The sequence below is a fragment of the Weissella minor genome (genome assembly GCF_001437425.1).
Classification (GTDB): Bacteria; Bacillota; Bacilli; order Lactobacillales; family Lactobacillaceae; genus Weissella; species Weissella minor.
Map to the genome: position 1 here is coordinate 1,594 of NZ_JQCD01000030.1, position 57,671 is coordinate 59,264.

Here is a 57,671-nt window from a genome sequence, read left to right on the forward strand (position 1 = left end):
TTAAAAAGTTTACTTTTTAATTGGGGACATACTCAAGAGGCTGAAGAGGCGCCCCTGCTAAGGGTGTAGGTCGGGCAACCGGCGCGAGGGTTCGAATCCCTCTGTCTCCGTAGGTAATATAGTTTATAAATACACTCATATCTATAATGATATGAGTTTTTTTTTGTATAAAATTTAGACACAGTATGTGACTAACAAGGATGCGTTTAGACATAAAGCAATTGTGTAGAAAATGCTAGAGGCTGTAATGAAGCGCTATTGTGCATGATTGTTTGGAGAGCTTCAAGAGAACGCAGGTGGGATAAGAAGCGTGCGCATAGAGCCATTTAAAAGACGTAAACGACCAATAGACGTGATATATATAGTTAACAAAAGTTAGTCTTATGAAATACATAAGGCTAACTTTTTTTCGTGGGTCATTAAAAATGAATCTTATGATAAATTGCATGGACGTATTCATGATCATTAAAAAAGACATTATGAATTAGGCTATGAATAAATGAATAGAGTGGTACATAGCCAACTTATTGCTGAGACAAGACAAACAAGTTTGAAATGTACGATAAAATAAGTTCATTTAACAGATGTCTTTTTCGAGAATAAGGAAATGTGTTTTAAATGCGTGAATTACTTTTTTTGGAGTGAATTATGTCAAAATACACTGAATTATTTGAATTAACTAAAAATTTTCGAAAAAATTTTAACATTTAAAAAAATTACTAATTCATTTTAATAAATATAGGTTTTGCCAGTGTTGTAAATAATAATAAGCTTAAATATAACAATTCACTTTCATTTAGGATGTTAATTGTTAAGGGGGTTATCTTGTTGTTTTGGCAAAAGTTTCATAAACTATTGCTTATTGACTAAGAAAGGTAAGCATGTGAGGGGGAGAATTATTGTGATAGTAAAAGGCAGTATCCTAAAACAGAGACGTGAACAGTTGGGGATTTCGCAAGGACAGTTAGCAGAAGGTATTTGTCATCAATCGATGGTATCTCGAGTTGAGAAGAGAGGGCATATTACGAGTATGACAGTTTTGAAGGCCTTGTGTGTGCGTCTGCATATTGATATTTCACAAATAGCTGAGCTGACGACAGAGAATCATGTGCAATTATCATATGTGCGAGAATTAGTTGAACACATGGATTTTGTAAAGGCAAGAAAAATCATGGAGTCAACATCTTTTATGCACGAGATGGAAGAGCTAGTCTTGCCTGAGTATCATTTGTTAAATGCGATTTGTTATGCGGGACAGAACGAATGTCAAAAAGCCATGCATTATTTGCACATGGCATTGAGTGGTACGATGCATACACAAGTTGGTTTAATCATTGAAATTTTTAATGAGATGGGTGGCGTGTGGATGCAGTTAGGCGAATATGATAATGCAAGTGATTGCTTGGATCGCTGCCAAAAGCTAATTGCCTCAATCAACGAAATTAAAATGGAAGCGATGAAACTTGTGATTGTAAAAGTGTATCGCAGACAGGCAGAATTAGATTTATTACGTAAGGAATATCACAAGGCTTTAACGGGGGTTGAGTCTGCGATGAATTTGTTACCGAAAAATAACGCATATTATGAATTGGTATTACTGCAAAAAATTAGAATGGATTGTGCCGAAGCCTTGGGACTATTAGCAGAACAGCGTGAAGCACAATTACTTTCTTATGCGGCTGGTCTATTTTCACAAGATCAAAAATTGGAGGAGCAAACGCGACAATATCGTTCTGAAATAAGTATTGATAAAAAAAGTAATTAAACCTGTAGAAAGTTCAAATAATCACTAATAATTTTCTCCAAAATGCGGTATAATAAAGAGGTTTAGGAAAGTAGTTTTTTGGAGTAGGAGGCAAGTTATGAACTTGATTACAGGTTTATCGATGCTTGACCTAAGTCGTTTCCAATTTGCGATGACAACAATTTTTCATTTCTTCTTTGTGCCATTGTCAATTGGTTTGGGCTTGATCGTAGCAATCATGGAAACCTTATATGTCGTCAAAGGCGACGAACAGTATAAGCGTATGACGAAGTTCTGGGGACGCATTTTCCTTTTGAGCTTTGCCGTGGGAGTTGTTACTGGTATTATTCAAGAGTTCCAATTCGGAATGAATTGGTCTCGTTATTCACGTTATGTTGGTGATATCTTTGGACCAGCATTGGCGGTTGAAGCCTTAGTTGCATTCTTCTGTGAATCAACATTCTTAGGGCTATGGATGTTTGGATGGGATCGCTTTAAAAAGGGTGTTCATTTAGCATTCATCTGGTTAGTATCTTTGGGATCAGCCTTTTCAGCTTTGTGGATTTTGGCAGCCAACTCATTTATGCAAAACCCGGTTGGATTTAAGATTGACCACGAATTTGATCGTGCGGTCTTAGTTGATTTCCCAGCTTTGTTGACTAACCATCAACTATGGTTGGAATTCCCACACGTTTTGTTTGCAACAATGTTGATCGGACCATTTGTGGTTATCGGTGTATCTGCATTTTCATTGCTTCGTCGTAAGACTGAAGTGGACTTCTTTAAGAAGTCAGTGCATATCGCATCATTGATTGCATTGATTGGAACAGTTGGAATCTTGGTTACAGGTGACAGCCACGCCTACAACCTACAATTTGACCAACCAATGAAGTTCGCCGCAATGGAAGGAATTTCAGAGGACGTCGGTGGTAAGGATGAGCAACAACCTTGGTCTGTTGTTGCCTACACAAACCCAGAGACACACGAAACTGAGTGGTCTTTGGATGTCCCATATCTTTTGTCTATTTTGGCCCATCATGATGTGAAGGGTTATAACAAAGGAACTGAGACCATTAATAAAGAATTGCATGAAAAGTATGATGATAAATTTGGCGAAGACATGAACTATTATGTTCCAACCAATACATTATTCTATGCTTTCCGTGTGATGGCAGCTGTAGCCGGAGTTCTTGGACTTTTGGCAGCCTTGGCTTGGTGGTTTACGCGTGAGAAGTCAACCTTTGATATTACAAAGTATCGTTGGGTGCTTTGGATTTTCGCACTATCAACCTTCATTCCATTCTTTGGTACAACAGCTGGTTGGTTAATTACCGAATTAGGTCGTTATCCATGGGTTGTTTATGGTGTGTTGACGATTGCTGATGCGGTCTCACCAAATGTTTCATTTGCGTCATTATTCATTTCAAACGTTGTTTACTTCTTAACATTTACCGCTCTTGGTGGTGTTATGATTTATCTTACACGTCGTGTGATGATTCAAGGACCTGAATATGTTGATGAAACTGTAGATGAAGAACAAGCACCTGCTGATCCATTCTCTGCAGATGCGTTTGATGGACAAGGAGGTAAGAACTAATGCCTTCAGTATTACAAATTTTATGGTTTGTCTTGATTGCAGTGCTATTCGCCGGATTCTTCTTCTTAGAAGGATTTGACTTTGGAATTGGTATGTCACTTAAAGGTGTGGCAAAGAATGACGAAGAAGAAGATGCATTGATTGAATCAATCGGACCACACTGGGACGGAAATGAAGTTTGGTTGATTACTGCCGGTGGTGCAATGTTTGCTGCGATGCCTTACTGGTATGCCTCATTGTTCTCTGGTTTCTACCTTATCTTGTTTATCATCCTATTAGGATTGATTTTCCGTGGTGTTTCATTTGAATTCCGTGAACAAATGGAAACTTCAAAGTATCGTCGCCTTTGGACGACGATTGCAGCGGTTAGCTCATTTATCGTGCCATTCTTCTTTGGTTTGATGTTTGCTGACGTTGTAAAGGGAATGCCAATGAATGCAACTGGTGATATCTCAGCTGGATTCTTTGATTACTTTAACATCTTCTCAATCGTAGCTGGGGTTGCGGTTGCCTTGCTTTCATACATGCATGGTTTGAATTACATGCGTTTGAAGCTTCATAATGGATCACTTGTTCAACGTGCAATTGCACAATTAAAGGTTTTGTATCCAGTATTGCTTGCAGGAGAAGTTGCTTTTGCAGTGACCCTTTACATCTATACTGATTTCTTTACGAACAAGCCAATGATTACATTAGGAATGTTAGTTGTAATCGTTGCTTTGACCTTAGCTGCTTGGTATACAAATATCAAGGGTCGTGAAGGTTGGAGCTTCCTTGCATTGGGACTTGCAATCGTATCAGTTGTCTTCTTATTGTTGATTGGTTTGTACCCTCGTGTGATGGTTGCAACTGATCCTGCAAATTCAATTTTGTTGAAGAATGCAACATCAACACCATACACTTTGAAGTGGATGACAGTGATTGCTTTGACAATGGTGCCAATTGTTCTTGGTTACCAAGGTTGGAGTTTCTGGGTCTTCCGCAAGCGTATTCAAGTTAAGGGTGAAAAATAGTGTAAGTTAACATAATTATACTTTGAAAAGGGGATCGGCAAATTGTCGGTCCCTTTTATACATAATTCATTACAGGAGAATTTTTATATGTTAGATCCGAGAATTTTTAAATTTGAAGGCGCCCGAAAAGCGCTAGGCATATTGACAATATTAACGGCCATCCAAGCTGTTGTGATTGTCATACAAGGTCGTTATCTAAGTGTCAGTTTATCTGAGCTTTGGCAGATGACGCCATTAAAAGCAGTGGCACTTGCTTTAAGTATTTTTTTGTCAGCATTTATAATTCGTCAATTTTTGACGGTTGCTAAGAATTATGTGCTCGTACCATTTGCGAAGCAAACAACTGATCAGTTACAAAAAGAGTTGATTCAAAAATATGCGAAATTAGGACCAACTGTTATTTCACAGAATGGAACTGGGAAATCAGTTAATTTGGCAATTGAAGGAATCAGCCAGGTTAATAACTATCTAACACTCGTACTCATTAAGTTTATCGATATGAGTATCGTTCCTTGGGTGATTTTGGTGTATATCGCCACAATTAAGTGGGAACATGCGTTATTCTTGTTGTTTATTTATCCGGTTATTATTTTATTCATGATTATTCTAGGCTATACAGCTCAAGCCAAGGCCGATCGTGAATACGATCGCTTCAATCGTTTGTCAAACCACTTTGTGGATACACTACGTGGCTTGACGACATTGAAACAATTAGGTCTGTCAAAACGTTATGCAAAGAATGTTTATGAAGTGTCTGAAGATTATCGTAAAGCAACTTTGGGTACTTTGAGCGTTGGGATTTTATCAACTTTCGCGTTAGACTTTCTGACAACCTTGTCAATTGCTGTGGTCGCTTTATTCTTGGGAATGGCATTGATGGATGGAACGATATCACTTGTTGCTGGTCTGACAATTTTGATTTTAGCACCAGAGTATTTCTTACCAATCCGTAACTTTGCGAATGATTATCATGCAACTTTGGATGGTAAAAATGCTTTTTCAGATATCATGGATATTTTGGATCAAACTGAATTAACCGATAATCATTTGTATCAAGCACAACAATCAGGCTGGCAAGTAGACAGTCAGTTAGTGTTAGAAAATGTGAATTATGCCTATCCAAATTCCGACCAATTGGCACTTCAAGATATCAATTTATCATTAACGGGATTTGAACGTATCGGTTTGGTCGGAACTTCAGGTTCTGGGAAATCAACTTTGTTGAATCTACTGGGTGGTTTTATTGATGGAACTGGAGATGTCCAAATTGAAGGACAGCGTGTGCCACATTTGTCGCAAGTTGATTGGCAAAATAATTTACAAGTCATGCCACAAGATCCGTACATTTTCCACGATACAGTCCGGGCTAATTTAGCTTTTTATACACCGCAAGCAACTGATGCTGAAATCTTACAAGTGCTACAACGCGTCGGTTTGGAGACTTGGTTTAATCAATTAGCAGATGGACTATCAACGATTATCGGAGATGGGGCCGTCCAGACTTCTGGGGGACAAGCACAAAGAATTGCATTGGCCCGAATTATGTTGGATCAAGACCGACGTATTATCTTAATGGATGAGCCGACAGCACATTTAGATATTGAGACCGAGATGCAATTGAAAGAGACGATGTTGCCTGTTTTTAATCAACACATGGTTATTTTTGCAACGCACCGTTTGCATTGGTTGGCTCAAATGGATTGGATTGTCGTGATGAAAGATGGTGCAATTGTTGAACAAGGAACACTAGAAGAACTATTAGCAAATGATGGTTACTTCGTTGAATTACAACAAGCAATGAAAGGGGTTAACCGTCATGCATGATTTTTGGGAAACAATAAAACATGATCATTGGGTCTTTCCATATCTCAAGAAGTACAAAGCTTTATTAGCGTTAATTATTTTTCTTGGATTTATGACATTCTTTTGTGGTGGTGCGTTGATGTTTACATCAGGTTACTTGATTTCGCGATCAGCACAGAAGCCTGAAAATATTTTACTCGTCTATGCACCAATTGTGTTGACCCGTGCCTTTGGAATTGGCCGTCCATCATTTAGATATGCAGAACGTTTGACTTCGCATAATTGGGTTTTACGGATTGTTTCTGTTTTCCGTAAGCGCCTATATGAGATTGTTGAATCAGGAACTAAAAGCATTTATGCCCGGGTTCAAACAGGTGAAATGTTCAATTTAATGGCAAATGACCTGTTTAAAATTGAAAATATGTATTTACGTGTGATTTTCCCAAGTATTATTGGTTGGTTGCTATACATTGTTGGGTCAATTGCGTTGGGCGTTTTTAGTCCAATTGCTGCCTTAATTGTGTTGTTAGTCCTTGGTTTGAATACGATCGTGTTGCCATTAATTACTTTGGCAATCATGGGGCAAAGGGATGCGCAACAAAAGCAAGTTGAAAGCCACATCTATACTGACTTAACAGATTCAGTGATGGGCTTGCAAGATTGGATTTTAGCCGGACGAACAGATGAGTTAGTCCAACGTCAGGAAAACGACTTTAAGCGTTTAGGTACGTTACAGACGAAAGATGACCATTTTGATTGGTGGCGTAATTTCACATCAGAAATTATTATTGGCGTTGTGGCATTAATTTTGATTATTTTTGCAACGATAACTTTTGGTCACTCACAATTAGGTGTTAACTGGATTGCGGCTTTTGGTTTGGTGCTTTTTCCAATTACAGATGCTTTGAGCAGTATTAGTCAAGGATTTGGTGAATTACCACGTTATACAGATTCAATAAAGCGCTTAAATGATATGGACCAACAAAGCCAAAGTGAACAAAACCAACAACTATCACAAGTTGAAGCACCAATTGCAAATGAAATTAAGTTAAATGCGGTTAACTTTGCTTATGCAAATAGTGAAGCCATTTTTAAAGACCTTAATTTAACAATTGCAGCTGGTGAGCATTTAGCTGTGCTGGGTCAATCTGGTGCTGGAAAATCAACACTTTTGAAGTTGATTCTAGGAGATGAAACTCCAACTAATGGGAACATTACAATTGGTGGCGTCAATGTTGGACAGTTGCAAGAGCATCGCGCAGAAATTGTTTCAGTGTTAGATCAACAACCTTATTTATTTGATACAACTGTTTCAAATAATTTGAAATTGGGTAAACTACACGCAACTGACACTGAATTGTGGGATGTGTTGGAAAAGGTTAATTTAAAGAACCTGGTGGCACAATTACCTGAAAAATTGGATACACCGATGACCGAAGCTGGAAAACGTTTTTCTGGTGGTGAAAAGCAACGTTTTGCGTTAGCGCGTATTTTATTGCAAGACACACCCATTGTGATTTTAGATGAACCAACTGTTGGTTTGGATCCAATCACGGAATTGAACGTCTTACAAACCATTTTTGAGACTTTACAAGATAAAACGTTAGTCTGGGTTACACATCATTTGACAGGGGTTGAATTGGTTGATCAAGTTATCTTTATTGAAGACCAAGGGATTAGCCTAGCTGGAACCCCAGAGGACTTACTCAATCAATCAGAACGTTTTGCTTCTTTGTTAGTTATGGATCATGGGATTTAAATCGATGAAAGTTAGTAGATAACCTACTAACTTTTTTTATTTTTACAAGCATTTCTTAACGCTTGTTAAAGGCTTTATCTGGTATTATAAAGGTTGATTCCAAAAAAGATTGGGGGAGTTACCCATTAAAAAGAATACACAAGATAGTAAACTTAATACGAAAGTTATTTTAGGATTAGTAATTATTTTATTGATTGGTAGTTTTATAACAGTTAAATTAGTACAATTAAATTCTGTAGGGCGTTCAGCTACCATTAACAAACCTACAACGGCTTCACATGAAGCATTTATTGAAGCTGTGGCACCAACAGCAGTTGCCATTCAGAATCAAGAACATGTACCAGCCTCAATTAGTATTGCACAGGCAGCACTAGAATCAGATTGGGGACAGTCAAAATTAGCGGCAGATTATAATAATTTGTATGGTGTTAAGGGATCTAGATTTACCAAAAATGTTGACTTACCAACCAAAGAGTTTGAAGATGGTAAGTGGAAGACCATTGATCAACCTTTTAGATGGTATGATAACTGGAATGAATCAATGTGGGGACATGCGTCCTTACTGGTGAATGGTACGGATGATAATGCGAAGCGTTACTCAGAAGTCATTGATAGTGATAATTATAAAGATGCGGCACATGCTTTAGTTGATGGGGGCTACGCAACTGATCCAGATTATGCTGAAAAAGTAATCGGTTTAATTGAGACGTATCAATTAGATCAATATGATGAACAATAACAATTATAGAAGGTAGTAAAAATGAGTGAAGAAACGTTACCTGGAACAACGATTGGGATATTAGGTGATGACATTGTTAGTAGTTATTTAGCACAGGCTGCACAACGTCAGGGCTTTTTAGTTGCGGGGTATAGTGATTATGATGATGCACCGGTTATAAAAAAAGCCGATTATCGGTTAATTGGTCATGAAGAGCTAACCAATTTCATTGGTTTGTCAGATTTAATGACGTATGCCTCTTCATGGGTACCAAATCATGTGATTTCAACTTTAGAAGAAACAGCGGTCCATTTACCGCAAGGATTAGATTTGATTAGTTTTACGGATGACCATGCCCTAAGTAAGGCTTTTGCTGAAGAACAAGCGCTTAATATTTTACCTTATGAAATTGGCACGTCATTAGATGATGTTGCTGCAGCCGCAAGGACATTAGGGTATCCAATTATTGTTAAGCCAAACTATCGGCATCATCAGGGTAATCGCGCGGTGGTTGTCAAAGGGGCTTACGATTTAGGAAAAGTGGCACCATTAATTGATGGTGTGCCGGTTATTATTGAAAGCTTTTTAGAAAATATTCAAGAATATTCATTGACAGCGGTTCGTGACCAAGATGGTGAATTTGTATTTTATCCTTTGCGTCAGACCCAGGTAGAGGCCAATCAGTTACATTGTGCTTGGACAGTTGGATCAACGAACAATCTTGTGCGTCAAGAAATGAATGATATTACGACAAAAATTGGTACAGCACTCAATTATATTGGTGCTTATGCGGTGCATTTTTTCTATTCAGATGCCGGAAATTTGTATGTGCGTGATATTACGGCGGGGATTGAACGCGTTGATTTAATGTATGGTGATATTTGTAATTGTTCCGTTGAAGAACAGCATCTACGGGCGATTACAGGGCAAAAAGTGATGCCAGTTGTCACGCAACAAGAAGGGGCATTTATGCCGCTTGTACCAGGTAATTTGAATAAACTTAAATTCCAATGGGGGATTCATGATAATTGGCGCGTCAATATCTATCCAGATGTCCCTTATAGCGTACAATGTGGGCATGTGGTGCTAACTGGTGCAGACATTGAGAAAGTGTTGAACCAAATTCGCGTGGTACAAATGTGGGATTTCGATAAAATTAAAGAATAAAAAAACTAGTTAGGGATTAACCTAACTAGTTTTTTTAGAAAATACCAGTAATGGCTAATAGAGAACTACCAACCATAATAATTAGCATGAAAATCACAAATATTTTGGTGATTTTTTGCATTGTTGTTTTTTCTTTTTTCTTACTCATTTACGTCATCTCCTATTAGATTTAATAACAATCTAATTAATTATAGCAAAAAAAATACAGAATGCGCACAGATAGAGACAAATCAAGTATAATATAAAGTACGAATATTTAGAAAAAGGAACGCAATATGGTAACGATTATTGATTGGCCCTACAGTATTCTAGTCGTCATTATCTTGACCATTGGAATATTTTTAGCCAAAAGAACAATTCGAAGTTGGCCTCCAAAATTAAATGTTATTGACCTCATGGTCTTACCAATGCTTTGGAGTCTACAGTGTATAACCTTTCAAATGAGCCATTTTTCATTGGTAGGTCCATTAGTGTTTATGTTTTTATTATGGGGAATCGCGTTAGCTATATATCAAACGTTTGGATTAAAAACATTTAGACAACAACAATTTTTCATCAACTGGTGGCGAATTGTGGGCGTAACAACAGTGATTATCTATGTGGTCATGATTGGATTAACGCAAATCTTATAAAGTCAAGAAAGTGAGTCGATTAAAATTATGGAAAAGTTACATGGTACTGTAAAAAGTTGGGAAGATAATAAAGGGTTTGGTTTTATCGAACATCCAGATGAAGCAGATTTATTTGTACATTTTTCGGCATTAATTAATATGCGTGTACGTAGTTTAGAACCTGGTCAAAAGGTAAGTTATGTCATTGCACCGGGGATTAGAGGTGACCAAGCCGCATTAGTAGAACTTGAAGACTAGGAGGACGGCAACAATGGATGAAGCATATCAAGAGAAAGTGATTACCGAAGATGAAAAGTATGATGGTCACATTGTTCGTGTAACAGAACAGACAGTTGAACTACCAGATGGCCGTCAGGCAAAGCGTGATATTGTTTATCACAGTGGTGCGGTGGCAATTTTAGCGTTGACTAATGATAATAAGATGATTCTTGAAGCGCAATGGCGTGCGCCAATTCAACAAATGACTTTAGAAATTCCAGCGGGAAAAGTGGATGGTCGTGACCAAAACTATTTAGACACGGCTCGACGCGAGTTGAATGAAGAAACACGCATGCAAGCAGGTCATTTAGAAAAAATCGCTGGATTTTATACTTCAGTTGGATTTTCGGATGAATATATGGAGCTTTATTTAGCAACAGACTTGTCTCCAGTTGATGAAGAATTACCGCAAGATGATGATGAGGCAATTGCTTTGAAAATGTATTCATTTGAAGAAATGACAGATTTGTTTCAAGCAGGCCAATTAAATGATGCTAAGACATTGATGGCGTACTTCTATTGGCAAACACAGCAAACAAAGTAGGGCGTTATGTGGGAAAAAATAAAAGCATATTTTAAACGTAAGCAGACAGAGCGGCAAGCGAAAAAAGATCGGATTGCTGCTGTTAAACCCACGCTCGACCAATTTAATCCACCATTAACGCGAAAAGAATGGCGTTTAACTGGTCGTGGAAAATATGAGTTTGATGCAAACACGCGTAAATTAACCCAATTTGGGTTGACTGTGCGGCTTGAACACCGATTAAATTTGATGATGCTAGTTCTTTTGGCATTAGTTGTTGTTACTTATATAGTGATGTTGTTCTTTTAAGGAGGAAAATATGCGATACGGAATCGTGAATGCAATGGAAGAAGAGAAAATTGCTTTACTTGAGGCGATGTCAGACACTAAAACGTCTGAACATGGTGGTAAGACTTTTTACGAAGGAATGATTGGTGCCCATGATGTTGTGGTTGTTGAAGCGGGGATTGGAAAAGTTGCGGCTGCGATTACAACAACTTTATTATTAAACGAATTTGACATTGATTTTGTCATTAATTCGGGATCAGCCGGGGCTTTAGGGCATGATTTACGCATTGGGGATGTCGTGGTTGCAGATGATCTCGCATATGCTGACGCGGACGCACGTGCTTTTGGGTATGATTATGGACAAGTTCCACAGCAACCAGCACGTTTTGCAACGGATAAGGTGTTGTCAACGCAATTAAGCGAAAATTTTGCCAAGAGTGATAAGCAATTGTTACACGGGTTAATTGTTACGAGCGACTCATTTATCGCGCATGATGATCAAAAACAAGCTATCTTAGAACATTTTCCTGATGCCTTATCTGCAGAAATGGAAGGGGCTGCGATTGCACAAGTCGCTACTTATTATCAGAAGCCTTTTGCTGTTGTTCGTGCGATATCAGATAATGCTAATGGTGAAGCAGGACCAACTTTCGATGAATTTATTATTGAAGCGGGGCAACAATCAGCTCAAGTATTGATTGATTTCTTTAACAAGTAAATCTTAAAGAATAACTATATATATGAAGGAAACTAACAATTATGGCTTTTGAAAAGGAAATAAAAATTCCTGGTGATGATCGCACATACGTGATTAGTCCAAGAATTAGACGGTATGCATTAACTGATACTGGGTTTGTTAATCAAAAAAATGGTACTTTTGTGATGGAACGGTCACTTGAACCGATGAAACCAATTACAGGTGCCGTTAAACTCAAGGTTGTTGTGAATGGCACATTGGACGGTATGAAGATCAAAACATTAAATCCAGCTGGTACAGTGACAGTTAATTTATTTAAGATGAAAGATAATGCAGAGATGGTAGAACTTTATCATTTTTATCTTGAAGAGTTAATCCAACGTGAAATCATTGATGAAAAATAAAAAAAGTGGGATATTTCGATACGATATGTCTCACTTTTTTTTTGTGATTTGGGTAAAAGTAATGAAAATGTGGAACGTAAAACCTTTAACTAACCTAAAAACACTGTTTTTAGTAAATTAATCGATTGATTCGTAACTTATCAGTTGTTACATAATTGACACATTAAGTACTTTCCCGCGAATAAAAAAATTGCAAGCGAAAAAAATAAAATTTATTTGCTGAAATTTGCATTAATTAGCAAAAAAACGTTTTAAAAACAAAGAGCGTCAAAAAACTGTTCTAGACGGCTTGTGATAAAAAATATTACTGATTGTGTCGAAATTCCATGGATTTTGTCATTTTAGCGCAATGCTTCGATTTCTTTTTGTAATTCACTTTTGTTTTGGCTTGTTAAACTAATATTTGTCGTTGAGAGAGAGCCGCAAGCAACAAGCTTGGGTACGACAAAGAGAGTTTTAAAAATTAAAATTAAAAAGATCGTTTTACGCTAAAGGAGAAATCTATAATGAATAAACATTTAATGTCAGCATTAGCAGTCGCAGGTTTGGCCACATTCGGTGCATCAGTTGATGCATCTGCAGATTCATACACAGTTAAGGGTGGTGACACACTATCAAGTATCGCTGCAGCCCATGGTACAACTGTTTCAGCATTAGCATCAGCAAATAACATGTCACAAGATGGTATGATTTACCAAGGTGAAGACATTCAAGTTAATGGTGAAGCTATCGCCAGTGCACCGGTTGATGCAACAACTTACACAGTTAAGTCTGGTGACACATTAGCTAAGATTGCACAAAGCCATAATACAACAGTTGATAAGTTGGCTGCGTTGAACAATCTTGCTAACCCAGAAATGATTTATGTTGGTGAAGTTTTGCAATTGCAAGGTGAAGTTCAAGTACAAGCTGCAGCGCCAGTGCAACAAGCACCAGTAGAACAAGCAGCACCAGTACAACAAGCACAAGCCCCTGTACAACAAGCAGCAGCGCCAGTACAACAACAAGCCGTACAAACTGCAGCACCAGTGCAACAAGCAGCAGCGCCAAAGGCCACAAATACAGCCAGTGCTTCAGGTTCAACTTATGACCAATTCATTGCTAACGGTGGAACAGCAGCAATGTGGAATACAATTGTGATGCCTGAATCAGAAGGAAACCCAAATGCGGTATCACCAAATGGTTACCGTGGATTAGGTCAAACTAAGGAAGGTTGGGGAACTGGTTCAGTTGAACAACAAACAAAGGGAATGCTTAACTATGCCAACTCACGTTATGGTTCAGTTAACAATGCCGTTTCATTCCGTCAAGCTAATGGTTGGTGGTAAGATTTAAATCAACACGTAAAAAAGCGAGTCACTGTCATGCAGTGACCCGCTTTTTTTATTTTACATCATTGAATGAATATCTATTCAGTTAATGCAGAGTATACCTACTGCATGTCATCCAAGGTTTTGCATAATGCATAATAGATGCGCTCAACGTCGTTTTGATTACCTCTTAGTTCATAGTCTGCGATCAGCGGACTATCAAACGTCTGAGCATAGCGTTTGGCTGTTAAAACATATTGCGCATTAAAGTTTTTATTACCTGAGCCAACAACACCAATCAAATGACGGGCATTATTACCAAAACTGATTTGGTCAAATAAGGCGTTGGTCATGATTTCTTTCACGCCATTATCAATCCCATTACCACCATCTAAATACGTTGGGACAAAGGCAAAATAAGGGGAAGTTTCATGTTGATCTGGACTCATGTCATTAATTTCAATCCCTTCAAACTGAGGGCCGGCCTGTTTAGCAGCATAATCAATTAATTTTGAGACAAAAGCACGGGTATTTCCTGATTGAGAAATAAAAAGTATTCGCGTCGGCATAAGAATTCCTTTCCAAGTTAATCTAAATTCTCTAACAACGTTAAGCTATATTTTTTAAACTTTCAAGCAAAAATAGTGCTTACTATATGTAAACGTTGATAGATAGGGCTTTGCTCGATTTTAAAAAAATCAGCCTAACAGAGCGTTATATTTTAATCTATTTGTAATAATGCCAAAGACTGGCTATGTGTCCATGATATGGGCTGTCAAGCCTTATTTTTCATTGTTTTTATGCCTTGCAATGAGTTAGGTTTTTAAAGTATACTCAAAAACAGTTATTCAAATCGTTGATTCGAAAATACGAAATATTAAATAAATCTAGAGGTAAGCGAGATGCAAAAAATTACGGTATACACGAAGAATAATTGTGTGCAATGTATGATGACAAAGAAGCTATTGGCACAATACCAAATCGAATTTGCGGAAGTAAATGTTGAAGAAGTACCAGAGGCATTAGCTTCATTGAAAGAAGCAGGCTTTCAATCAGTACCTGTGACAATCGTTGATAACCAAGAACCAATTGTTGGGTTCCGCCCAGACTTATTGGCAAATTTAGCTAAGGCGGCCATTTAGGCAGCAAATACAACACATGCTAGCCGGTGCAATCAGATTCCGCTATGCGGCTTGTGTTGATACTATAAATAATAGAGTGGGGAGTGCACATGTCACTATTAGACTTGGACCAAAATAAGGTCACTTATTTTGATTTAAATAATGAATTAAATATCCCAAAGGATAATACTATCCAACTTGGAAAAGATCGTGAAGCACTTGATGCATTTATGGCAGAAAATGTCATTCCCAATACATTAAAGTTCGATTCACAAAAGGAACATTTTGACTATTTAATCGAAAATGTTTTTATCGATCCTAAAGTTGTTGAACAATATGATTTCGCTTTTATTGAGCGACTCTATGACTATTTACAAGAACAAAATTTTCAATTTAAATCATTTATGGCAGCATATAAGTTCTATGCTCAGTATGCCTTAAAGACAAATGATGGTGCCTATTATGTTGAAGGCTATGTTGATCGTGTTGCGATGAACGCTTTGTTTTATGCGAATGGGGATGAGCAGTTAGCGATGAATTTGGCTGATGAAATGATTCATCAACGTTATCAACCTGCAACGCCTTCATTCTTGAACGCAGCTCGTGCGCGTCGAGGAGAACTTGTATCATGTTTCATCTTACAAGCAACTGATGACATGAATTCAATTGGACGTACGATTAATTCTGCTTTGCAACTATCTAAAATTGGTGGTGGTGTTGGGATTAATCTTTCGAACTTACGTGAAGCTGGGTCACCAATTAAGGGGATTGAAAATGCAGCCTCAGGTGTTGTCCCAGTGATGAAGTTGTTAGAGGACTCATTTACTTATTCAAATCAAATGGGTCAGCGTAATGGTGCTGGTGTGGTTTATTTGTCAGTTTTCCACCCCGACATCATGGCATTTCTAGCAACGAAGAAAGAAAACGCAGATGAAAAGGTACGAATTAAGACCCTTTCAATGGGCGTGACCGTACCAGATAAGTTTTATGACTTGATTAAGCGTGATGAAAAGATGTACCTATTTTCACCATATGATGTGGAAAGAGAATATGGGACAGAATTCAATTATGTTGATATCACAGCCGAATACGATAATATGGTTGCAAATCCAGCAATTAAGAAGACGACGATTAATGCACGTGATTTAGAGAATGAATTGTCAAAGATGCAACAAGAGTCCGGTTATCCTTACATTATCAATATTGATACGGTGAACCGTGCCAATCCGATTGCAGGTAAGGTGATTTCTTCTAATTTGTGTTCTGAAATCCTACAAGTCCAAAAGCCATCAATCATTAATAATGAACAACAATATGAACAACTAGGAACTGATGTTTCTTGTAACCTTGGGTCTACAAACATTGTGAATCTAATGGAGACTGATGACTTTGAAAAGTCAATTGACACGATGGTTCGTGCTTTGACTTCTGTGTCAGATGCTTCAGATTTGGATATTGTGCCATCAGTACAGCACGGAAATCAAGAACTACACGCGATTGGTTTGGGTGCAATGGGCTTGCACGCAATGTTTGCAAAAAACCATATGTATTATGGGGACGAGGAAGCATTGGATTTCACGAATATGTACTTTATGATGTTGAATTACTATACATTAAAGGCCTCAAATAACTTGGCGCGTGAACGTCAAGAGACCTTCTTTGATTTTGAAAAGTCAGCCTATGCAGATGGTTCATATTTTGATGCTTATACAGAAGCACCAATGGCTCCAAAGACTGAGAAAGTTCGTCAGATTTTTGCCAAACACCATGTGCCAAATCAAGCGGACTGGGTGGCCTTAAAAGAGCAAGTTATGCAAGATGGTTTGTATAATGCATACCGTATGGCCATTGCGCCAACTGGGTCAATTTCTTATGTAAACGATGCAACAGCATCACTACATCCGATTATTAATAAGATTGAAGAACGTCAAGAAAAGAAGATTGGAAAGATTTATTATCCAGCTCCTTATCTGGATGCAGATACAATCCCTTATTATGAATCAGCTTATAATATCGATATGCGTAAAGTGATTGATGTTTATGCAGCTGCTCAGCAACATGTCGATCAAGGGATGGCCATGACTTTGTTTATGCGTTCAACAGTTCCAGAAGAATTGTACGAATGGAAGCAAGGACGTACCGATAAGATGACAACACGTGATTTAAATATCTTACGTAATTATGCTTACAGTAAAGGTATTAAATCTATTTACTATATTCGAACTTACACCGATGATATGGAAGAATTTGGTGTAAATGAATGTGAGAGTTGTTCTATTTAATAAATCAAAAAGGCAAGCAGAAACGATTGATTTTGCTGCCTTTTTTCTTGAAAAATGAGGATAGAGATGAGCGAACAATATAAACCAATTAATTGGAATAAAATTGAAGATGCGATTGATAAGGCAACCTGGGAGAAACTAACTGAGCAATTCTGGTTGGATACACGTATTCCATTATCAAATGACTTAGATGATTGGCGTAAAATGACTAAGGCTGAACACAATCTTGTTGGAAAAGTTTTTGGTGGTTTAACTTTATTGGACACACTTCAGTCACAAGATGGTATGACATCACTTAAAGAAAATATTCGTACGCAACAAGAAGAAGCCGTATTGAATAATATTGAATTTATGGAATCAGTCCATGCGAAGTCGTACTCATCGATTTTTGAAACATTAAATACTGAAGCCGAAATTAATGAAATCTTTGCGTGGGCGGAGACGGATGAATTCTTACAGTATAAGGCGCAAAAAATTAATGATATTTATCATAATGGAACACCACTACAAAGAAAAATTGCATCTGTCTTTTTAGAAACATTCTTGTTTTATTCTGGGTTCTATACACCTTTGTATTACTTAGGACATAATAAGTTAAATAACGTCGCAGAAATTATTAAACTTATTTTGCGTGATGAATCTGTGCATGGAACCTATATTGGTTATAAGTTCCAACTTGGTTTCAATGAATTATCTGAAACAGAGCAAGCTGACCTAAAGATGTGGATGTATGACTTAGTCTTTGATTTGTACAGCAATGAAGAAAAGTATACCCATGAGTTATATGACGAGATTGGTTGGACTGAATCAGTTTTGACTTTCTTACGTTATAATGCGAATAAGGCTTTGATGAATTTGGGACAAGATCCATTATTCCCTGATGGGGCTGAAGATGTAAACTCTGTGGTCATGAATGGAATTTCAACAACAACTTCGAATCATGATTTCTTTTCTCAAGTTGGGAACGGTTATCGTTTAGGTGAAGTTGAAGTGATGTCAGATGAGGATTATAACTTTTAAAATAAGTTATTGACAAATCTAAATTACACATGCTATTATCATATTACTTTAATAGATAGGTGGAAGTTATAATGGTTACAGTTAAGACACAATTAAATGGTTGGTGGCGCAGGTAGCGCATTGAATGTTTAACGACAGGTTCAATGCGTATTTCGATGAGCGATATGTATCGAGCCTGTGTGTAACCATACTTCTGAAAATGAGAGGTCCACACGGTATCCGGTGGACCTTTTTCTTTTGCCATAGACGGCCATAAGAAGGTTCTAAGGAATCGACTTATGGCTTTTTGTTTACGCTATTGGCAGAAATAGAGGAGTAGAAGATGAATAAGAAAATTATTGCAAGTCTGTTAGTTTTAACAGGAATGCTCGGAGTAGCAGGCTATACTGAGGTAAAAAAAGAACAAGTTGCACGTGAGAAACCCGTTGTTGGGATTTTACAATTTATGAAGCACCCAGCGTTAGATGAAATTCATCGTGGTATCGAAGATGAGTTAGCTAAAGAGGGCTTTGAAAAAGGTAAAAATATTGAAATTGATTATCAAAATGCACAAGGTGATCAATCTAATTTGAAGACCATGGCCACTCGCTTTTCAAATGAAGATGCAGATGTGTCTGTTGGGATTGCAACACCAGCTGCGGTTGCACTAGCCAATACAATTTCAGATAAGACTGTTGTATTTTCTGGTATTACAGATCCTGTGGGTAGTAAGTTGATTAAGAATGAAGCGAAGCCAGAAAAAAATATTACCGGAATCTCTGGTAAGGCGCCGCTGAAAGATCAATTAAAATTGATACAAGATTTCATGCCACAACTTAAAACACTAGGTGTTGTTTATACATCTTCAGATGACTCAGCCTCAACTGAAGCAAAGCAAATGATTGAGCTTGCTGAAGCAGCTGGAATTAAAGTGAAAGCATATACGATTACATCATCAAATGATTTAAATCAAACGAGTCAACAAATGGTGGCGAATGGACAAGTTGATGCTGTATTTGTGCCAACTGATAATACGATTGCCGGGGCAATGCCAACGTTGATTAAAAATACAAATGATGCCAAAGTACCGGTTTTCCCAACGGTAGACACCATGGTTGAAGCTGGTGGTGTTGCGGCTAGTTCAATTAATCAACGTGAACTTGGAACCATGACTGGAAAAATGATTGCCAAGAATTTGCGTGGTGAAAAGGTAGAAGATTTGCCAGTTGAAGCGATTGAAAAGGGAACGCCAATCATTAATCAAAAACAAGCTGACGATTTGGGAATTAAGATTCCTGATGCATATAAAGACGCCAAGCGCGTAGATAAGGAGTAGTCATTATGGAAATATTAGTATCAGCAATTGGGCAAGGACTATTGTGGGCCCCACTTGGCATTGGTTTGTATTTAACTTTTAGAATTTTAAACTTTCCAGATATGACTGTTGAAGGAACTTTTCCATTAGGAGCTGCGGTTGCAGTCACAATGATTAGTAATGGGGTAACACCCTTCATTGCAACTTTATGCGGTATGTTAGCTGGGTCACTGGCGGGGTTAGTAACAGGTCTTTTGTATACAAAAGGTAAGGTTCCGATTCTGTTAGCTGGAATTCTATCGATGACCGCCATTTATTCAATTAATTTGCGAATTATGGGTCAAGCCAATCGATCATTGCTAGATTTGCCAACCTTGTTTAGTAGTTCACTGTTAGATTTTCTACCTAAGAATTTTCCAATGGTCTTAGTGGGATTGATTTTCATTACCGTTATTGTTGGATTAACAGCCTTATTCTTAAAGACTGAATTAGGGCAAGCTTTTATTGCAACAGGTGATAATGCGAATATGTCACGTTCATTAGGCATTAATACCGATAATATGACGATTATGGGGTTAATGATTTCGAACGCTTTGATTGGTTTAGGTGGAGCGCTCGTTGCTCAGAACAATGGTTTTGCCGATGTAAACATGGGAATTGGAACAATTGTTGTGGCATTAGCATCAATTATTATTGGTGAAGTGGTTTACTCAGATCAGATGACTTTGACAGAACGTTTAATTACAGTTGTGATTGGTTCAATTATCTACCGTTTCGTTTTGGTAATTGTGCTTGAAGTTGGCTTTAATGCCGATGACTTAAAGTTGGTCAGCGCTGTTATTTTGGGACTTGCATTGATGCTACCAAATGTTGGTAAGCGCCTTTCAATCAAATTAAAGAAGGAGGCATAAACGAATGACGACATCGAGTTTAAGACTAGAAAATGCAACAGTGGTCGTAAATCAAGGAACAAGTGAAGAAAAGACCATTTTAGATGCAGTTAACTTAGAAGTACAAGCTGGTGAATTTGTCACCGTTTTAGGTTCAAATGGTGCTGGTAAATCAACACTTTTTAATGTGATTGCAGGAACCTTGAATTTAACCTCTGGCAAGATTTATTTGGGTGATACAGATGTGACACACTTAAAGGAAATTGAACGCACACATATTTTGGCGCGTGTGTTTCAAGATCCTAAGTTGGGAACAGCACCACGAATGACGGTTGCCGAAAATTTGTTAATGGCAGAGCGCCGCGGTCAAAAGCGACGTCTAAAGTCACGTGGTTTAACGACAGAAAAGCGAGCCGAAATGGCTCAGGTTGCTGATAAAATGGGGAATGGTTTGGCGCAGCGTCTTGATGTTGCAACAGGGCAACTGTCTGGTGGTCAACGTCAGGCTTTAGCCTTTTTGATGGCTACGGAAAAACGACCAGAACTATTACTTTTGGATGAACATACAGCTGCGTTAGACCCAAAGACGAGCGCACAATTGATGGCATTGACTGATGAGCAAATTAAAGCCCAGCAGTTAACGGCAATGATGATTACACATAATTTGTCAGATGCACTTCAATATGGGAACCGTTTGCTTGTTATGTCAGAAGGTAAGATTGCGATGGATGTTGATGGAACAGCTAAGCAAGCCTTAACTTTGGAGGATATGCTTGCATTTTTCAATCGCTATTAATTCTTGCATTTACGCAAAAATCCGGCGTATGATAGAAGGATAGCGAATTTTGAAAGGCGATTTGGTGATGGTAAAGTATTGGCAACGTTTCAGTGCGGTTGCTGTAGGTGGATTTATTGGTGGCGCTATGCGCGAAAGTTTGGAATTATTATTGCAAGCTCCTAATTTTCCATTTGCAACATTATTGATTAATCTGACGGGAACATTTTTGGCTGTCTTTTGTACGGTGTGGTTTACTGAGAAGCGACATGTGAATCAATTATTAACAGATTTTATTTCAGTTGGTATCTTAGGTGCTTATACAACTTATGCAACTTTGATTACTGAAACAAGTACAAAGTTGGCCCCTATTTCTGGTATGGTGTACATTGCTGTATCGATTCTTGGCAGCGTGGGGATGGTGTATCTCGGTCGCTGGTTGGCCCGAAAGGTGGTGCATGAAGTATGATGCTTATCATCGTAGCGGGAATCGGTGCTGCTATTGGCTCAATGGCTCGTTTTACTTTACTAGAAATGGCATCCAAATTAATGGGGTCAGCGAGTGGTTTAATGGTTTTAATCATTAATTTATTAGCGGCACTGGTAGCAGGAATTGTTTATGGTATCCACGCACCTTTGCTAGATAATACATTTTTAGCAGCTGGAATCATTGGTGGGTTCTCCACTTTTTCAGCTCCAATTGTGGATTTAGCTGATGGTTTAAGTGCACCTGGTCAAAGTGGCTATGCAATCTTGCGTATGGCAGTATTATTAATTGGTGGACTATTGATTTTTCAAGTTGGCGTGCTCCTTACAAAAATTTAATGCCTATAGAAACATATATCTGATTTAGCAGATATATGTTTTTTTATACAAAAAAAGCAGACACATGGGTCTGCTGGGCATTTTAAATTATTTTGTGGTTGATAGTTTGATGTGATTGCCTTCGAAGTCTTGAATATGAAAAACTGTGTTTGCACCATTTTTACTAACCGGTGTAGTTTGTTCAACGTCATAGTTAATCAGATGATTTTCAATGGCTTGGGGTGTATCTTGGACTTGAATGTTCAATGTGATGGGGTCCCCATCGATAAAGGCTAGAGGCTGGCCTTGAAAAGAAAGGTGTGTTTCTTCGTGGGCGCCAAAGTTTGAGGGAAGATCAAAGACTTCTCGATAAAAACGAACAGCACGATTGTAATCGGAAACGGGGATATTGTAAGTAGAAAATGATGAAACACGCATAATTAAAGTCCAACTTTCATTAAGATAAATTATCTTCTATTTTAGACGTTTTTTTGAAAATAGAAAATGGAAGAATTGCGAATTTTAAAAGAGATTAGCGTCTATATTGTCAAAGATATAAGGAGGCGCTATGAAAAAGATTACGTCAATGGAAGCACTTGGACGCTATTTAGTCGTTCGATACGGTGCGACACCACAAGAAACGTGTTGGATAATTGCCGTTGATACGCAGTTATCAATTATTGATGAGGTACTGGTTGCAAAAGGCACACTTAATCAAGTTGGGATTCATCCACGAGATGTATTTCGCCATTTAACCGCCGTTAATGCTTATGGGTTTATGATGATACATAATCATCCAAGTGGACATCTTGATGCGTCGGCCGCAGATTTGCAAGTGTTACGACAATTCATGGTTTGTAGTGAATTGATGGCAATTAAATTTTTCGATTTTTTAATCATTGCGGCCAATGGTTATCGAAGCTATCGATTTAGTTCACATTGGAAGAAAATTCATTTGCAAAGCTTACTGGATAATCTGGACTAGAGTGTCAGATTTGTGATAAAATTAATAGTACTAGAAGTAAGGAAGTATTAAACAATTTACTTGTAAATTTAAATCTAAGAGAAAAGGGATAAAAGCCGTGTTTTCATTTGGAACTCATAATGTAGGAATCGACTTAGGTACGGCCAATACCTTAGTTTATATTGAAGGGAAAGGTATTGTATTACGTGAACCTTCAGTTGTCGCACGTAATACTAAAACTAACGAAATTGTTGCTGTTGGACAAGAAGCTAAAGAAATGCTTGGACGTACACCAGTAAGTATTAAAGCCATTCGCCCAATGCGTGATGGGGTTATTGCTGACTACGAAACAACAGTTGCAATGATTAAGTATTATTTAGACAAGGCACTAGGTAATACCCGTGGAAGTAGTTCAAAGCCATATGTAACAATTGGTGTTCCTTCAGGGGTTACTGCCGTTGAACGTCGCGCTGTTATTGACGCAGCCCGTGTTGCGGGGGCTCGTGATGCATATGTGCTTGAAGAGCCATTTGCTGCTGCGATTGGTGCTGGTTTACCTGTTAATGAACCAACAGGATCAATGGTTGCTGACCTAGGTGGTGGAACTTCTGATATTGCAACCATTTCACTTGGTGATATTGTGTCGTCTCGTTCAATTCGTATGGCGGGAGACACAATGGATGAAGCAATCATGAACTATATTCGTCAAAACTATTCAGTCTTGATTGGTGAACAAACTGCTGAGCGTTTGAAGATGGAAATTAGTTCTGCCGATGTTGAAAGTGCAAAGGAACTTGAAGATGCAACTGCTCGTGGTCGTGATTTGGTAACTGGATTGCCAAAGACAATTCAAGTGCCAGCTGAAGACATTGCGATTGCCATTAAAGATGTCATTAGCGATATTATTGTTGCAATCAAGGAAACACTTGAAGAGACGTCTCCTGAAATTGCAGCCGATGTTATTGATCATGGAATTGTATTGACTGGTGGTGGTGCAATGTTGAAGAACATTGATACTGTTATTGCTGAATCAACTAAGGTTCCAGTTTTCATTGCTCCTGAACCATTGGACTCAGTTGCGCTTGGGACTGGTGAAGCGCTAAAGTCAATCGATGTGTTGAAGAATAATTAAGGTCTGATGATTGACGCCACGCCAATTTCGGTGAGGCGTTCTTTATTAGGAAAGCATTGATTGAGTTGAAGCAATTAAGAAAGGATTCTGCACAATGAAAAAATTACTAACGTCTCGACGGTTAGTTGTGTTAGTCGTGATTGTTATTGTAACTGTAGGTTTGATTACCTTTAGTTCACGTGCACGTAACTCCCAAGAAACACCAGCGTTACCATTTCGAATTGCTTCTGACGTCTCGACTTGGGTATCTGAATTAGTGACTTCACCTGTTAAAGCAGTTGGAGATTCATATAATGCAGTGACGCAAATGTTTGACGTTTATGAAGAAAACGAGCGTTTGAACAAAAAAGTTGATGAATTGGCGGCTGTTCAAGTTCAGTTACAAGCTGAGCAAAATGAAAATAAGGCTTTAAAGGATCAACTAAAGGTTGATAAGACATTGACTGATTATCGTTTGGTAAACGCAGCTGTTATTTCACGTTCACCAAGTAATTGGCAATCACAATTAATTATTAATCGTGGTTCAAATGCCGGATTAAAGAAGAATATGTCTGTCATGGGCGCAGGTGGCATGATTGGTCGTATTTCAGAAGTAAATACAACGAGTGCGAAAGTTGAATTATTGTCAGACAATAGTCAGACTGCTGATCGTTTTGCCATTCGTGTGACGAATGATTCAGATCAAACAGTCGATGGGATTGTGTCTAAGTTTGATCAAACAAAGAATCAGATTGTGATGAGTAAAGTCACATCTGATGTAAAGGTTAAAAAAGGTGATCCTGTAACAACGAGCGGACTTGGTGGTGTAACACCAGCCGGCTTGTACGTTGGAAAAGTTGCAGAAGTAACGGATTCTGACCATGGGATTACACGAACAATCAGTATTACGCCGGCCGTTGACTATAACAATATTCCTGTTGTTAGTGTGGCGATTCCGGATGTATAAAAATAAGCGTCTTGAACATTGTTCAAGACGCTTATTTTTTAACAGTGATATTGAATTGGACGATTGTTGCTTGGTTGCAAGGCGCGATTATTGCCATTGTAGAACTGATGTAAGAAATCCAACTGCTCTGTACTAATCGTTGCAGAATTATCAATAACATACCATTCAACATTTTCTGTCAGTGGTGGTGTTGTAAGCGACCCAATATAATTTAAGTAGTTTAGGGGCGTATCCATTAATTCAGGTAAGGGAATCGTAAAACTTTCGGTAGTTGGTAAATGGTCTAAAATGATTGATAATGCTGGATTGGCAGAACCTAGATTAATAGGAACGGCAACAACAGCAAGTTGGCCTGAGACTGATTGGTGGACAAGGTGAAGCTCAGCAATTGATTGCTGACCATCAATGGTATGTTCACCAGGTGTGTGAATATGGGCCTGAACAGCATTGAAGGTCCGGTGGTTTAGCTGGGCGGTTCCGGTTAAACCAAATTCAATACTGGCGCCTGTATCTCGTACATACGCAATTTTATTTTCATAGGACAAAGTGATGTTATCTAAATTGGGATCAATCGTCGCCTGTTTATGTGTTAATGCGATCGGTGATTGTTGTTGGCCACTCACAAAATCCCAGTCATTTTGATGTTCATAATTTAAGTGTTTCATCAACTTTCCTCCTTGGTTATATGACAGATTAGCAAGGAATTTAAAGGTTGTCAAAATACTTTTTTGATAAAATTAAAAAAAATACGCATTTAAAAAAGAGGCATTTAATTGGAGTTTTTTAAATTGACCGATTTTTGATTGACGTAACTATAGTTGCGAGCTATTCTTGTAATTACAAGGTACTTTATAATGGAGAGAGAATTCATATGTTGAAATATATTCGAACGACTTGGCTACATGCGATATTAGTCATTTTAGCTATATTTTTAGATGGCGGACTGGCCCAACAATTTTCTGGCGTTCTATTTAAAATGCCCATGTCAGCTAGCCCATATTTAAGTATTTTAGCAATTTTAATGCCGATTTTATCTGGTACAGATAGTCAAATTGGTAATCGCTGGTTATATGGGACAGCAGTGTTAGGTGGTGTGTTATTTGACACATTCTATGTTGGTATTATTGGAATTGCGACAGTCGGCTTTCCTTTGGTCGTTTGGGTTGCTGGTGTGATTCAACGCTATTTCCAAACAAGTATGAGCTGGTCAATGTTGACTTGGTTCTTATCAATGTGTATCTTTTTGATTTATGACTATTTTGCATTTGGCTTGATTAATTTAGCGAATATGAATTTGTTTGGTTTTATCGTCTTCCATTTGTTCCCAACGATTGTTTTGAATTTAATCTTCTTTATTGTTTTGTATACACCATTTACGTATTTGTATCAAATGACAAAACAGCCGGATATATCAAGTTATAATACGGATCAACGTGATTTTAATTCAGGAATTCCACTACGAACACGTTCACGTAATTATTAGTTGACAATTCAGAGTTTTTCATTTAAAGTTAATTTCACATTAATAATAAAAATTTGAGCAAACGAGTAACCGATTAACTATCTAAAGAGAGCTGTGCTGAAGTTGGAAAACAGTGTTAGTTTGAGGTGAACCACATTTGTGATTGTTAACAGAAATGTTCGGCTTGTCCCCGGTATCGACGATACCAAGATTGGTACATGAGTATTGATTAGTAATAGTCGATAATTAATGAGGTGGGACCGCGATTAATCGCCCTCAAGTAAACAGATAGTGTTTACTTGAGGGCGATTTTTTTAGTTATATTGGAGGAAATAGATGCAATATATGTTAGAAATTTTACCAAGCCTTTTAAATGGTTTGAAAATGACGCTAGGTGTTTTTAGTTTAACGCTCCTTGGGGCGGTGCCTTTAGGTATGTTGGTGGCCGTTGCAATGAAATCAAAATTAGTGGTTTTGCGTGCGGTGACAAATGCATACATCACAGTGATGCGTGGAACACCATTACTTCTGCAAATCGTGTTTGTTTATTACGGATTAAGTCTGGCAAATATTGTCACACTACCCAGATTTGAGGCAGCCGTTGTGACGTTCATTTTAAATTATGCGGCATACTTTGCAGAAATTTTCCGTGGCGGTTTCCAATCTATTTCACAAGGACAATACGATGGTGCCAAGGTGTTAGGCTTTAATCGAATCCAAACCTTACGTTATATTGTGATTCCACAAGTTGTTAAAGTCGTTATGCCATCAGTCGGTAATGAAGTCATTAATTTAGTTAAGGATTCTTCATTAGTTTATGTCATTGGATTAGGGGACTTAATGCGAGCTGGGAATATTGCAGCAGCAAGAGATGTGACCTTAGTTCCTTATTTACTAGTGGGATTACTCTACTTAATTTTGACGATTACATTGACATACGGCATGCGTGGACTTGAAAAGCGTATGAATTATTACCGATAGGAGACACTTATGTTAGAAATTAAAAATTTGGCAAAAACATATGAAGGTCGTACTATTTTCAAAGATTTGAATCTAACGATTGATGATGGAGAAATTTTGACGATTGTTGGTCCATCTGGGATTGGAAAGACGACTTTTTTACGAATTTTGGCCGGTTTACTTGAGGCTGATACTGGGACCATGAGTTTAGATGGGAAAGCGTTGGCACTTGATGGTAATCGAAGCGGGGCTGATGTCGGCGTTATTTTTCAGGACTTTAATTTGTTTCCACAATATACGGTGAAGGAAAATATTGAATTAGCGCCTAAGTTAGTTGCTAAACACACGCCAGCAGCAGTTGAAGCTGATTCAGAACGTTTATTAATGGAAATGGATCTAACTGTGCAACAAGACCAATACCCATTTCAATTGTCAGGCGGTCAGAAACAACGTGTTGCGATTGCGAGAGCGTTAGCCATGCATCCAGGTATTTTGGCATATGATGAACCAACGTCAGGCTTAGATGAGGCCTCGACACAACGTGTGATTGATGTGACAAAGGAACTACAGAATACTGGCGTCACCCAGTTGATTGTAACGCACGATTTACCATTTGCAGCAGCTTTAAACGGACGTATTTTTGACTTTGCAACCGACGTAGAGCGTTAGGAGGTCAATGATGCAGAAACAAAAAATGAAGTTACTGATAGGCAATCTTATCGTGTTGTTAGTGCTGGGTATGCTAGCGGGTGGTATTGCCTATCGGATGAATCAACGGCATGATTCATGGGATAAATTACAGGAAAAAAACAAAGTTGTTGTGGGAATTGATGATACATTTGTCCCCATGGCTTTTCGCGATAAACATGGTAATTTAGAGGGATATGATATTGAACTAGCTAAGGCAACCTTTGAGAAAATGGGCCTAGAACCGGATTTTCAAACCATTGATTGGTCAATGAATCAGACGGAATTAGCGACCGGCCATATTGATGTTATCTGGAATGGGTATACGATTAATGACCAACGCAAAGAGAAGGTTGCTTTTTCAGAACCTTATCATTCTGATCGACTTGTGCTGTTGACCAAAGCGGAGGCGGCGATTACCAAACCAGCCGATATGAAGGGGAAGACCCTAGCAGTCCAAACTGGGTCAGCTGGGGCTGAAAGTTTGCGGAAAGAACCCCAATATCTACAAACATATTTAACAAAAGACGTTGCACAGTATGACACTTATGATAAAGCAATCAATGATGTTAAAGTTGGCCGGGTTGATGCCGTGTTAATTGATGGTGATTATGCGAATTATTATTTGGCGCATGAAAAGTTGAATCAACCGTTGAAAACAGTTAAAACTGAATTTCCACCTGATGAATATGGCGTTGGCTTTCGAAAGGAAGACAAAACCTTACGAAATAAAGTTAATCAAACGTTAGATGAGCTAGCGCAAGATGGTACTAAAGCTAAACTATCTAAAAAATATTTTGGCCGCGTTGACTAAAAAACGTGCATAAGTTTTACGACAATCATGGCGTAAACTTATGCACGTTTTTTATTTGATTGTGAATTCAAAAATGAATCGCTGTTGACCGAATAAATCTTGCACTTGCCCTAATTTCGTGAAGTTTAAGTGAGCGAGTAAAGACAAAGAGGGGTGATTTTCAGGCAACACCTCAGCTTGGATAACAGTATCTGGTTGGATGTGTGCGAGTTGCATGCTTAAAGCTTGCAGCATATATCCTTGGTGTTGAAATTTGGCATCCAAACCAAAGGCTAATTGATAGTGAGTTGATGCATCGTTACTGATAACTTCGTATAAAATAATAAAGCCGATACATTGTTTTTCATAGACCACCTGATTAAAAATAGGTTGGCTCAAATCAGCAAGAAAATCATCTGCTAAATGATCAGAATTAATTTGCAGACCTGATTGGATGTGGGCCTGTGTCATGAGCGATTGATAGGCATCAAAATCGTTTTTGGTAAAGGGTGTGAGTTGGACTTGAGTTAATACCATGAGTTTTTAAATCCATTCATTTTGGCATAAAAAGGTGCTTGCTTAACATATAGAATTTCAAAAGTTTCCAAGCAAATGAGGGCGAATAAAATACCAGTCAACATGCCACTAAATTGCGTGTTATCTTGAAAAATATTTGCGATAAATATAAGGAACCAGCTCATTAACAGCATGAGTTGACTAAGCAATCGGTTTCGGAATTTTTGAATGGCTGGGATCACAAAAATGACCATATAAGAATAAAGTAAAGTCGCCCAAAAAATACCGTATGTTGGCATTTGCATGGTATGACCAAAGTTTTCTGTTCTGAGAAATAAATTTAACAAGTGCACGAGTATACCACTAATGACGCTAGTTGCCAAAATCCAAAAGGCTGGGATTTTATATTTAAAACCCCATAAGAAAAAACAAAGCAAGAAGATAACGAGTAACACACCAAAACCGTGACTGAAGAAAAAGAAGCTGTTAAGGAGCAGATGCCACTTTTTGGGGAGAAACTCAAAGGTGAGTTGCGCTGTTAAATTATCCAGCATTGATAAAAAAGGATTGTGCATAAAAAAAGCAATCAATAATGTGATAAAACCAATGACACTTACGCTAAAAATAATTCTTTGAGCATAATGATTACGAATAAGCATAATAATTTCCTGACTTTTTTAAGAATATGACTAGTGTATACTAATTATGGAAGCGTATAATCTGTTATGCAATTATTTTAAAAAAATTTAGTAGGGAGTAAGTGAGCATATGGTAACACAGACGTTGATTATGATTCTAACTGGTATTGTAGCTGGGGGGCTAGGATCAATACTGGGACTGGGTGGTGGCATTATTGTGACCCCTGTTCTAACTATTTTTATGGGCTATGATATTAAATATGCCGTGGGTGCAAGTATTATTGCAGTCATTGCAACGAGTTCGGGATCGGCAATTGCCTTTTTGAAAGATGACGTATTGAATTTACGCGTGGCGATGTTTTTGGAAATTTTTACAACCCTAGGTGCACTGTCTGGTGCCATTTTAGCTGGTTATTTCCACGCGACTGTGTTGTACTTTCTATTTGGGGCTTTATTGCTATTTCAAGCTTGGAATATGTGGAAGAAGCTTAGAGGCGCAAAAAGCGATCAAATTTTGACCAAAACGGATCCTCTAGCAACCCAATTGAATTTGAATGGTGAATATTACGATAAGCAAGCTAAAGAAGTCATTCATTACAATGTCGAAAAAGTTCCAGGTGGCGCTGCCGTGATGTTTGGAGCTGGAATTGCTTCTGGACTTTTGGGGATTGGTTCTGGAGCCTTTAAGGTGATGGCCATGGAAGACGTGATGAAAATGCCGTTGAAGGCATCATCTGCAACCTCTAACCTGATGATGGGTGTGACAGCTGCAGCTTCAGCTACCGTTTACTTCTTTAATGGGACAATTCAACCGCTGGTCGCAGTACCAATGGCATTAGGAATTGTGATTGGTTCAACAATTGGCTCACATGTGATGCAATATTTGCCAGCACAAATGATTCGTAAGATCTTTATTCCAGTTGTTTTCATTATGGCAATTCAGTTGATTATGAAAGGAATGGCGGTGTTTAACTAATGGATCAAAAGCAAATAAATGGAGGCCAAAAAAGCCCAGAAGAAGAACAACTTGCGCAAATGGAATTGGTCATTGGGAAAATTATGCGTGCAGGTGTACTAGCCGCTTTAGCAGCTATGATAATTGGCATGCTGTTGTTACTGGTTCATCCAGTGAGTGACCCAACTGATTTTCCAACGCGCCTTGGCCCATTATTGGTTGCCGTTGGTCATTTTGAACCAATGGGCTGGATGATGTTAGGTTTGTTATTACTTATCTTTACGCCAGTCTTGCGTGTGATTGTATCGATTGTGGCTTTCGCTAAAATTCATGATCACTTGTATACGACGATTACCATTCTGGTACTGGTTATTTTGGCCTTGGCCATTGCATATGGGTATCATGTCGGTTAGCGCCGCTTGACTCAAACACAAAATTAACTTAAACTATTAAACAGCATAAAAGGAATATAGAGGTTGCAACCAACATGAGTCACTAACCAAACCGGCAGGTAATGCGGTTAGTAAAAGGGGCGGTTGCCGAAATGGAATACTGGCAAGTGGACCGTTGGTGTAGTCATTAAGAGTGGCTGGACTGTCGTAATGAATGATTACGGAGCGCTATCAAATACTTGGTTATTAACAGACCTAGTTTACGTAGATAGTCGTAAACTGGGTCTTTTTATTTAACACATTTAGGCGACCTCAAAATAATAGGAGGATTTTATGTCAAGCGAAGCAAATGAGTCTACGGGCTTGAAGCGAACTCTTAAGACGCGTCATTTATCGATGATTGCGTTGGGAGGAACAATTGGAACCGGGTTATTCGTTACATCAGGTGCAACCGTGGCCCAGGCCGGACCTTTTGGTGCCTTAACTGCATATGCGGTTATGGGATTAATGGTGTACTTCTTGATGACTAGTTTAGGAGAGATGGCGACATACATGCCTGTGTCTGGTTCTTTTTCAACCTATGCTGATCGTTTCGTTGATCCAGCATTTGGATTTGCGATGGGTTGGAACTTTTGGTTGAATTGGGCCGTGACGGTGGCTGTTGAAGCTGCGACCGTTGGTGTTGTCATGGGATATTGGTTCCCGCACATGCCAAGTTGGATTTGGTCATTTGGAACACTTGTGTTGATTGTGCTCATTAATTTGTTATCAACAAAAACATACGGTGAAGCAGAATTTTGGATGGCAATGATTAAAGTTGTTGCCGTGCTTGCCTTTTTAGCAGTTGGTTTTGCAATGATTTTTGGCATTATGACTTATAAGCCAGATGTAACAGGTAATCTAACTGTTGGTTCACATGGTTTTGTTAATGGCTTTAATGGTATTTTAGCTGTTCTGATGGTTGCTGGATTCTCATTCCAAGGAACCGAATTTATCGGGATTACTGCTGGAGAATCAGAAACACCTGAAACATCAGTGCCAACAGCCATTCATCAAGTGTTCTGGCGTATTTTGATTTTCTATATTGGTGCTATTTTTGTGATTGGAGCCATTATTTATTACAAGGATCCATCATTGTTAAGTGCAAGTGAAGATAATATTGCCGTATCACCATTTACGTTGGTCTTCGAGCGTGCAGGCCTAGCTAGTGCTGCGGCTGTGATGAATGCCGTGATTTTAACATCAGTTATTTCTTCTGCAAATTCAGGACTTTATACATCATCACGTATGTTATATTCAATGTCTGAAGAAGGGATGGCACCTAAGTTTTTCCAACAAATTAATCCTAAGACAGGAATTCCAACGCGTGCGTTGGTTGTGACTGTAGTTGTCAGTGCATTAACCTTAGCAACGAGCTTGGTGGGTAAAAATGTTTATCTATACTTAGTGGCTGCTTCAGGATTAACAGGATTTATCACTTGGATTGGGATTGCAGTTTGTGCATATCGTTTCCGTCGTGCTTTCCAAGCTCAAGGGCATACAGTTAAGGAATTACGTTATCATGCAAAGTGGTTCCCAGTTGGGCCTATTTTGGCATTAATTATGTCAGTGATTGTGGTTGCTGGACAAGATTTGGCATCATTCCAAGGTCCAATTTCAAATTGGAATTGGCAAGCAATCATTACAACGTATCTCGCAATTCCAATTTTCTTGGCTTTGTACTGCTATTACAAGTTTAAATATCATACAAAAGTACGTCCTTTGACTGAAGTTGATTTAAAAACTGACTCACGTCCAATGGACTAATAAGAAAGCATCTAATCAAAAGATTAGATGCTTTTTTTATTGAACGATTAACAGGGGCTTGTGATTGAATGTACCAACTAAATGCAGTATACAAGATGTTGATTTATAGCTATATTTTGGAAGCGTTTACATCTAAAAAGTCCTGAATTTCTGTGTTAAATAAAGTCAAAGTAGTGTACAATGACAGTTGGATACAGAAGTATTGCTATCAAACACAAAGGAGATTTTTCAATAATGAAAAAGACCAAAATTGTTTCAACGCTTGGACCTGCCAGTACAGACGTCGAGACTATTGCGAACTTGCTAGAAGCTGGCGCAAACGTTGCTCGTTTTAACTTCTCTCATGGAGACCATGAAGAACACTTAGGACGTATGAACGCCGTTCATGAAGCTGAAAAGCAAACAGGTAAGACTGTTGGTATTCTTTTGGATACTAAGGGTGCTGAAATTCGTACAACTGTTCAAGAACCAGGTAAGATTGAATTTAACATTGGTGATGTTGTTCGCATCTCAATGGATGATTCAATTGAAGGAACTAAGGAAAAGATTGCTGTTACTTATCCTGGTTTGTACGATGATGTTCATGTTGGTGGACACATTTTGTTTGATGACGGTCTAATCGACATGTTGATCACTGAAAAAGATGATGCAACTAAAGAATTGGTAACAGAAGTACAAAACCACGGTTTGTTGGGATCACGTAAGGGTGTTAACGCACCTGGTGTTTCAATCAACTTGCCTGGTATTACTGAAAAGGATGCCGAGGATATTCGTTTTGGTTTGCAAAATGGTATTCAATACATCGCTGCTTCATTCGTGCGTAAGCCTGAAGACGTTGAAGACATTCGCGTTTTGCTTCGCGAAGCAGACCGTGAAGATGTAATGATCTTCCCTAAGATTGAATCACAAGAAGGAATCGATAACTTCCCTGAAATCTTGGAAGTTTCTGATGGTTTGATGATTGCTCGTGGAGACATGGGTGTTGAAATTCCACCTGAGAACGTTCCTTTGGTACAAAAGGATTTGATTCGCATGATGAACAAGGCTGGAAAGCCTGTTATTACTGCGACTGATATGCTTGATTCAATGCAAGAAAACCCACGTCCAACACGTGCCGAAGCTTCTGACGTTGCCAACGCTGTCTTTGACGGAACTGACGCAACAATGCTTTCTGGTGAATCAGCTAACGGTGCATACCCAGTTGAAGCGGTTGCCACAATGGCCCGTATTGACGAAAAGGCTGAAACTGCATTGCGTGAAAACAGCCGTCATAAAGATGGTTTTGTAACGAATGATGTGACTGAATCAGTTGCTGCTTCAGTTGCCAATGCTGCTAACAACTTGGATGATGTTAAGGCGATTGTTGCCGCAACAAAGTCTGGTTACACAGCAAAGATGATTTCAAAGTACCGTGCCGATGCTGATATCTTGGCATTGACTTTTGATGAAATGGTACAACGTTCATTGACAATTTACTGGGGTGTTCAACCAGTTGTTGTTGAACCAGTTGACACAACTGACGAAATGATCGAATTGGCTAAGAAGCAAGCTGTTGAAAATGGATTGGCCGAAAAGGGTGACAAGATTATTGTTACTGCTGGAATCCCAATGACAACTTCTGGTACAACTAATTTGATGACAATCGTTACGATTGACTAATCAATTAAAATTTAAAGCACATACCGTTACGGTATGTGCTTTTTTTGTTAGAAAATAACCAAATTTATGATATTCTAGTAAGTAATATATCGAATGTAATGAGGTGGAACAATGAGCTGGCAAGAAGTTACCGTTACAACCCAAAATGAAGCGGTTGAAGCAGTTAGCAATATATTAATTGAAGCAGGAGCAGAAGGTGTTCAAATTGATGATGCCGCTGATCGAGATAACTATCAATATGCTGATGAAACTGTCACTGTGGATTGGACGCAAATGCCAGGTGTGAAAACTGGAGCGAAAGTTTCAGGATATTTTCCGGAAAATGTGCATGTTGCAGAAATTTTAGATTCGATTCGTGTTCGAGTGCAGGCATTAGCATCATTTGGCTTGGCCGCTGAACCTGGAACGGTTGAACAAGTCGCTGTGCGAGACGAGGATTGGGCAACTGAATGGCAAAAATATTATCATCCGGTTCGAATTACGCGCTACTTAACCGTTGTTCCAAAATGGGAAACGTATCACCCAGACACACCTGAAGAACATGTGATTGTCTTGGATCCAGGGATGGCATTTGGGACAGGTACGCATCCGACGACAAAATTGATGTTAGAAGCTGAAGAATTTGTTTTACGGGGTGGGGAACATGTCTTAGATGTTGGAACTGGTTCTGGTGTCTTGAGTATTGCAGCGAAGTATTTAGGAGCGGCATCTGTGCTAGGAACGGATGTGGATGAAGTTGCCGTAAGGTCGGCAGAAGGTAATTTGGCCTTGAACCCGGTAGCTGCTGATGTTCGCGTACAAGTCAGTGATTTGCTAAATGATGTTAAGGAAGCAGATTTTGATGTTGTGATTGCCAATATGCTAGCTGAGGTATTGTTACCATTGATTCCACAGTTGCCAGCAGTCATTAAACCAGGAACGCAAATTTTGATGTCTGGTATTTATCAAGATAAATTAGCGGCAATCCAATCAGCGCTAACAGACCAAGCGCTGTTTGTTGATCAAGTGATGCAACTAGGTGAATGGTATGGTGTTATTGCACATAAGCCGCTTGAAGGAGAAGTGTGATGCAACGATACTTTTTAGATAATCGGCCCCAAAGTGATCGCTTTGAGTTACCTGACGATGTCGCCCATCATTTTGTGACGGTTTTGCGAGCTAAAGAAGATGATATGGCGGAATTTGTGTTGCCTGACCGCAAAACGATTATGGTAGCCAAGGTTGTTAACGTAACTGATAAAAATGCTATTATGCAAGTGCTGGAGTCTTATCAACCACAGGTAGAATTACCAGTTGAGACCACGTTAATTATTGGGCTAAGCAAAGGTGATAAACCCGACTTAGTTGTCCAAAAAGCAACTGAGTTAGGTGTGAGTCATTTGATATTTGTTGAAACGGCTTGGTCCGTAGCGCATTGGGGGAATAAGAGTGATAAGAAACTTGCACGTTTGCAAAAAATTGCCAAAGGTGCAAGTGAACAAAGTCACCGACTAAAGATTCCAATGCTAAGCTATGCAGAGAGTTTAGATGCACTATCACTGCCAGAAGCTGCCATAAAAGTTGTGGCATGGGAGGAAAGTGCGAAGCAAGGTGAGAAATCGGCTTTGGCACATGTCTTTTCAGAATTAACACCAGGTGATCATTTTGTGGGGTTGATTGGACCTGAAGGTGGCCTGAAAGCAACTGAATTGACACATTTGGAGCAACTCGGGTTCACGCCAGTGGGGCTTGGGCCCAGAATCTTAAGAGCGGAAACTGCGCCGCTTTATTTGTTAAGTGCCTTGAGTTTTGCGTTAGAATTAAATGAATTAGTGTAGGAGGATGTTTCACATGCGAAATATTATAATGCTTAAAGATTGGACATTTTGGTTAGTTTTGGCAATTTTCGCCTTTGGTATACCGTTCGTTATTGACTTTTTTAATTTTTCTGACTTATTAAAAATTATTGGTTTTTATTTTATTGTTAATAGTTTGTTTAGCATCGGCCTAAGCTTGTATGTGCGACGCCGAGGTGCTTTTATCGGGATTGTTATCATCTGGCCAATCATGTTTGCGATTGGCGTTGCTTTTGGATTAGTCCCTGCGCTTTATGGATATGCACTAGCTGGTATGTATCTTGTGATTGAGTTGTTAGCATTTTATACTGGGCAACAAAATGATAAAGATCTAGAAAATCAGATTCCGATTGAGAATGGTTTTCAGAGTATTTAAATAGAAGGATGAGTGATTTAGCGTAAACGCTAAGTCGCTCTTTTTTTTTGCTTTAATGATGATGGTGGGGAATCGGGGTAAATAAATAAAAAATGGTATTAAAAAGTTTTTTAACTTAAAAAGCTTATGTATCAACGCTTTTAATTCCAATACCCACCTTTTTGATGTGAAAACGTGGTGGGGGATGGTGGAGAATGGTGGCGGATTGTGGTAAATTATACATATTAGATTATAAGAACAGTGGTTAACTGTGTAGTTTTTAGCCGGAAGGAGGAATTTGAACGATGTTCATGGGGACTTACCAACATTCAATTGATACAAAAAATCGTTTAATTATTCCGGCTAAATTCCGTAATCAACTCGGTGACTCTTTTGTTGTGACGCGATGGATGGAACACTCTGTTCGTGCCTACACGCAAAGTGGCTGGGAAGAATTTTCAAAGAAAATAAAAGCTTTACCTGAAACAAATGCAAAAGCACGACAATTTAAGCGTTTTGTCCTTGGTGGCGCGCAAGAGGTTGAATTTGATAAGCAAGGCCGAATTACATTAACAAAAGCCTTATGTGAATATGCTGAATTACAAAAGGAAACAACTATCTTTGGATTGGGTGATGATTCATTTGAAATCTGGAGTAGCGAAAACTGGCAAGCTTATGAAGATAATGTTGCGGATAATTTTGACGACATTGCGGACGGCTTAGAAGACTTAGGCATCTAATGGATGACCATGGTAAATGGATAAATTAAGGAGTAATCGTATGACCGAATTTGAACACACTACAGTATTGCTCCATGAAGCGATTGATGGCTTAGAGATTGACCCAACTGGTACGTATGTAGACGCGACTTTAGGTGGTGGCGGACATTCTAAATTATTGGCAAGTCATCTATCAACAGGAAAATTGTACAGTTTTGATCAAGATGTGACGGCAATTAATTATAATGAAGACCATTTAAAATCAGAAATTGAAGCTGGAAAAATTCAACTTGTCCAAGACAATTTTAGAAATTTACAAACGGCATTAGCTGAAGTTGGTGTCGATGAAATTGATGGGATTGTGTATGACTTAGGGGTTTCATCCCCCCAATTCGATGATGGCAAACGTGGTTTTTCATATAATTATGATGCGCCGCTTGATATGCGTATGAACCAGTCACAAGCGTTGAACGCACGTATCATTGTTAATGAATGGTCATTTCAAGATTTGATGCGTATTTTTTCACGTTATGGTGAAGAAAAGTTTGCTAAGCAAATTGCACGTGCAATTGAGCGTCAACGCGAGATTGCGCCAATTGAAACGACTTTTGAATTAGTTGAGGTTATCAAATCAGCAATTCCAGCACCCGCACGTCGTAAGGGTGGTCATCCCGCTAAGAAAACTTTTCAAGCGATTAGAATTGCCGTCAATGATGAACTGGGTGCCGTTGAAGATTCTTTGCAACAAGCTTTGGATATGCTAAGTATTAATGGTCGAATTGCTGTGATTACTTTTCAATCTCTTGAAGATCGACTTGTAAAAACGATGTTTAAAGAGAAAACAGCCTTACCACAGATTCCGTCAGGTTTACCCATTATTCCAAAAGAAATGGAACCTGACTTCAAGTTAATTAATCGTAAGCCAATCTTGCCTGGCGAATCGGAAATGGCTGATAATCATCGCGCCCATTCTGCAAAGTTAAGGATTATTGAGCGACTTAAGTAAAAATTGAGAAAGGATATTTATTATGAATAATGCATCTTACAACGAACAAACAGTTGTACCAAAGCAGCCGGCGTTAGAGCCTCAAATTGCACCTGAAAAAAAGGTGCAGCGTCGCCGCTTTGGTCATACCAAATGGAATTTGGGTGACCGCTTGATGTTGGGACTTACGATTGGCGTAGCTTTAGTTGGTATGTTTGCAATCATTAGTATGAGTAACCAAGGTACGAAAGCTGACCGTCAATTGAACGAAGTGACAGCTGAATTGGCTACGGTTAGAAATGATAATAATGATTTAAAGCAAGAGATTGGTGCAGCAACAACCAAAGATGAATTAGCTGCAATCGCTAAAAAAGAAGACCTATCAATGAATAATGATAATGTTAGGAATGTAAAGTAAAATGGCCTCAAAGAAACGGAAGCCGATATGGCAAAAATTAGATCGAAATAGTCGCTTGGCTGGTTTAGTTTTGATTTTGTCAATGCTGATGGTATTAATAATATTAGGGGCCCGTTTTTCAAAAATTGCAGTGACTAAAGAAGTTAAAGGTCATCAGTTAGATAAAGCGACGCAACAAATTTATCAAAGCCAAAGTATTGATGAAGCGAAGCGTGGGCAGATTTTTGATGCAAATGGTACGCCTTTAGCCGAGAATACAACTGCTTATACCGTTGTCGCAATTTTAGACGATCAGCAAGTTGATGCTGATGGTAAAAAAATGTATGTGGAAAAATCACAAGATGATCAAGTTAGTCAAAAGTTAGCTAAGGCATTAGGCGGGAAGCCAAAGACTTACAAAAAAGCTTTGGCAGACGGCCGTAAAGCCGGTAGCAAACAAGTTCAATTTGGCTCAGCTGGATTACATTTAAATGTGATTGATTATAAGCAATTAAAAGAACAGAATATTCCAGGAATCACCTTTATAGATAGTCCTGCTCGTTTTTATCCAAATGGTGCAATGGCTGCTAATTTGATTGGATTTACAAATCATAAAGAGAACGAAAAAACAGGTTTGGATGAAATTACCGGAATTAGTGGTATTGAAGCTGGTTGGAATAAAGAATTGACCGGAAAAGACGGGATTAAGACAACTGCTGTTGATGAAACAAATACGAATCGAGCTAAGGCTGATCCAGCACAAAATGGTTATGATGTCTATACAACGATTGATTCGAAGTTGCAGACAACATTAGAATCACGCATGGATAAATTAAATGACAGGATGAAGCCTGAGTCGGCTTTAGCCGTTGTGATGGATCCTAAAACTGGGGAGATTGTGGCAACAACACAACGCCCTAATTTTAATGCCTCGACTGGAAAAGGTGTTGGTAATTATTGGCAAAATGAATTGACGAGTGCCTTTGAACCGGGTTCTGTTATGAAGGGTGTGTCATTAGCGGCCGGGATTGATACGGATAACTGGAATTCAAATGACACCTATCAATCGGGAACATTGACAATTGATGGCAAGAAAATTACTGATTGGAATCAAGGTAATGGTTGGGGTCGGATTACCTATAATCAAGGAATTGCACTATCTTCAAACGTTGCCATGGCTTTAACTGAACGTAAAATTGGTTCAAAAACATGGGAAAAATATATTCATGATTTTGGTTTTCTTAAGTCAACCAAATCTGGTTTGCCAGAAGAAAATGATGGCATGATGCAATTTAGGTATCCATTTGAGCGGGCTAATACTGCCTTTGGTCAAGCCATTTCAACAACGCCGTTGCAAATGCTGCAGGCTTATACAGCGATTGCGGGCGATGGGACAATGATTAAACCAAATGTTGTTAGTAAAGTGATTGACCCTAATACCAAAAAGGTTGTTTATGAAGCTAAACCTGAGAAGGTTGGGAAGCCAATTTCTAAAAAAACAGCTGAAGCGACACGAAAGCAGCTAGAAGCGGTTGTTTATGATGAAAAAGGGCTTGGAAAAGATTATGCTTTACCAAATGTTCGGACAACTGGTAAATCTGGAACTGCCCAAATTTCGACTTCAGAAGGATACTCAACATCTTTTAATTTCTCACAAGAAATTCATTCTTGGATGGGGATGGTACCGGCAAAAAATCCGCGCTACATAATGTACATTGTTGTTAAGAAACCTACAAAGGCGACAGGGGAAATAACAACAGAAATGTCGAAAGTCTTCAAACCTGTGATGCAACAGGCTTTGAGTATGGCTGAGGGTGAAAACAAGTCAGTAAGTAGTGAGGCGCAGATTACCAAAGTACCAAATGTTGTGAATAAAGAGCCAAAAGATGCAGCCGATCAGGTTAAAAAAGCAGCATTAGAACCTGTGATTATGGGTGACGGTGATAAAATCACAGCACAAACACCTGGAAAAGATATTGAAATTTTGAATAGTCAACGTGTCTTTTTGAATACAGGTAAAAATCTTGAAGTACCAGACATGCATGGTTGGTCAAAAAACGATGTGATGAAATGGGCTGAATTAGCTAAAATTAAAATAAATAGTAATGGTGATGGGTTTGTGGCTGAGCAATCTGTTAAAGGTGGCACGCTGTTACAAACAGGCGTGCACGAAGTGACGGTTACTTATAAACAGCCTAAAGTGAAGTAGTAGAGGAGTATGGACAATGTTTAATTTGGTAGTGGGAATGCTTGTTGGGTTAGTAGCAGCCCTAATTGTTATTCCACGATTGACAGCTTGGTTTAGAGCCAAAAAAGTAGAACAACTTGTGATGCGAAGTGGTGAACATGATCCAAATCACGCAGCTAAAGCCGGAACGCCAACGATGGGTGGGGCTGGTTTTATTGCAATTGTTATTCTTGGGTATGTGATATTGGCACCATTTTTAAATGGGATAAATGTTACAGCGATTGTCGTTTTATTAGCTATTCTATTGTATGCAATAGTTGGTGGTTTTGATGACAGCATTAAAATCTTCAATAATCGAGACGAAGGTTTCCGCTTTTTGCCTAAATTGAGTATTGAAATTTTCGCAGCAATTCTAGGTGTGATTATTTTACGTATGAGTGATTTTAACTTTAGTCTGGCCTTACCATTTGGATTGCCAGCAATTCACAGTACGGTATTATATGCAGTTTTCGTGATTGTTTGGTTAGTCGGTTGGTCAAATGCAGTTAACTTGACGGATGGACTTGACGGTTTAGCAACTGGATCAGCGATTATTGCCTACTCAGCCTATCTATTTATTGCGCTACAACAAAATAACATGGGGGTTGTCCTTGTTAATGCGTTGATGGTTGGTGCTTTACTAGGATTTTTGGTCTTTAATCATTATCCAGCATCAATTTTCATGGGTGATACAGGTTCATTGGCACTGGGTGCAGGATTAGCCATGAATGCAATTGTTTTGCATAAAGAGTGGTCATTGCTATTAATTGGAATTGTCTTTGTGATTGATACACTATCAGTCATGATTCAAGTGAGTTCATACCGTTTAACTGGGAAGCGAATTTTCTTAATTACACCAATTCATCATAGTGTTGAAAAAGGTGGATTGACTGGAAACGTTGACCACCCATGGAATGAATGGCAGGTTGATGCACTCTTTTGGGGCATCACATTAGTTGGAACATTACTTTACTTTATGTTCTTTTAGTTTTTAGCTTAGTAAGGGATGAGCTCCTTACATACATAATTTTTTAGAGTTTTAAGCACATAGTTGGTAAATTTATCTTGGAAATGTAGGAAAGGAAGCAAACATGCGAACGTTGGTAATTGGTTTTGCCCGATCAGGTGCAGCAGCTACAAAACTTTTGTTAGATGAGGGGAGTGAGGTGATTGTTTCTGATCCCAAACTTGATTTTTCTGACGAGACCATAGAAAATTTTGAACAACAAGGCGTTGTGTTTACACAACAACAAGATGAAACTTTGCTTGATGGTGTCGATCGAATTGTTAAGAATCCTGGCATTCCTTATCAAATTCCCATCTTACAAGCAGCAATTAAAAAGCAAATTCCAATTGTCGTGGAAGTAGCGCTTGCTCAAAAATATATTTCGGGTGATTGGATTGCAGTGACGGGTTCAAATGGTAAAACGACGGCAACTGAAATGATTGCCGCTGTCTTACGGACGCAATGTACACCAGCACATGATGTGCGGGTTGCTGGTAACATTGGTACACCAGTGAGCGAAATTGCGCAAAGTGTTCGACCAACAGATACTTTGTTAACAGAATTATCATCCTTTCAATTAATGGGTGTGCCTGAATTAAAACCTAAAATTAGCGTTGTGACAAATATCTATGCGTCACATTTGGATTATCATGGATCTCGTGAAAATTACATTGCCGCTAAAATGAACATTACACGTAACCAAAACGCTTCTGATTATTTGGTTATGAATTTTGACCGAGCTGAGTGGCGAGCATTAAGTGAGCAGAGTCATGCGCAAATTGTGCCATTTTCGCGTGAAGCCTACACTGAAACGGGGGCTTATCAAAAGGATGGTTGGCTTTATTTCCAAGATGAGGCAATTATGCCGGCAAGTGATTTAGGCGTCGCTGGTGACCACAATATTGAGAATGCATTGATTGCGATTGCTGTTGGGCATATCCAAGGTGTTCCAACCGCTGACATGCAACAAGCTTTGCACGAATTTACAGGAGTTAAGCATCGTTTACAAAAAGTTGGCACCTATTTAGATCGACTTGTTTATAATGATTCAAAAGCTACTGATATTGAGGCAACGGAGAGCGCTTTAAGTGGGTTTACGCAGCCAACTATTTTGTTGGCCGGTGGGTTGGATCGTGGTGATGATGAAATGCGACTATTAAATGCCGTCAAGCCACATGTGAAGCAGATGATTGTTTTTGGAGAAACAGCTGAAAAGTTAGTAGCATTAGCGCAGGCGGCTGAAATTCCCGTTGAAAAAACAGAAAATGTGACAACTGCGGTACCACTTGCCTTTGAAAAAAGTGCACCAGGTGACTTGATTCTATTATCACCTGCGGCAGCTTCATGGGATCAATATCCTAATTTTGAAACACGTGGAGACTTATATATACAAGCTGTACAAGATTACGCAGCAACTCGGAGAAATGAGGTAAACTAATGAGAATTGTTGTATCTGGTGGTGGAACGGGTGGACATATTTACCCAGCGTTAGCGACAGTTAATCGCCTGAAAGAATTAGAGCCTGATACCCAAGTCCTTTATATTGGTGGGGAACGTGGTTTAGAAAAAGATATTGTGCCTAAGGCTGGTTTAGATTTTAAAGCCATTGAAATTCAAGGCTTTGATCGTTCAATTTCGTTGAATAACTTTAAAACAGTCTATTTGTTCTTAACAGGTACAAGTAAGGCCCGTAAAATGTTAAAAGAATTTAAACCTGATATTGTCGTCGGAACGGGTGGTTATGTCTCAGGACCTGTTTTATATGCAGCGCAATTATTGCATATTCCAACGGTCATTCATGAGCAGAACTCAGTTGTTGGGGTAACGAATAAATTCTTAGCACGTAAAGCAGATAAAGTCGGGGTTGCCTTTCCAGATGCTGTTAGTGCCTTTAAGGCTGGACAAGCTGAAATTGTTGGGAATCCGCGTGCACAAGAGGTTGTCCAAGGAAAAGGCGATTTTGATTGGAGCAGTTTAGGTCTAGATGGGCAAAAGCCAACTGTTTTGATTTTTGGTGGATCCCAAGGTGCATTGAAGTTGAATACAGCCATGGTTGATGCCATTGAGAAATTAAATATGGTTGATTACCAAGTTATCTTTGCAACTGGACAAAAACGTTTTGACGAAGTTCAAAGCGCACTTAAAGAAAAAAATATAACGCCAGCACAAAATGTTGCCGTTGTGCCTTATATTAGTAATATGCCACAACTGATGCCTAAGGTGGACTTAGTCGTTGGACGTGCAGGGGCAACCAGTATTGCTGAACAAACGGCGTTGGGTAAACCAATGGTTTTGATTCCAAGCCCTTATGTGACAAATGACCATCAAACTAAAAATGCACAAAGCTTAGTTGATGCCAACGCTGCTGATATGGTGACGGAAAAAGAACTGACTGGTGCCAGCTTATTTACGGCGATTGATCAGATTATGAGTGATGATAATTTGCGTCGCTCAATGGCTGATAATTCAAAAGCATTAGGGGTTCCAGATGCAGCTGATGAATTTATTAAATTGATTGAACGTGTCTTAGGATAAGTTCATTTGACTGAAAGGAGGGATACATATAAATGGCAACTGATGATGAAAAAAATCAATCAACGACAGATATCCAACAACATTTGAATCAACTGATTGACGCAGAAACAGCAACCACAGATCGTGTCCCTGTAAGTAAGGAGAAAGAACAACCTGAAAAGCAAGCGCAACCTGTTGGGATGCGTATACGAAACTTAATACAACGGTCAATTGCCCGTTGGCAAAGTGAAGAAGAGCATGATTCATCGCAAGCAGGTGATGATGTCCTTGATGACTCGTCACAAGAGAGTGATGATCCACTCCAAGTCGTTGATGAGGTTCTTGATGAACAATTACCAGAAATTGATGATGACGAGACGCTTGATGAAGCAAATTGGATTGAACCAAGGTCCCCATTAACGGCGCAACAAAAACAGGGCGTGTTTGTGATTATTGCCTTAACAATCGTTGCAGTTTTCGTGGGCTGGCTCTGCTCACCTTGGGCCCAAGTTCAAAATTACGAAATAAAAGGGAATGATGATTTAACTAAAGCGCAGGTATTATCAGCTGCAGGACTTAACAAGTATCAATCAACTTTTCTAACTGTTGAAGAACGTAATCATTTTGATAAGACAGCTCAGAAAAACAACGCCCAAATTTCAGGGCTTACGTTAAAGCTTAAAAATCCGATGACTGTGATTGTGACAGTCAAAGAAAATCCTAAGGTTGGTTATATCAAAACCAAAGAAGGTTATCAGGCCCTCTTACAAGATGGTCAGGTTGTCAACGAAAGTTTTGACCAACGGCCAAGCGATAGTTACGCCGTCTATAATAATTTTCCAAAAGATCGTAAGACTCTGAATGCAACTGCCAAACGAATTGGTAAATTAAATGGTCCGATTCGTCGTTCAATTTCCGATGTCGTCTGGTCACCAACCGATATGAATGATGATCGTTTACTGCTTTCAATGAATGATGGGAATCAAGTGGTGATTAGTGCCAGTGATATTGATAATAAAATGCAATATTATCCATCAATTGCGACACAATTTAAAAATTCACAAGATTCAAAAGATGATAAGAAGACGATAATTGACCTTCAAGTCGGGGCATATGGTTATCAGCAAGCATTTTAAGCTAGAATTTATGAAAAAATTAAATAATTTACTGTGAAAAGTAGAAGAATACCGCTAAAGTATGGTATTCTTTTAAGGAAAATGTTATTTAAATGACTTTAAAATCAGTCAAAGGAGGAAGAAATATGGCCAATCATGGACTAATCGTTGGTTTGGATATCGGAACCAATACTATTAAAGCATTGGCCGCAGATGTTCGAAACCAACAATCAAATATTGTTGGAGTGGGACGTTCCGTATCACATGGTGTTAAAAAAGGCGTCGTTGTGGATATTGATGCAGCTGCAAATGATATTCGACAAACTTTAGCACAAGTGAATGAACAAGCTGGACAGACAGTGACGGATGTGATTGTGTCATTGCCAGCTGAAGGCATTCAAATTACGCATGTAAATGGACAAATTACAGTTGAAGATTCACAACATATTTCTTATCGTGATGTGAACGCTGTTGTGCAAGAAGCCTTGAAAGGACAAACAAGTGTAGACCGGGAAGTTGTTGATTTAATTCCGGTTGATTTTGTGGTTGATGACTTTGATGGTATTCAAGATCCAAATGATATGGTTGGGATGCGGCTAGCCATGTCTGGAATCGCTTATACGGCACCCAAAAATGTTTTGGGTAATCTAAAAATGGCGATTGAAAAAGCGGGTCTTAACTTACGTGATTGCGTGTTGACACCTTTGGCTACTAGTAAGACGGTCTTATCTGAAGCTGAACAAGAGTTTGGTAGCATTTTATTAGATATGGGAGCCGGACAAAGTACGGCAACAGTCGTCAAAGATAATCAGCTTAAGTTTATTTCATCATTCCCAGCCGGTGGAGATAATATTTCACGGGACATTAGTACTGTTTTGTCAATCGGTGGTTATGACGCAGAAATGCTTAAACTTGATTCAGGAATTGCTTTGACTGATTTGGCTAATAATGATGATAAGTTGATGATTCAAAAAGTTGGAAAAACAGCACCTGAAGAAATTTCTGAAAACTATTTAGCACAAATTATTGAGGCTCGTGTTGATCAAATTTTAGATAAACTTGGTGAAAAGCTGTCAATGGTGAGTGCACTTGAGATGCCAGGTGGTATTACGGTTGTCGGTGGGACTTCAGCAATGGAAGGTATCCCAAATGCGGTGACGAATAAATTAGGTCTGGCGACGAAACGTTTTGCGCCAGATGACATTGGTTTACATCATCCAGGGTTTGCGAATGCGTGGGCGATTGTACAATATGCAGCGCAACAACTACCCATTCAATTGATAACAAAACAAGCATTATATGGATTGCCATTACAGCAAAGTAAGGGTATGCCAGTAGTGCAATCTGTCGAACGCGTCGCACAGCGAAGTGAAAAAGCAATGCCTATGCCAGCTGCAAAGTCAACACCAGTTGAACCGGTGGTAGAAGTCGATGAAGATGAAAATGACATCGATGACACAGAGGAATCAAACAAGAACCGTCAGGCAAACGCAAAGAAATCTCCAATTGGTGATTTCTTCCGTGAATTCTTTGACTAGATAATCAATAACAAGGAGCTCAAAATGGATTTCCAAATGGATACAAATCAAGAATATGGTGCAACAATTAAAGTAATCGGTGTTGGTGGCGGTGGTGGAAATGCCGTTAACCGCATGGTAAACGAAGGCGTTGAAGGCGTTGATTTTATTGTTGCCAACACTGACGCACAAGCGTTGGAGCGTTCAGCAGCTGAAGTGAAGATTCAAATCGGATCAAAAGCAACGCGTGGACTTGGGGCTGGTGCTCGCCCTGAAGTTGGTGAAGCTGCCGCTAAGGAAAGTGAACAAGAAATTTCTGAAGCACTTGCAGGGGCTGATATGGTCTTTGTTACTGCCGGAATGGGTGGTGGAACTGGAACTGGTGCTGCACCCGTTGTTGCAAAAATTGCGCGCGATTCAGGCGCTTTGACAATTGGTGTGGTTACACGACCTTTCTCTTTTGAAGGACCTCGTCGTGGTAAGTCAGCAGCTGAAGGACTTGCTAATTTGAAGGAAAACGTTGACACATTAATCGTTATTTCAAATAACAACTTGCTACAAATTGTTGATAAGAAGGCCCCAATTATGGACGCCTTTAAGATGGTTGATGATGTGTTATTGCAAGGTGTCTCAGGTATTTCAGATTTGATTACCAAGCCTGGAATTATTAACTTGGACTTTGCTGACGTTAAGACAGCCATGGTTGGCCAAGGAACTGCTTTGATGGGAATTGGTGCTGCGTCTGGTGAAAACCGTGCGGCTGAAGCAACCCGCAAGGCAATTGCTTCACCATTGTTGGAAGCAAAGATTGAAGGCGCATCAAATGTGTTGCTTTCAATCAAAGGTGGTGCAGATATGTCATTGTTTGAAGCTCAAGAAGCTTCAGAAACAATTGCGCAAGCTGCTGGCACTGATGTGGACATTATCTTCGGTACAACAATTGATGAAGATATGGATGGTGAGCTTTTGGTAACAGCGATTGCAACTGGTATTGATAAGGCACCAACACCTCGTCCAGAAATCAATTTGGGTGCAAATGCAGCAAGCCCTTTTGATAATGCAAATGCGGCTCAGCCACAACAACAACAAGCACCTGCACAACCAGCTGATCCATTTGCAAACTGGAATATGGCAAATGCCAGTCAAACGACACAACCAACACCAGGGGCACAAGTACCGCCTTCACAAGAAACAACAGCACCACAAGCCAGTCAACAACCAACTGCGAGTGAGGAAGAAATTGATCGTCCAGCATTCTTTAGTTGGAATAAACGTGACGAAAAGTAGGTGATACAGAATGGCATTTAACAAATTTAAAGATTTTTTCGGCGTTGATGATTATTATGAAGAAACTGCCGAAGACGGAACGGCTAATGCGGCACAAGCAGAGCAACCCGTTCAAGAAGAGCGTAAAGGACAACCTGCAGCGCAACGTTCAAATGTCTTAAAGATTGATGGTAAACGTAACTCAGCAGCTAAGATTGCATTATATGAACCTCGCACTTATGCGGATGCGCAAACAATTGCAACGCAAATTTTGCAAGGTGAAGCTGTAATTGTGAACTTTAGTTCGATTGATGAACGGAACCAATTACGTGTCTTAGACTATATTGCAGGGGCAACTTTTGCAGTTGATGGGGACGTTGAGCGTGTGGGCGATCAAATTTTTGTTGCCACACCACATAATTTTGAGATTTCAGGATCTGTTTCACAAAATGTCAGTCAACAATTTGGAAACTAATTTGGAGGCAGATATATGAATCAAATCCTAGCGATGATTATTTACATTTTGAGCATTGTCTTAATTGCATTTCAATGGATAATTGTAATTTGGGCCTTAATGAGTTGGTTCCCAGGACTACGTGATAGTCAAGTTGGGCATTTTATCGCTCGCTTAGCTAATATCGTGGTTGGACCAATTCAACGCATTGTGCCACCACTAGGAATGATTGACTTTAGTGCAATCGTGGCTTTGATTTTATTAAATCTTGCGCAGCGCGGGCTAACATTTTTAACGTATGCACTGATGTGAGGTAATTGATGAATTCGGATATTGCACAACATTTTAGACCAAGTGAACTTAACTTTGTGCAACAATGTCAGGATTGGATTAATCAAAGTTTAGCTGAATATCGTTTGATTGTGACACCTTTTCTTAATCCGCGAGAACGCTTCATTTTGGAGAGTTTAGTGAATCGAGAACAAGCGCTTACACTATCAGAGAATGGTATTTTTGAAACTGCTGAGATGCAACGCGTGGCCGTGTGTCCCGATTATATAGATACAAGTCAATTAACGATGCAAGATTTTGATTTAGTCTTGTTAGCTGTTAAGTATCCAAGTAAGTTTATTGAGTTACATCATCGGACTTTATTGGGTAGTTTGATGCATAATGGGATTGAACGTGATCGGGTCGGCGATATTGTGACTGATGATCAGGGAATTTGGCAGGTGGCGACGACTTCAGTTGTTGCCGAATTTATTCAAACGCATATTGAAAGATTGGGCAAAGCCCCCGTACAATTTAATGTGATTACGCCTAGTCAGGCAATTTCACCAAATATTCAGTGGGAAACACTTGATGTATTGGTGAGTTCTGCTAGACTGGATACTGTGATAGCTGGGAGTTACAGCCTTTCACGAAGTATTGCTAAAGATTTGGTTGAAAATGGTTTAGTTCGTTTGAACTGGGCGCCACAAAATCATCCAGATATTGAAGTTGCAAGCGGTGACTTAATCTCAGTTCGTGGATATGGTCGTTTACATATATTGGCTGATAACGGGTTAACTCGTAAGTCAAAACATAAATTATCAATTTCAAAATTAGTAAAATAGATAGGAGTGCTAGCAATGGCAGTTACACCACAAGAAATTCATTCAAAACAATTTACAACTCGTTCAAATAAGTGGTTTGAAAAGACGGAAGTTACTGGATTTTTGGATCAAGTTGCAGTTGATTATGATAACTTAATGCAAGAAAACCAAGCTTTGCGTACAAAGCTATTGGAAGCAGACTCAAATGCAACGCAAGTTGAAGAGATGAAGCAATCAGTTAACTCTTCAATTTTGATTGCACAAGAAGCGGCTGACCGTTTGAAGAAGCAAACAGAAGCTGAAGCTGAAGCAACATTGCAACAGGCTGAAACTGAAGCGCAAAAAATTGTGATGGAAGCCAATGCCAAAGCGAACAACTTGCTTTCTGAAAGCCAACGTAAGAATGATGATTTAGTTACGCATCATGATGCAATGGCCAAAGAAATGACAGCCTTCAAGCAACGTATTTCTGGTTTATTGAATGCACAAATTGATTTGATGAACACTGAAGGTTGGGATGAGTTCCAACATGCTACTGATTTACGTGTTGCGGCACAACAAAACCAAGCACCAGTTCAACAACCAGTTGCTGAAACGCCAGTTGCCCCTGAAGAACCAGTGGCACAAACTGAAACAGTTGTTGTGATGCCTGATTTACAAGAAAATAACGATAATTTCTTGAATAAAGATTAATTTTCGGTTATTATCTTATTAAAGTTACTTAATCAAACGGTTTTTTGTATTCTATCAAGCGATCTAGAGTCTGGTGAAAGTCTAGAATAGTGACGCAAAATACTTATCAGTAAGTAAAAATTTGAAATATAACTGTTGAGGCAATTTTTTTAATTGCAAAAACGGGTGGTACCACGTTACTAATAACGTCCCGGACTGAATATTATTCAGTCTGGGACTTTTTTATTTGAAAGGAGTCAGCTATGAAGATGAAGGAAACCCTTAATTTGGGTAAAACAAAGTTTCCCATGCGTGGAAATTTGCCGCAAAAGGAAGCTGAACGCGAAAATGTTTGGTTTGAAAATAAAGTCTATGAGCAACGTCAAAAGTTAAATGAGGGAAAGCCATCATTTATGTTGCATGATGGGCCTCCATACGCCAACGGAAATATCCACATTGGACATGCGATGAATAAGATTTCAAAGGATATTATCGTTCGTTACAAGTCAATGAATGGCTTTTATGCACCATTTGTTCCTGGTTGGGATACACACGGACTACCCATTGAACAACAATTAACGAAGGCCGGTAAGGATCGTAAGCAAGCTGGACCTGTTAAATGGCGTAAAATGGCAGCTGAATTTGCTGATAAGCAAGTGAAAACACAAATGGCTGACTTCAAGCGTTTGGGAATTTCAGGCGATTGGGATCATCCTTATATCACCAAGCAACCTGAGTACGAAGCTGAACAAGTTCGTGTATTCGGTAAAATGGCCGATCGTGGCTTAATTTATCGTGGTAAGAAGCCTGTATTTTGGTCATGGTCATCTGAATCAGCTTTGGCGATGGCTGAAATTGAATATCATGATGTGACATCAACTTCTGTTTCATTTGCTGAGCAAGTCAAAGATGGACACGATGTTTTAGATAACGATACTTACTTTATTGTCTGGACAACAACCCCTTGGACAATTCCAGCTTCTGAAGCCATTGCAGTTAATCCAAACTTTAAGTATGATGTGGTTTTGCCAGCTGGCTCAGATCGTAAATTTGTTGTTGCAGATGCACTGTTGGGCACTGCAGCCAAAGAATATGGTTGGGGCGAAGACTATGAAATTGTTAAAACGGTCCAAGGAAGTGAATTAGACCGGATTACAGCGCAACATCCATATATGGATCGCGATATTCTCGTCATTGAAGGTGAGCACGTTACAGCTGATGCTGGAACGGGTCTTGTGCATACGGCGCCTGGTTTTGGTGAAGATGACTTTGCCATTGGTCAAGCGTATGATTTGCCAATTTTGATGAATGTTGATGACCGTGGTTACATGACTGAAGAAGCTGGTCCTGATTTTGAAGGTGTCTTTTATGAAGACGCAAATGAAGTTTCACTTCGTAAGCTTGAAGAAAACAATGCTTTAATCAAGGCTCAAGAAATTACTCACAGCTATCCATTTGATTGGCGTACGAAGAAGCCGGTAATTTTCCGTGCCGTACCGCAATGGTTTGCTTCAATTGAACCAATTCGTCAAGAAATTTTGGACAGCTTGGATAATGTTGAATTCCAACCTGAATGGGGACACAAGCGCTTAGCAAATATGATTCGCGATCGTGGTGATTGGGTCATTTCACGTCAACGTGTTTGGGGTGTGCCATTGCCAATTTTCTATGCCGAAGATGGCACTGAAATTGTTGATAAAGCAATCATCGATCATGTTGCCGACTTAGTTGCTGATCATGGTAGTGATATTTGGTTTGAAAAGGAAGCTGAAGACTTGCTACCAGCTGGCTATACAAATGAACATTCACCAAATGGTCACTTTACAAAAGAGACTGACATCATGGATGTTTGGTTTGATTCTGGTTCATCACATACAGCCGTTATGGCACAACGTCCAGAATTGTCATTCCCTGAAGATGTTGTTCTAGAAGGTTCTGACCAATACCGTGGTTGGTTCAATTCATCATTAATCACTTCTGTGGCAATTCATGATGAAGCACCATATCGTCGTGTTATTTCACAAGGATTTACCTTGGATGGTAATGGCGATAAGATGTCAAAGTCAATTGGTAATACCGTTTCACCAAATGATATTACAAAGAAGATGGGGGCTGAAATTATCCGTTTGTGGGTTGCCTCTGTTGACACGTCAGGTGATGTGCGTGTATCTGAAGATATTTTGAGCAAGACATCAGATGTTTACCGTAAGATTCGTAACACAATGCGTTATTTGCTTTCAAATACATCAGACTTTGTGCCAGCTGAGAATACGGTTGCTTACGCTGACTTAACACCGGTTGATCAATATTTCTATGCCAACTTTAACCAGCTTGTCGCTAATTTGAAGGCTGCTTATGACGCATATGATTTCCAAACAGTTTATAAGTTATTGATTAATTTCATTAATGTGGACTTGTCAGCCTTTTACCTTGATTTTGCCAAGGACATTTTGTATGTTGAAGCACCAAATGGACATGCACGTCGTTCATTACAAACAGTGCTTTATAAGATTTTGGTCGACTTAGATAAGTTAATCTTGCCAATCTTGCCACATACAGCTGAAGAAATTTTTGATTATTTGCCAAATGAAGCGGGTGATTTTGCTTATTTGACAGAAATGCCAGTTGTTGAGGATTTGGGCGATGTAACTGATTTGCTAGCCCGTTGGCAACAATTCATGGGTGTTCGTGACGCGGTTAATAAAGCGCTTGAAGTGGCACGTGATGATAAGTTGATTGGAAAGCCATCTGAAGCTGCAATCACACTTTATTTGACTGAAGCACAACAAGCATTGATTGACAGTCTGGGACAAGATATTCGTGTTCTTTTGATGGTTTCTCAATTACACTTGGCAACAGTTGCTGAAGCTGGTGATGCAAATGAATTTGATGGTTACCGTATCTTAGTCGAACATGCGGCTGGTGAAGTTTCACCGCGTGACCGTATGTATCACTTAGATTTGGGTGCTGATCCTGATTTCCCTATGCTTTCAGCGCATGAAGCCGAAATCGTACGTGAAAACTATCCAGAAGCACTAACTGAAGGTTTAGCAGACTAATTGCACGAAAAACGAAACGTTTAACTGAAAAGTTAAGCGTTTTTTTTATAAAAAGGCTGAGCTTTTATTAAATAACGCTTATAATAAGAGATACTAGACTAGAAAATGGAGTACTAATACTAATGACAACATTATATTTTATCCGACACGGTAAGACTGAATGGAACCAAGAAGGTCGTTTTCAAGGAGCCAATGGGGATTCACCGCTACTGCCAGAATCATATGATCAAATCAAACTATTGGCACAATATTTAGAAGACATTTCATTTACGCATGCATTTGCCAGTCCCATTAAGCGGGCCTATGATACAGCAGAAGCAACAATTGAAGCTATGAATCAAGATATTCCACTAACGCCATTAGCTGGGCTAAAGGAATTTGGCATGGGGGTGTGGGAAGGGATGCGCTTTAATGATGTTAAAGCAAGCTATCCTGATATGCATGATGCTTATCGTCACCATCCTGAACTTTTTGATGCAAGACAGGTTGATGGATCAGAATCATTTGAAGCGGTTCAAGCACGCTTTGTCGCTGATGTGGATCGTGCCGTTGCAGAATATGGTGGCGAAGGCGTTAATTTAATGTTCTTCAGTCATGGCATGTCATTGACAGCAGGAATGGGGGCCTTATTAGGAATTCCATTAGCTGATATCCGTTTACGTGGTGGATTAGGAAATACAAGTACATCGATTCTAACGACCGATGATGGTATTCATTATCAGGAAGTGATTCGAAATGATACGAGTTATCTTGAAGAAGCACCAGATGAAACGAATATGGTGTAAGTTGAAAAGAGGAAATAATGGTAGCGCAACAGAATCAGGAACAAGCAAAAATTAAAGCATTAGTGGCTAAAATTGAACAACATCCAAAAGATTGGCAAGCTTATGCTGATTTAGTATCAATGTTGTCAATTACTGGAAACTATATTCAAGCCGAAGAACTTGGATTAAAAAGTTTGGGCTTATTTGCAAAAAATACTGAAGCTGTTGCTTATTTAAATTATGCGATTGGTTCAAATTACTACAATGCAGGTAGCTATGAACAAGCACAAAAATATTTTCAGCAAGTTGATTTAGCCCCTCTAAAACATGATGCAACCATGATGCAAGCCCAAGATTGGTATGCACAAAAAAAGTATCATCAAGCTTTAGTATTTGCCTTGACGGGGACAGAACAAGATGCAACTGATACTGACGCATTTATTTTATTAGGACAAATATGGCTCGCATTAGGTCAATTTTCAGACGCTAAAAAGGCCTTTGATCAGGCTTTAGACCTGGATAAAAATAGCTTTTCGGCTAATTTTGGACGGGGAATGCTTGCTATGTCCGAACAGGTAACAGATAATCACTGGTTACAGCAGGCCAAAAGAATTGACGCTGATAAGTATCAGGCGCAAGCGCAACAACTTGATGACTTGCTCAATGTGATGACGGGTGGTGAAGCAAACGATGCAAGTGCAAGCAAATAATTTAGAACAAGATAAGCCAACTTTATTGGGCGCAGTAGAGAATATCGTATTTGCGGCGCAAGATTCTTTTTACAAAGTTTTGGCCGTCCAGATTGATGAAGCTAATTTTGATTTTGACGATGATGTGATTACCGTTACAGGAAATTTTGGTGATATTCAAATTGGCTCAAATTATGAATTTACAGGTCGAATCACGACTCATGCGCGTTATGGCGAACAATTTCTCGCTGAAAACTATCAACGTCAAGCGGTCACTTCCAAGAAAGGCGTTATTGAATACTTGTCTGGTGACCGTTTTCCAGGTGTTGGTAAAGCAAGTGCGACCAAAATTGTTGAAGAGCTTGGAAATGATGCGATTGATAAAATTTTGGATGATGCGTCTGCATTAGCTGAAATTGATTTATCTGATCGTGTCAAAAAAACACTGTTGAAACGACTCCAAGAAGCTGATGGCGTCGAGCGAACGATCATGGCTTTGAATCAGTATGGCTTTAGTGCTACTTTGGCTAATGAAATTTACGAAAAGTATCAAGCTAAGACCATGTCGATTTTAAAAGACAATCCATATCAATTAGTTGCGGATATTAATGGTGTCACCTTTAAAAAAGTTGATGCGATTGCAGCTCAACAAGGCATTGAGTTGGATGACAATCGACGAATTGCGGCAGCTGTGTTGGCAACGATTAATATGGCAACTTTTGACTCAGGTGATACGTATATTTTGGTGGATCAACTCTTACAACGTACACAGCAGATGTTAGAGGATAATCAAGCAACGCCGATTCCGATGGACTTGATTCAAGATGCATTATTAGTGTTAACGAACGATGGTGCGGTGATTGCCGAAGGTGACCATTTGTATCTGAAAAATGTCTATGATGCAGAATGTGCCATTGCTGATAAGTTAACGCGTTTGACTGAACTTAAGACCGCGCATTTTGAACGCAATGCGGTTGTCAAGAAATTAGGATCCGTCGAAAAGCAAAATGATTTTAGTTATGATGAAAATCAACAGGACGCGATTATTTCGGCCTTAACCAGTAATTTGTTTATTTTAACGGGTGGACCGGGAACTGGAAAAACAACGATTTTAAACGGTATCGTGAAGACTTTTCAGCTATTGGAACAAAGTGATGGTCAAAAGCAGGATGCGATTGATGCCAGCATCTTATTAGCCGCGCCTACTGGACGTGCAGCGAAACGCCTTTCTGAAGCAACGGGGCGACCAGCCTCAACGATTCATCGTTTGTTAGGGATTACAGGACGTGAAGCAGCCGATGATTTAGATATTGAAGCATTAGAGGGCAAAATTCTGATTATTGATGAGATGTCGATGGTTGATACGGAATTGTTTGCCCTATTGTTGTCTGCTGTCCCCATGGGGATGCAATTGATTTTAGTTGGTGACAAAGATCAATTACCATCAGTTGGGCCAGGACGCGTATTTTACGATATTTTAGCGAGTGGTTTATTAAACTATCGCGAATTGGAAGTGATTTACCGTCAGGGGAAAGGCTCAACGATTATTGAATTAGCACAATCTGTGAAGCAAGGTGTCTTGCCAGCAGATTTTATGGAACAAAAAACTGATCGTTCATTCTTTAATGCGAGTGCGCCGCAAGTCCCTAAATTGATTGATAAGATTGCAAGTTCATGGCGTGATCGTGGCTTTTCAGTCGCAGATATGCAAATTCTATCACCTATGTATAAAACGCCGGCTGGCGTTAATAATCTGAATCAAATTGCTCAGAATATATTTAATCCAGCGAGTGCAAAAAAACGCGAAATTGCCCTTAAAATGGGTGATCATGCTTATGTTTTACGCGTCGGGGATAAAGTTATGCAAACGGCGAATGATCCCGAAAATAATGTGTTTAATGGTGACATTGGCTATATTAAGACGATTTTATCAGCGAAGGATAAAGATAATGCTGATAAAAAAGATTTAGTAAGTGTTGAATTTGATACTGGGG

The 57,671-nt window shown here is 39.1% G+C and carries 60 protein-coding genes, 1 tRNA gene and 1 riboswitch (1 of these 62 running past the window's edge); of the genes, 55 read left to right on the plus strand and 6 right to left on the minus strand.

From position 1 onward, the window contains the following. Window positions 1-22 precede the first annotated feature (22 nt). The 8 genes from IV67_RS06730 (at window position 23) to IV67_RS06765 (ending at window position 9,801) form a co-directional block, all read left to right on the plus strand. Window positions 23-110: transfer RNA gene (locus IV67_RS06730), tRNA-Ser, on the plus strand. 791 nt (window positions 111-901) lie between these two features. Further along, window positions 902-1,765 carry a helix-turn-helix domain-containing protein gene (locus IV67_RS06735; protein ID WP_162261082.1) on the plus strand — a complete coding sequence of 288 codons (864 nt, stop codon included), beginning with the start codon at window positions 902-904 and terminating at the stop codon, window positions 1,763-1,765. Window positions 1,766-1,862: 97 nt separating this feature from the next. After that, a complete protein-coding gene (locus IV67_RS06740) occupies window positions 1,863-3,341 on the plus strand; it encodes a cytochrome ubiquinol oxidase subunit I (RefSeq protein ID WP_201782740.1) in 1,479 nt (492 codons plus the stop codon). Beyond that, on the plus strand, window positions 3,341-4,354 hold the full coding sequence (gene cydB, locus IV67_RS06745) for a cytochrome d ubiquinol oxidase subunit II (protein WP_057788363.1): 1,014 nt from the start codon (window positions 3,341-3,343) through the stop codon (window positions 4,352-4,354). Before IV67_RS06740 ends, cydB begins: the two co-directional genes overlap by 1 nt. Before the next feature lie 87 nt (window positions 4,355-4,441). Next, on the plus strand, window positions 4,442-6,178 hold the full coding sequence (cydD, locus tag IV67_RS06750; RefSeq protein ID WP_057788365.1) for a thiol reductant ABC exporter subunit CydD: 1,737 nt from the start codon (window positions 4,442-4,444) through the stop codon (window positions 6,176-6,178). Then, complete coding sequence (gene cydC, locus IV67_RS06755; protein ID WP_057788367.1) at window positions 6,171-7,916, plus strand: thiol reductant ABC exporter subunit CydC; 1,746 nt, start codon at window positions 6,171-6,173, stop codon at window positions 7,914-7,916. The genes cydD and cydC overlap by 8 nt, the downstream gene beginning before the upstream one ends. Before the next feature lie 109 nt (window positions 7,917-8,025). Beyond that, window positions 8,026-8,655, plus strand: coding sequence for a glycoside hydrolase family 73 protein (locus tag IV67_RS06760; protein ID WP_236698269.1), 630 nt, complete (start codon window positions 8,026-8,028; stop codon window positions 8,653-8,655). A gap of 21 nt (window positions 8,656-8,676) precedes the next feature. Next, the gene (locus IV67_RS06765) at window positions 8,677-9,801 is read left to right on the plus strand and encodes an ATP-grasp domain-containing protein (RefSeq protein WP_057788368.1); all 1,125 of its coding nucleotides are present in this window, start codon (window positions 8,677-8,679) and stop codon (window positions 9,799-9,801) included. A 34-nt stretch (window positions 9,802-9,835) separates the two neighbouring features. Here the strand turns inward: IV67_RS06765 and IV67_RS09150 are convergent, their stop codons facing one another. Further along, window positions 9,836-9,949 carry a DUF4044 domain-containing protein gene (locus IV67_RS09150; RefSeq protein WP_083486704.1) on the minus strand — a complete coding sequence of 38 codons (114 nt, stop codon included), beginning with the start codon at window positions 9,947-9,949 and terminating at the stop codon, window positions 9,836-9,838. Window positions 9,950-10,076: 127 nt separating this feature from the next. On the opposite strand from IV67_RS09150, the gene IV67_RS06770 reads away from it, so the two are divergent. From IV67_RS06770 to IV67_RS06800, 7 genes are all read left to right on the plus strand, one after another. Further along, window positions 10,077-10,433 carry a DUF3397 family protein gene (locus IV67_RS06770; RefSeq protein WP_057788370.1) on the plus strand — a complete coding sequence of 119 codons (357 nt, stop codon included), beginning with the start codon at window positions 10,077-10,079 and terminating at the stop codon, window positions 10,431-10,433. Window positions 10,434-10,460: 27 nt separating this feature from the next. After that, the gene (locus tag IV67_RS06775) at window positions 10,461-10,670 is read left to right on the plus strand and encodes a cold-shock protein (protein WP_057788372.1); all 210 of its coding nucleotides are present in this window, start codon (window positions 10,461-10,463) and stop codon (window positions 10,668-10,670) included. Window positions 10,671-10,683: 13 nt separating this feature from the next. Continuing rightward, window positions 10,684-11,235: an NUDIX hydrolase gene (locus tag IV67_RS06780; protein WP_057788374.1), complete on the plus strand. Its 552-nt coding sequence runs from the start codon at window positions 10,684-10,686 to the stop codon at window positions 11,233-11,235. Window positions 11,236-11,241: 6 nt separating this feature from the next. Continuing rightward, the gene (locus tag IV67_RS06785) at window positions 11,242-11,523 is read left to right on the plus strand and encodes a hypothetical protein (RefSeq protein WP_057788376.1); all 282 of its coding nucleotides are present in this window, start codon (window positions 11,242-11,244) and stop codon (window positions 11,521-11,523) included. Window positions 11,524-11,533: 10 nt separating this feature from the next. Continuing rightward, window positions 11,534-12,220 carry a 5'-methylthioadenosine/adenosylhomocysteine nucleosidase gene (locus IV67_RS06790; RefSeq protein WP_057788378.1) on the plus strand — a complete coding sequence of 229 codons (687 nt, stop codon included), beginning with the start codon at window positions 11,534-11,536 and terminating at the stop codon, window positions 12,218-12,220. 41 nt (window positions 12,221-12,261) lie between these two features. Further along, entirely contained in the window at window positions 12,262-12,603 is a 342-nt protein-coding gene (locus IV67_RS06795; protein WP_057788380.1) for a cysteine desulfurase, read from the plus strand. A 506-nt stretch (window positions 12,604-13,109) separates the two neighbouring features. Continuing rightward, complete coding sequence (locus IV67_RS06800; protein ID WP_083486705.1) at window positions 13,110-13,931, plus strand: LysM peptidoglycan-binding domain-containing protein; 822 nt, start codon at window positions 13,110-13,112, stop codon at window positions 13,929-13,931. Window positions 13,932-14,035: 104 nt separating this feature from the next. Here IV67_RS06800 and IV67_RS06805 read toward each other — a convergent pair whose 3' ends face one another. Next, entirely contained in the window at window positions 14,036-14,482 is a 447-nt protein-coding gene (locus IV67_RS06805; RefSeq protein ID WP_057788382.1) for a class Ib ribonucleoside-diphosphate reductase assembly flavoprotein NrdI, read from the minus strand. A gap of 333 nt (window positions 14,483-14,815) precedes the next feature. Here IV67_RS06805 and nrdH point away from each other — a divergent pair, with 333 nt between their 5' ends. From nrdH to IV67_RS06845, 8 genes are all read left to right on the plus strand, one after another. Next, entirely contained in the window at window positions 14,816-15,055 is a 240-nt protein-coding gene (nrdH, locus tag IV67_RS06810; RefSeq protein ID WP_057788384.1) for a glutaredoxin-like protein NrdH, read from the plus strand. 89 nt (window positions 15,056-15,144) lie between these two features. Continuing rightward, a complete protein-coding gene (gene nrdE, locus IV67_RS06815; RefSeq protein WP_057788386.1) occupies window positions 15,145-17,316 on the plus strand; it encodes a class 1b ribonucleoside-diphosphate reductase subunit alpha in 2,172 nt (723 codons plus the stop codon). A 66-nt stretch (window positions 17,317-17,382) separates the two neighbouring features. Beyond that, on the plus strand, window positions 17,383-18,336 hold the full coding sequence (gene nrdF / locus IV67_RS06820) for a class 1b ribonucleoside-diphosphate reductase subunit beta (protein ID WP_057788388.1): 954 nt from the start codon (window positions 17,383-17,385) through the stop codon (window positions 18,334-18,336). 322 nt (window positions 18,337-18,658) lie between these two features. Then, window positions 18,659-19,651, plus strand: a complete 993-nt coding sequence (gene trpX / locus IV67_RS06825; protein ID WP_057788390.1) for a tryptophan ABC transporter substrate-binding protein — start codon at window positions 18,659-18,661, stop codon at window positions 19,649-19,651. A 5-nt stretch (window positions 19,652-19,656) separates the two neighbouring features. Beyond that, on the plus strand, window positions 19,657-20,541 hold the full coding sequence (locus IV67_RS06830) for an ABC transporter permease (RefSeq protein WP_057788392.1): 885 nt from the start codon (window positions 19,657-19,659) through the stop codon (window positions 20,539-20,541). A 4-nt stretch (window positions 20,542-20,545) separates the two neighbouring features. Further along, entirely contained in the window at window positions 20,546-21,316 is a 771-nt protein-coding gene (locus IV67_RS06835) for an ABC transporter ATP-binding protein (protein ID WP_057788393.1), read from the plus strand. Between the two features lie 67 nt (window positions 21,317-21,383). After that, window positions 21,384-21,764: a FluC/FEX family fluoride channel gene (locus IV67_RS06840; RefSeq protein ID WP_057788648.1), complete on the plus strand. Its 381-nt coding sequence runs from the start codon at window positions 21,384-21,386 to the stop codon at window positions 21,762-21,764. Next, the gene (locus IV67_RS06845; protein ID WP_057788396.1) at window positions 21,761-22,120 is read left to right on the plus strand and encodes a fluoride efflux transporter FluC; all 360 of its coding nucleotides are present in this window, start codon (window positions 21,761-21,763) and stop codon (window positions 22,118-22,120) included. Before IV67_RS06840 ends, IV67_RS06845 begins: the two co-directional genes overlap by 4 nt. Window positions 22,121-22,207: 87 nt before the next feature. On the opposite strand, the gene IV67_RS06850 is transcribed toward IV67_RS06845, so the two are convergent. Further along, window positions 22,208-22,537 (minus strand): VOC family protein, encoded by a 330-nt coding sequence (locus tag IV67_RS06850; RefSeq protein ID WP_057788398.1) that lies wholly within the window; start codon window positions 22,535-22,537, stop codon window positions 22,208-22,210. A 130-nt stretch (window positions 22,538-22,667) separates the two neighbouring features. On the opposite strand from IV67_RS06850, the gene IV67_RS06855 reads away from it, so the two are divergent. The 3 genes from IV67_RS06855 to mreC all read left to right on the plus strand — a co-directional run bounded on the left by IV67_RS06855 (window position 22,668) and on the right by mreC (window position 25,141). Next, a complete protein-coding gene (locus IV67_RS06855) occupies window positions 22,668-23,084 on the plus strand; it encodes a JAB domain-containing protein (RefSeq protein WP_057788400.1) in 417 nt (138 codons plus the stop codon). A 97-nt stretch (window positions 23,085-23,181) separates the two neighbouring features. Next, a complete protein-coding gene (locus IV67_RS06860) occupies window positions 23,182-24,195 on the plus strand; it encodes a rod shape-determining protein (protein ID WP_057788401.1) in 1,014 nt (337 codons plus the stop codon). Window positions 24,196-24,289: 94 nt separating this feature from the next. Beyond that, the gene (mreC, locus tag IV67_RS06865; RefSeq protein ID WP_057788403.1) at window positions 24,290-25,141 is read left to right on the plus strand and encodes a rod shape-determining protein MreC; all 852 of its coding nucleotides are present in this window, start codon (window positions 24,290-24,292) and stop codon (window positions 25,139-25,141) included. Window positions 25,142-25,179: 38 nt separating this feature from the next. Here the strand turns inward: mreC and IV67_RS06870 are convergent, their stop codons facing one another. Next, window positions 25,180-25,806, minus strand: coding sequence for a carbonic anhydrase family protein (locus tag IV67_RS06870; protein WP_057788405.1), 627 nt, complete (start codon window positions 25,804-25,806; stop codon window positions 25,180-25,182). A 206-nt stretch (window positions 25,807-26,012) separates the two neighbouring features. On the opposite strand from IV67_RS06870, the gene mreD reads away from it, so the two are divergent. The 4 genes from mreD to IV67_RS06890 all read left to right on the plus strand — a co-directional run bounded on the left by mreD (window position 26,013) and on the right by IV67_RS06890 (window position 29,064). Further along, complete coding sequence (gene mreD, locus IV67_RS06875; RefSeq protein ID WP_057788407.1) at window positions 26,013-26,624, plus strand: rod shape-determining protein MreD; 612 nt, start codon at window positions 26,013-26,015, stop codon at window positions 26,622-26,624. Window positions 26,625-26,939: 315 nt separating this feature from the next. After that, window positions 26,940-27,584 (plus strand): amino acid ABC transporter permease, encoded by a 645-nt coding sequence (locus tag IV67_RS06880; RefSeq protein ID WP_057788409.1) that lies wholly within the window; start codon window positions 26,940-26,942, stop codon window positions 27,582-27,584. 9 nt (window positions 27,585-27,593) lie between these two features. Next, entirely contained in the window at window positions 27,594-28,232 is a 639-nt protein-coding gene (locus tag IV67_RS06885) for an ATP-binding cassette domain-containing protein (protein WP_057788411.1), read from the plus strand. Window positions 28,233-28,242: 10 nt separating this feature from the next. Next, a complete protein-coding gene (locus IV67_RS06890; RefSeq protein WP_057788413.1) occupies window positions 28,243-29,064 on the plus strand; it encodes an amino acid ABC transporter substrate-binding protein in 822 nt (273 codons plus the stop codon). Window positions 29,065-29,115: 51 nt separating this feature from the next. Here the strand turns inward: IV67_RS06890 and IV67_RS06895 are convergent, their stop codons facing one another. Then, a complete protein-coding gene (locus IV67_RS06895; protein ID WP_057788415.1) occupies window positions 29,116-29,580 on the minus strand; it encodes a GNAT family N-acetyltransferase in 465 nt (154 codons plus the stop codon). Beyond that, window positions 29,571-30,218, minus strand: coding sequence for a hypothetical protein (locus IV67_RS06900; RefSeq protein ID WP_057788417.1), 648 nt, complete (start codon window positions 30,216-30,218; stop codon window positions 29,571-29,573). The genes IV67_RS06895 and IV67_RS06900 overlap by 10 nt, the downstream gene beginning before the upstream one ends. A 109-nt stretch (window positions 30,219-30,327) precedes the next feature. Between IV67_RS06900 and IV67_RS06905 the strand changes: the two genes are divergently transcribed. The 25 genes from IV67_RS06905 to recD2 form a co-directional block, all read left to right on the plus strand. Beyond that, window positions 30,328-31,173 (plus strand): sulfite exporter TauE/SafE family protein, encoded by an 846-nt coding sequence (locus IV67_RS06905; RefSeq protein WP_057788419.1) that lies wholly within the window; start codon window positions 30,328-30,330, stop codon window positions 31,171-31,173. Continuing rightward, window positions 31,173-31,565, plus strand: a complete 393-nt coding sequence (locus IV67_RS06910) for a DUF1634 domain-containing protein (protein ID WP_057788421.1) — start codon at window positions 31,173-31,175, stop codon at window positions 31,563-31,565. The genes IV67_RS06905 and IV67_RS06910 overlap by 1 nt, the downstream gene beginning before the upstream one ends. A gap of 49 nt (window positions 31,566-31,614) precedes the next feature. Beyond that, window positions 31,615-31,783: riboswitch (Lysine riboswitch) on the plus strand. A gap of 94 nt (window positions 31,784-31,877) precedes the next feature. After that, entirely contained in the window at window positions 31,878-33,350 is a 1,473-nt protein-coding gene (locus IV67_RS06915; protein ID WP_057788423.1) for an amino acid permease, read from the plus strand. Between the two features lie 234 nt (window positions 33,351-33,584). Continuing rightward, on the plus strand, window positions 33,585-35,009 hold the full coding sequence (pyk, locus tag IV67_RS06920; RefSeq protein WP_057788425.1) for a pyruvate kinase: 1,425 nt from the start codon (window positions 33,585-33,587) through the stop codon (window positions 35,007-35,009). A 111-nt stretch (window positions 35,010-35,120) separates the two neighbouring features. Continuing rightward, window positions 35,121-36,077 carry a 50S ribosomal protein L11 methyltransferase gene (prmA, locus tag IV67_RS06925; protein WP_057788427.1) on the plus strand — a complete coding sequence of 319 codons (957 nt, stop codon included), beginning with the start codon at window positions 35,121-35,123 and terminating at the stop codon, window positions 36,075-36,077. Beyond that, window positions 36,077-36,826 carry an RsmE family RNA methyltransferase gene (locus IV67_RS06930; RefSeq protein ID WP_057788429.1) on the plus strand — a complete coding sequence of 250 codons (750 nt, stop codon included), beginning with the start codon at window positions 36,077-36,079 and terminating at the stop codon, window positions 36,824-36,826. Before prmA ends, IV67_RS06930 begins: the two co-directional genes overlap by 1 nt. 13 nt (window positions 36,827-36,839) lie before the next feature. Continuing rightward, on the plus strand, window positions 36,840-37,220 hold the full coding sequence (locus tag IV67_RS06935; RefSeq protein WP_057788431.1) for a hypothetical protein: 381 nt from the start codon (window positions 36,840-36,842) through the stop codon (window positions 37,218-37,220). Window positions 37,221-37,504: 284 nt separating this feature from the next. Next, a complete protein-coding gene (gene mraZ / locus IV67_RS06940) occupies window positions 37,505-37,939 on the plus strand; it encodes a division/cell wall cluster transcriptional repressor MraZ (RefSeq protein WP_057788433.1) in 435 nt (144 codons plus the stop codon). 40 nt (window positions 37,940-37,979) lie between these two features. After that, window positions 37,980-38,924 carry a 16S rRNA (cytosine(1402)-N(4))-methyltransferase RsmH gene (gene rsmH / locus IV67_RS06945; protein ID WP_057788435.1) on the plus strand — a complete coding sequence of 315 codons (945 nt, stop codon included), beginning with the start codon at window positions 37,980-37,982 and terminating at the stop codon, window positions 38,922-38,924. 22 nt (window positions 38,925-38,946) lie between these two features. Further along, window positions 38,947-39,321: a septum formation initiator family protein gene (locus IV67_RS06950; protein ID WP_057788437.1), complete on the plus strand. Its 375-nt coding sequence runs from the start codon at window positions 38,947-38,949 to the stop codon at window positions 39,319-39,321. A gap of 1 nt (window position 39,322) precedes the next feature. Further along, on the plus strand, window positions 39,323-41,509 hold the full coding sequence (locus tag IV67_RS06955) for a penicillin-binding transpeptidase domain-containing protein (protein ID WP_057788439.1): 2,187 nt from the start codon (window positions 39,323-39,325) through the stop codon (window positions 41,507-41,509). A gap of 16 nt (window positions 41,510-41,525) precedes the next feature. Further along, on the plus strand, window positions 41,526-42,515 hold the full coding sequence (gene mraY, locus IV67_RS06960) for a phospho-N-acetylmuramoyl-pentapeptide-transferase (protein ID WP_057788441.1): 990 nt from the start codon (window positions 41,526-41,528) through the stop codon (window positions 42,513-42,515). Between the two features lie 103 nt (window positions 42,516-42,618). Next, window positions 42,619-43,971, plus strand: coding sequence for a UDP-N-acetylmuramoyl-L-alanine--D-glutamate ligase (murD, locus tag IV67_RS06965; protein ID WP_057788443.1), 1,353 nt, complete (start codon window positions 42,619-42,621; stop codon window positions 43,969-43,971). Then, complete coding sequence (murG, locus tag IV67_RS06970; protein ID WP_057788445.1) at window positions 43,971-45,068, plus strand: undecaprenyldiphospho-muramoylpentapeptide beta-N-acetylglucosaminyltransferase; 1,098 nt, start codon at window positions 43,971-43,973, stop codon at window positions 45,066-45,068. Before murD ends, murG begins: the two co-directional genes overlap by 1 nt. Before the next feature lie 32 nt (window positions 45,069-45,100). Then, the gene (locus tag IV67_RS06975) at window positions 45,101-46,183 is read left to right on the plus strand and encodes a cell division protein FtsQ/DivIB (protein ID WP_057788447.1); all 1,083 of its coding nucleotides are present in this window, start codon (window positions 45,101-45,103) and stop codon (window positions 46,181-46,183) included. Window positions 46,184-46,308: 125 nt separating this feature from the next. After that, entirely contained in the window at window positions 46,309-47,700 is a 1,392-nt protein-coding gene (gene ftsA / locus IV67_RS06980; RefSeq protein ID WP_057788449.1) for a cell division protein FtsA, read from the plus strand. Window positions 47,701-47,724: 24 nt separating this feature from the next. After that, window positions 47,725-48,966, plus strand: coding sequence for a cell division protein FtsZ (gene ftsZ / locus IV67_RS06985; protein ID WP_057788451.1), 1,242 nt, complete (start codon window positions 47,725-47,727; stop codon window positions 48,964-48,966). Between the two features lie 10 nt (window positions 48,967-48,976). After that, window positions 48,977-49,420: a cell division protein SepF gene (locus tag IV67_RS06990; RefSeq protein ID WP_057788453.1), complete on the plus strand. Its 444-nt coding sequence runs from the start codon at window positions 48,977-48,979 to the stop codon at window positions 49,418-49,420. Between the two features lie 15 nt (window positions 49,421-49,435). After that, a complete protein-coding gene (locus IV67_RS06995; protein ID WP_057788455.1) occupies window positions 49,436-49,711 on the plus strand; it encodes a YggT family protein in 276 nt (91 codons plus the stop codon). Window positions 49,712-49,719: 8 nt separating this feature from the next. Next, on the plus strand, window positions 49,720-50,514 hold the full coding sequence (locus IV67_RS07000; protein WP_057788457.1) for a YlmH family RNA-binding protein: 795 nt from the start codon (window positions 49,720-49,722) through the stop codon (window positions 50,512-50,514). A gap of 15 nt (window positions 50,515-50,529) precedes the next feature. Further along, the gene (locus IV67_RS07005; RefSeq protein ID WP_057788459.1) at window positions 50,530-51,186 is read left to right on the plus strand and encodes a DivIVA domain-containing protein; all 657 of its coding nucleotides are present in this window, start codon (window positions 50,530-50,532) and stop codon (window positions 51,184-51,186) included. Between the two features lie 242 nt (window positions 51,187-51,428). Then, window positions 51,429-54,224 carry an isoleucine--tRNA ligase gene (gene ileS, locus IV67_RS07010; protein WP_057788461.1) on the plus strand — a complete coding sequence of 932 codons (2,796 nt, stop codon included), beginning with the start codon at window positions 51,429-51,431 and terminating at the stop codon, window positions 54,222-54,224. Window positions 54,225-54,346: 122 nt separating this feature from the next. Further along, complete coding sequence (locus IV67_RS07015; protein ID WP_057788463.1) at window positions 54,347-55,009, plus strand: histidine phosphatase family protein; 663 nt, start codon at window positions 54,347-54,349, stop codon at window positions 55,007-55,009. A 17-nt stretch (window positions 55,010-55,026) separates the two neighbouring features. Beyond that, on the plus strand, window positions 55,027-55,698 hold the full coding sequence (locus tag IV67_RS07020; protein ID WP_057788466.1) for a tetratricopeptide repeat protein: 672 nt from the start codon (window positions 55,027-55,029) through the stop codon (window positions 55,696-55,698). Further along, on the plus strand, window positions 55,679-57,671 hold the 5' portion of the coding sequence (gene recD2, locus IV67_RS07025; protein WP_057788468.1) for an SF1B family DNA helicase RecD2. It continues 482 nt past the right edge of the window; the window shows 1,993 of its 2,475 coding nt (coding positions 1-1,993); the start codon lies at window positions 55,679-55,681; the stop codon falls past the right edge of the window. Before IV67_RS07020 ends, recD2 begins: the two co-directional genes overlap by 20 nt.

What these genes read in the sequence shown, in the direction of transcription:
- IV67_RS06740 (WP_201782740.1), top strand. Translation starts at nt 1,863, where the DNA reads ATGAACTTGATTACAGGTTTATCGATGCTTGACCTAAGTCGTTTCCAA.
- cydB (WP_057788363.1), top strand. Translation starts at nt 3,341, where the DNA reads ATGCCTTCAGTATTACAAATTTTATGGTTTGTCTTGATTGCAGTGCTA.
- cydD (WP_057788365.1), top strand. Translation starts at nt 4,442, where the DNA reads ATGTTAGATCCGAGAATTTTTAAATTTGAAGGCGCCCGAAAAGCGCTA.
- cydC (WP_057788367.1), top strand. Translation starts at nt 6,171, where the DNA reads ATGCATGATTTTTGGGAAACAATAAAACATGATCATTGGGTCTTTCCA.
- IV67_RS06765 (WP_057788368.1), top strand. Translation starts at nt 8,677, where the DNA reads ATGAGTGAAGAAACGTTACCTGGAACAACGATTGGGATATTAGGTGAT.
- IV67_RS09150 (WP_083486704.1), bottom strand. Translation starts at nt 9,949, where the DNA reads ATGAGTAAGAAAAAAGAAAAAACAACAATGCAAAAAATCACCAAAATA.
- IV67_RS06770 (WP_057788370.1), top strand. Translation starts at nt 10,077, where the DNA reads ATGGTAACGATTATTGATTGGCCCTACAGTATTCTAGTCGTCATTATC.
- IV67_RS06775 (WP_057788372.1), top strand. Translation starts at nt 10,461, where the DNA reads ATGGAAAAGTTACATGGTACTGTAAAAAGTTGGGAAGATAATAAAGGG.
- IV67_RS06780 (WP_057788374.1), top strand. Translation starts at nt 10,684, where the DNA reads ATGGATGAAGCATATCAAGAGAAAGTGATTACCGAAGATGAAAAGTAT.
- IV67_RS06785 (WP_057788376.1), top strand. Translation starts at nt 11,242, where the DNA reads ATGTGGGAAAAAATAAAAGCATATTTTAAACGTAAGCAGACAGAGCGG.
- IV67_RS06790 (WP_057788378.1), top strand. Translation starts at nt 11,534, where the DNA reads ATGCGATACGGAATCGTGAATGCAATGGAAGAAGAGAAAATTGCTTTA.
- IV67_RS06795 (WP_057788380.1), top strand. Translation starts at nt 12,262, where the DNA reads ATGGCTTTTGAAAAGGAAATAAAAATTCCTGGTGATGATCGCACATAC.
- IV67_RS06800 (WP_083486705.1), top strand. Translation starts at nt 13,110, where the DNA reads ATGAATAAACATTTAATGTCAGCATTAGCAGTCGCAGGTTTGGCCACA.
- IV67_RS06805 (WP_057788382.1), bottom strand. Translation starts at nt 14,482, where the DNA reads ATGCCGACGCGAATACTTTTTATTTCTCAATCAGGAAATACCCGTGCT.
- nrdH (WP_057788384.1), top strand. Translation starts at nt 14,816, where the DNA reads ATGCAAAAAATTACGGTATACACGAAGAATAATTGTGTGCAATGTATG.
- nrdE (WP_057788386.1), top strand. Translation starts at nt 15,145, where the DNA reads ATGTCACTATTAGACTTGGACCAAAATAAGGTCACTTATTTTGATTTA.
- nrdF (WP_057788388.1), top strand. Translation starts at nt 17,383, where the DNA reads ATGAGCGAACAATATAAACCAATTAATTGGAATAAAATTGAAGATGCG.
- trpX (WP_057788390.1), top strand. Translation starts at nt 18,659, where the DNA reads ATGAATAAGAAAATTATTGCAAGTCTGTTAGTTTTAACAGGAATGCTC.
- IV67_RS06830 (WP_057788392.1), top strand. Translation starts at nt 19,657, where the DNA reads ATGGAAATATTAGTATCAGCAATTGGGCAAGGACTATTGTGGGCCCCA.
- IV67_RS06835 (WP_057788393.1), top strand. Translation starts at nt 20,546, where the DNA reads ATGACGACATCGAGTTTAAGACTAGAAAATGCAACAGTGGTCGTAAAT.
- IV67_RS06840 (WP_057788648.1), top strand. Translation starts at nt 21,384, where the DNA reads ATGGTAAAGTATTGGCAACGTTTCAGTGCGGTTGCTGTAGGTGGATTT.
- IV67_RS06845 (WP_057788396.1), top strand. Translation starts at nt 21,761, where the DNA reads ATGATGCTTATCATCGTAGCGGGAATCGGTGCTGCTATTGGCTCAATG.
- IV67_RS06850 (WP_057788398.1), bottom strand. Translation starts at nt 22,537, where the DNA reads ATGCGTGTTTCATCATTTTCTACTTACAATATCCCCGTTTCCGATTAC.
- IV67_RS06855 (WP_057788400.1), top strand. Translation starts at nt 22,668, where the DNA reads ATGAAAAAGATTACGTCAATGGAAGCACTTGGACGCTATTTAGTCGTT.
- mreC (WP_057788403.1), top strand. Translation starts at nt 24,290, where the DNA reads ATGAAAAAATTACTAACGTCTCGACGGTTAGTTGTGTTAGTCGTGATT.
- IV67_RS06870 (WP_057788405.1), bottom strand. Translation starts at nt 25,806, where the DNA reads ATGAAACACTTAAATTATGAACATCAAAATGACTGGGATTTTGTGAGT.
- mreD (WP_057788407.1), top strand. Translation starts at nt 26,013, where the DNA reads ATGTTGAAATATATTCGAACGACTTGGCTACATGCGATATTAGTCATT.
- IV67_RS06880 (WP_057788409.1), top strand. Translation starts at nt 26,940, where the DNA reads ATGCAATATATGTTAGAAATTTTACCAAGCCTTTTAAATGGTTTGAAA.
- IV67_RS06885 (WP_057788411.1), top strand. Translation starts at nt 27,594, where the DNA reads ATGTTAGAAATTAAAAATTTGGCAAAAACATATGAAGGTCGTACTATT.
- IV67_RS06890 (WP_057788413.1), top strand. Translation starts at nt 28,243, where the DNA reads ATGCAGAAACAAAAAATGAAGTTACTGATAGGCAATCTTATCGTGTTG.
- IV67_RS06895 (WP_057788415.1), bottom strand. Translation starts at nt 29,580, where the DNA reads ATGGTATTAACTCAAGTCCAACTCACACCCTTTACCAAAAACGATTTT.
- IV67_RS06900 (WP_057788417.1), bottom strand. Translation starts at nt 30,218, where the DNA reads ATGCTTATTCGTAATCATTATGCTCAAAGAATTATTTTTAGCGTAAGT.
- IV67_RS06905 (WP_057788419.1), top strand. Translation starts at nt 30,328, where the DNA reads ATGGTAACACAGACGTTGATTATGATTCTAACTGGTATTGTAGCTGGG.
- IV67_RS06910 (WP_057788421.1), top strand. Translation starts at nt 31,173, where the DNA reads ATGGATCAAAAGCAAATAAATGGAGGCCAAAAAAGCCCAGAAGAAGAA.
- IV67_RS06915 (WP_057788423.1), top strand. Translation starts at nt 31,878, where the DNA reads ATGTCAAGCGAAGCAAATGAGTCTACGGGCTTGAAGCGAACTCTTAAG.
- pyk (WP_057788425.1), top strand. Translation starts at nt 33,585, where the DNA reads ATGAAAAAGACCAAAATTGTTTCAACGCTTGGACCTGCCAGTACAGAC.
- prmA (WP_057788427.1), top strand. Translation starts at nt 35,121, where the DNA reads ATGAGCTGGCAAGAAGTTACCGTTACAACCCAAAATGAAGCGGTTGAA.
- IV67_RS06930 (WP_057788429.1), top strand. Translation starts at nt 36,077, where the DNA reads ATGCAACGATACTTTTTAGATAATCGGCCCCAAAGTGATCGCTTTGAG.
- IV67_RS06935 (WP_057788431.1), top strand. Translation starts at nt 36,840, where the DNA reads ATGCGAAATATTATAATGCTTAAAGATTGGACATTTTGGTTAGTTTTG.
- mraZ (WP_057788433.1), top strand. Translation starts at nt 37,505, where the DNA reads ATGTTCATGGGGACTTACCAACATTCAATTGATACAAAAAATCGTTTA.
- rsmH (WP_057788435.1), top strand. Translation starts at nt 37,980, where the DNA reads ATGACCGAATTTGAACACACTACAGTATTGCTCCATGAAGCGATTGAT.
- IV67_RS06950 (WP_057788437.1), top strand. Translation starts at nt 38,947, where the DNA reads ATGAATAATGCATCTTACAACGAACAAACAGTTGTACCAAAGCAGCCG.
- IV67_RS06955 (WP_057788439.1), top strand. Translation starts at nt 39,323, where the DNA reads ATGGCCTCAAAGAAACGGAAGCCGATATGGCAAAAATTAGATCGAAAT.
- mraY (WP_057788441.1), top strand. Translation starts at nt 41,526, where the DNA reads ATGTTTAATTTGGTAGTGGGAATGCTTGTTGGGTTAGTAGCAGCCCTA.
- murD (WP_057788443.1), top strand. Translation starts at nt 42,619, where the DNA reads ATGCGAACGTTGGTAATTGGTTTTGCCCGATCAGGTGCAGCAGCTACA.
- murG (WP_057788445.1), top strand. Translation starts at nt 43,971, where the DNA reads ATGAGAATTGTTGTATCTGGTGGTGGAACGGGTGGACATATTTACCCA.
- IV67_RS06975 (WP_057788447.1), top strand. Translation starts at nt 45,101, where the DNA reads ATGGCAACTGATGATGAAAAAAATCAATCAACGACAGATATCCAACAA.
- ftsA (WP_057788449.1), top strand. Translation starts at nt 46,309, where the DNA reads ATGGCCAATCATGGACTAATCGTTGGTTTGGATATCGGAACCAATACT.
- ftsZ (WP_057788451.1), top strand. Translation starts at nt 47,725, where the DNA reads ATGGATTTCCAAATGGATACAAATCAAGAATATGGTGCAACAATTAAA.
- IV67_RS06990 (WP_057788453.1), top strand. Translation starts at nt 48,977, where the DNA reads ATGGCATTTAACAAATTTAAAGATTTTTTCGGCGTTGATGATTATTAT.
- IV67_RS06995 (WP_057788455.1), top strand. Translation starts at nt 49,436, where the DNA reads ATGAATCAAATCCTAGCGATGATTATTTACATTTTGAGCATTGTCTTA.
- IV67_RS07000 (WP_057788457.1), top strand. Translation starts at nt 49,720, where the DNA reads ATGAATTCGGATATTGCACAACATTTTAGACCAAGTGAACTTAACTTT.
- IV67_RS07005 (WP_057788459.1), top strand. Translation starts at nt 50,530, where the DNA reads ATGGCAGTTACACCACAAGAAATTCATTCAAAACAATTTACAACTCGT.
- ileS (WP_057788461.1), top strand. Translation starts at nt 51,429, where the DNA reads ATGAAGATGAAGGAAACCCTTAATTTGGGTAAAACAAAGTTTCCCATG.
- IV67_RS07015 (WP_057788463.1), top strand. Translation starts at nt 54,347, where the DNA reads ATGACAACATTATATTTTATCCGACACGGTAAGACTGAATGGAACCAA.
- IV67_RS07020 (WP_057788466.1), top strand. Translation starts at nt 55,027, where the DNA reads ATGGTAGCGCAACAGAATCAGGAACAAGCAAAAATTAAAGCATTAGTG.